The organism is Streptomyces sp. NPDC041191 (genome assembly GCF_055591945.1).
The window spans coordinates 226266-283353 of sequence record NZ_JBVIZC010000008.1; the positions used below are offsets into that span (position 1 = coordinate 226266).

Annotated in this window: 52 protein-coding genes (2 of these 52 only partly in view); 45 read left to right on the plus strand and 7 right to left on the minus strand. The window is 74.1% G+C overall.

The genetic code is table 11. From position 1 onward, the window contains the following. Nucleotides 1-1179 carry the 5' portion of an AAA family ATPase gene (locus tag ACZ6AQ_RS17900; RefSeq protein ID WP_468760628.1) on the minus strand. 657 nt of this gene lie to the left of the window's left edge, so only the first 1179 of its 1836 coding nucleotides appear in the window; the start codon lies at nt 1177-1179; its stop codon lies beyond the left edge, outside the window. A gap of 218 nt (nt 1180-1397) precedes the next feature. Here ACZ6AQ_RS17900 and ACZ6AQ_RS17905 point away from each other — a divergent pair, with 218 nt between their 5' ends. Continuing rightward, nucleotides 1398-2672 (plus strand): DNA-methyltransferase, encoded by a 1275-nt coding sequence (locus tag ACZ6AQ_RS17905; protein WP_468760629.1) that lies wholly within the window; start codon nt 1398-1400, stop codon nt 2670-2672. 447 nt (nt 2673-3119) lie between these two features. Here ACZ6AQ_RS17905 and ACZ6AQ_RS17910 read toward each other — a convergent pair whose 3' ends face one another. Continuing rightward, nucleotides 3120-4136: a ScbA/BarX family gamma-butyrolactone biosynthesis protein gene (locus tag ACZ6AQ_RS17910; protein ID WP_468760630.1), complete on the minus strand. Its 1017-nt coding sequence runs from the start codon at nt 4134-4136 to the stop codon at nt 3120-3122. Between the two features lie 486 nt (nt 4137-4622). On the opposite strand from ACZ6AQ_RS17910, the gene ACZ6AQ_RS17915 reads away from it, so the two are divergent. Then, entirely contained in the window at nt 4623-5273 is a 651-nt protein-coding gene (locus ACZ6AQ_RS17915; RefSeq protein ID WP_388690950.1) for a ScbR family autoregulator-binding transcription factor, read from the plus strand. A 126-nt stretch (nt 5274-5399) separates the two neighbouring features. On the opposite strand, the gene ACZ6AQ_RS17920 is transcribed toward ACZ6AQ_RS17915, so the two are convergent. Then, nucleotides 5400-6554, minus strand: a complete 1155-nt coding sequence (locus ACZ6AQ_RS17920; protein WP_468760631.1) for a TetR family transcriptional regulator — start codon at nt 6552-6554, stop codon at nt 5400-5402. Nucleotides 6555-6765: 211 nt separating this feature from the next. Between ACZ6AQ_RS17920 and ACZ6AQ_RS17925 the strand changes: the two genes are divergently transcribed. From ACZ6AQ_RS17925 to ACZ6AQ_RS18030, 22 genes are all read left to right on the plus strand, one after another. Beyond that, nucleotides 6766-7671 (plus strand): helix-turn-helix domain-containing protein, encoded by a 906-nt coding sequence (locus ACZ6AQ_RS17925; protein WP_468760632.1) that lies wholly within the window; start codon nt 6766-6768, stop codon nt 7669-7671. Nucleotides 7672-8042: 371 nt separating this feature from the next. Beyond that, nucleotides 8043-8903 carry an MBL fold metallo-hydrolase gene (locus tag ACZ6AQ_RS17930; protein ID WP_468760633.1) on the plus strand — a complete coding sequence of 287 codons (861 nt, stop codon included), beginning with the start codon at nt 8043-8045 and terminating at the stop codon, nt 8901-8903. A 172-nt stretch (nt 8904-9075) separates the two neighbouring features. After that, entirely contained in the window at nt 9076-9723 is a 648-nt protein-coding gene (locus ACZ6AQ_RS17935; RefSeq protein WP_468760634.1) for an AAA family ATPase, read from the plus strand. Nucleotides 9724-9794: 71 nt separating this feature from the next. Beyond that, complete coding sequence (locus ACZ6AQ_RS17940; RefSeq protein ID WP_388690934.1) at nt 9795-10589, plus strand: AAA family ATPase; 795 nt, start codon at nt 9795-9797, stop codon at nt 10587-10589. Nucleotides 10590-10629: 40 nt separating this feature from the next. Further along, a complete protein-coding gene (locus ACZ6AQ_RS17945) occupies nt 10630-12093 on the plus strand; it encodes an MFS transporter (RefSeq protein ID WP_468760635.1) in 1464 nt (487 codons plus the stop codon). Nucleotides 12094-12256: 163 nt separating this feature from the next. Beyond that, the gene (locus ACZ6AQ_RS17950) at nt 12257-13018 is read left to right on the plus strand and encodes an HAD family hydrolase (protein WP_388690928.1); all 762 of its coding nucleotides are present in this window, start codon (nt 12257-12259) and stop codon (nt 13016-13018) included. Then, on the plus strand, nt 13015-14364 hold the full coding sequence (locus tag ACZ6AQ_RS17955) for a class I adenylate-forming enzyme family protein (RefSeq protein ID WP_388690925.1): 1350 nt from the start codon (nt 13015-13017) through the stop codon (nt 14362-14364). Before ACZ6AQ_RS17950 ends, ACZ6AQ_RS17955 begins: the two co-directional genes overlap by 4 nt. Further along, complete coding sequence (locus tag ACZ6AQ_RS17960; RefSeq protein WP_468760636.1) at nt 14361-15089, plus strand: SDR family NAD(P)-dependent oxidoreductase; 729 nt, start codon at nt 14361-14363, stop codon at nt 15087-15089. The genes ACZ6AQ_RS17955 and ACZ6AQ_RS17960 overlap by 4 nt, the downstream gene beginning before the upstream one ends. Continuing rightward, the gene (locus tag ACZ6AQ_RS17965) at nt 15083-15364 is read left to right on the plus strand and encodes an acyl carrier protein (protein WP_388690920.1); all 282 of its coding nucleotides are present in this window, start codon (nt 15083-15085) and stop codon (nt 15362-15364) included. The genes ACZ6AQ_RS17960 and ACZ6AQ_RS17965 overlap by 7 nt, the downstream gene beginning before the upstream one ends. 3 nt (nt 15365-15367) lie before the next feature. Then, nucleotides 15368-16411 carry an AvrD family protein gene (locus tag ACZ6AQ_RS17970; protein WP_468760637.1) on the plus strand — a complete coding sequence of 348 codons (1044 nt, stop codon included), beginning with the start codon at nt 15368-15370 and terminating at the stop codon, nt 16409-16411. A 233-nt stretch (nt 16412-16644) separates the two neighbouring features. Further along, complete coding sequence (locus tag ACZ6AQ_RS17975) at nt 16645-17373, plus strand: AAA family ATPase (RefSeq protein WP_468760638.1); 729 nt, start codon at nt 16645-16647, stop codon at nt 17371-17373. Then, the gene (locus ACZ6AQ_RS17980; RefSeq protein WP_468760639.1) at nt 17370-18830 is read left to right on the plus strand and encodes an MFS transporter; all 1461 of its coding nucleotides are present in this window, start codon (nt 17370-17372) and stop codon (nt 18828-18830) included. The genes ACZ6AQ_RS17975 and ACZ6AQ_RS17980 overlap by 4 nt, the downstream gene beginning before the upstream one ends. A gap of 1 nt (nt 18831) precedes the next feature. Further along, nucleotides 18832-19341 (plus strand): ester cyclase, encoded by a 510-nt coding sequence (locus ACZ6AQ_RS17985; RefSeq protein ID WP_468760640.1) that lies wholly within the window; start codon nt 18832-18834, stop codon nt 19339-19341. Then, nucleotides 19338-20312, plus strand: a complete 975-nt coding sequence (locus ACZ6AQ_RS17990) for an FAD binding domain-containing protein (RefSeq protein ID WP_468760641.1) — start codon at nt 19338-19340, stop codon at nt 20310-20312. The genes ACZ6AQ_RS17985 and ACZ6AQ_RS17990 overlap by 4 nt, the downstream gene beginning before the upstream one ends. Beyond that, nucleotides 20309-20851 carry a (2Fe-2S)-binding protein gene (locus tag ACZ6AQ_RS17995; RefSeq protein WP_468760642.1) on the plus strand — a complete coding sequence of 181 codons (543 nt, stop codon included), beginning with the start codon at nt 20309-20311 and terminating at the stop codon, nt 20849-20851. The genes ACZ6AQ_RS17990 and ACZ6AQ_RS17995 overlap by 4 nt, the downstream gene beginning before the upstream one ends. After that, entirely contained in the window at nt 20848-23271 is a 2424-nt protein-coding gene (locus ACZ6AQ_RS18000; protein WP_468760643.1) for a xanthine dehydrogenase family protein molybdopterin-binding subunit, read from the plus strand. The genes ACZ6AQ_RS17995 and ACZ6AQ_RS18000 overlap by 4 nt, the downstream gene beginning before the upstream one ends. Beyond that, nucleotides 23268-23654 carry an acyl carrier protein gene (locus ACZ6AQ_RS18005; protein WP_468760644.1) on the plus strand — a complete coding sequence of 129 codons (387 nt, stop codon included), beginning with the start codon at nt 23268-23270 and terminating at the stop codon, nt 23652-23654. Before ACZ6AQ_RS18000 ends, ACZ6AQ_RS18005 begins: the two co-directional genes overlap by 4 nt. Beyond that, a complete protein-coding gene (locus tag ACZ6AQ_RS18010; protein WP_468760645.1) occupies nt 23651-24421 on the plus strand; it encodes a 4'-phosphopantetheinyl transferase family protein in 771 nt (256 codons plus the stop codon). The genes ACZ6AQ_RS18005 and ACZ6AQ_RS18010 overlap by 4 nt, the downstream gene beginning before the upstream one ends. Nucleotides 24422-24877: 456 nt before the next feature. Next, the gene (locus ACZ6AQ_RS18015; protein ID WP_468760646.1) at nt 24878-26002 is read left to right on the plus strand and encodes an IS701 family transposase; all 1125 of its coding nucleotides are present in this window, start codon (nt 24878-24880) and stop codon (nt 26000-26002) included. Nucleotides 26003-26016: 14 nt separating this feature from the next. Further along, nucleotides 26017-27078 carry a ParB/RepB/Spo0J family partition protein gene (locus ACZ6AQ_RS18020; RefSeq protein ID WP_468760647.1) on the plus strand — a complete coding sequence of 354 codons (1062 nt, stop codon included), beginning with the start codon at nt 26017-26019 and terminating at the stop codon, nt 27076-27078. Between the two features lie 21 nt (nt 27079-27099). Beyond that, nucleotides 27100-28584 (plus strand): DHA2 family efflux MFS transporter permease subunit, encoded by a 1485-nt coding sequence (locus ACZ6AQ_RS18025; RefSeq protein ID WP_468760648.1) that lies wholly within the window; start codon nt 27100-27102, stop codon nt 28582-28584. Between the two features lie 45 nt (nt 28585-28629). Further along, nucleotides 28630-30012 carry an FAD-binding oxidoreductase gene (locus ACZ6AQ_RS18030; RefSeq protein WP_468760649.1) on the plus strand — a complete coding sequence of 461 codons (1383 nt, stop codon included), beginning with the start codon at nt 28630-28632 and terminating at the stop codon, nt 30010-30012. A gap of 144 nt (nt 30013-30156) precedes the next feature. Here ACZ6AQ_RS18030 and ACZ6AQ_RS18035 read toward each other — a convergent pair whose 3' ends face one another. Both ACZ6AQ_RS18035 and ACZ6AQ_RS18040 read right to left on the minus strand, forming a co-directional pair. Further along, nucleotides 30157-30549 carry a VOC family protein gene (locus ACZ6AQ_RS18035; protein ID WP_468760650.1) on the minus strand — a complete coding sequence of 131 codons (393 nt, stop codon included), beginning with the start codon at nt 30547-30549 and terminating at the stop codon, nt 30157-30159. Continuing rightward, a complete protein-coding gene (locus ACZ6AQ_RS18040) occupies nt 30546-31262 on the minus strand; it encodes a class I SAM-dependent methyltransferase (protein WP_468760651.1) in 717 nt (238 codons plus the stop codon). The genes ACZ6AQ_RS18035 and ACZ6AQ_RS18040 overlap by 4 nt, the downstream gene beginning before the upstream one ends. Nucleotides 31263-31547: 285 nt before the next feature. On the opposite strand from ACZ6AQ_RS18040, the gene ACZ6AQ_RS18045 reads away from it, so the two are divergent. From ACZ6AQ_RS18045 to ACZ6AQ_RS18145, 21 genes are all read left to right on the plus strand, one after another. Continuing rightward, complete coding sequence (locus ACZ6AQ_RS18045; protein ID WP_468760652.1) at nt 31548-32360, plus strand: SDR family NAD(P)-dependent oxidoreductase; 813 nt, start codon at nt 31548-31550, stop codon at nt 32358-32360. A 49-nt stretch (nt 32361-32409) separates the two neighbouring features. Then, nucleotides 32410-33630, plus strand: a complete 1221-nt coding sequence (locus ACZ6AQ_RS18050; protein WP_468760653.1) for an acyl-CoA dehydrogenase family protein — start codon at nt 32410-32412, stop codon at nt 33628-33630. A gap of 58 nt (nt 33631-33688) precedes the next feature. Beyond that, nucleotides 33689-34186, plus strand: coding sequence for a PhzA/PhzB family protein (locus ACZ6AQ_RS18055; protein WP_388690872.1), 498 nt, complete (start codon nt 33689-33691; stop codon nt 34184-34186). A 10-nt stretch (nt 34187-34196) separates the two neighbouring features. Next, entirely contained in the window at nt 34197-34820 is a 624-nt protein-coding gene (locus tag ACZ6AQ_RS18060) for an isochorismatase family protein (RefSeq protein WP_388690870.1), read from the plus strand. After that, nucleotides 34817-36685, plus strand: coding sequence for an anthranilate synthase family protein (locus ACZ6AQ_RS18065; protein ID WP_468760654.1), 1869 nt, complete (start codon nt 34817-34819; stop codon nt 36683-36685). Before ACZ6AQ_RS18060 ends, ACZ6AQ_RS18065 begins: the two co-directional genes overlap by 4 nt. Further along, complete coding sequence (locus ACZ6AQ_RS18070; protein WP_468760655.1) at nt 36682-37038, plus strand: hypothetical protein; 357 nt, start codon at nt 36682-36684, stop codon at nt 37036-37038. Before ACZ6AQ_RS18065 ends, ACZ6AQ_RS18070 begins: the two co-directional genes overlap by 4 nt. After that, nucleotides 37031-37891 carry a PhzF family phenazine biosynthesis protein gene (locus ACZ6AQ_RS18075; RefSeq protein ID WP_468760656.1) on the plus strand — a complete coding sequence of 287 codons (861 nt, stop codon included), beginning with the start codon at nt 37031-37033 and terminating at the stop codon, nt 37889-37891. Before ACZ6AQ_RS18070 ends, ACZ6AQ_RS18075 begins: the two co-directional genes overlap by 8 nt. A 13-nt stretch (nt 37892-37904) precedes the next feature. Further along, complete coding sequence (phzG, locus tag ACZ6AQ_RS18080; protein WP_388690859.1) at nt 37905-38570, plus strand: phenazine biosynthesis FMN-dependent oxidase PhzG; 666 nt, start codon at nt 37905-37907, stop codon at nt 38568-38570. A gap of 18 nt (nt 38571-38588) precedes the next feature. Further along, complete coding sequence (locus tag ACZ6AQ_RS18085) at nt 38589-39110, plus strand: flavin reductase family protein (RefSeq protein ID WP_388690856.1); 522 nt, start codon at nt 38589-38591, stop codon at nt 39108-39110. After that, nucleotides 39107-40771 carry an amino acid adenylation domain-containing protein gene (locus ACZ6AQ_RS18090; protein ID WP_468760657.1) on the plus strand — a complete coding sequence of 555 codons (1665 nt, stop codon included), beginning with the start codon at nt 39107-39109 and terminating at the stop codon, nt 40769-40771. Before ACZ6AQ_RS18085 ends, ACZ6AQ_RS18090 begins: the two co-directional genes overlap by 4 nt. Next, nucleotides 40768-41049, plus strand: coding sequence for a phosphopantetheine-binding protein (locus ACZ6AQ_RS18095; protein WP_468760658.1), 282 nt, complete (start codon nt 40768-40770; stop codon nt 41047-41049). Before ACZ6AQ_RS18090 ends, ACZ6AQ_RS18095 begins: the two co-directional genes overlap by 4 nt. A 2-nt stretch (nt 41050-41051) precedes the next feature. Next, nucleotides 41052-42131: a 3-oxoacyl-ACP synthase III family protein gene (locus tag ACZ6AQ_RS18100; protein WP_468760736.1), complete on the plus strand. Its 1080-nt coding sequence runs from the start codon at nt 41052-41054 to the stop codon at nt 42129-42131. A 371-nt stretch (nt 42132-42502) separates the two neighbouring features. Then, a complete protein-coding gene (locus tag ACZ6AQ_RS18105) occupies nt 42503-43600 on the plus strand; it encodes a phenylacetate--CoA ligase family protein (RefSeq protein WP_468760659.1) in 1098 nt (365 codons plus the stop codon). Beyond that, nucleotides 43600-45108: an aldehyde dehydrogenase family protein gene (locus ACZ6AQ_RS18110; protein ID WP_468760660.1), complete on the plus strand. Its 1509-nt coding sequence runs from the start codon at nt 43600-43602 to the stop codon at nt 45106-45108. The genes ACZ6AQ_RS18105 and ACZ6AQ_RS18110 overlap by 1 nt, the downstream gene beginning before the upstream one ends. A gap of 287 nt (nt 45109-45395) precedes the next feature. Further along, nucleotides 45396-47375, plus strand: coding sequence for an FAD/NAD(P)-binding protein (locus tag ACZ6AQ_RS18115; protein ID WP_468760661.1), 1980 nt, complete (start codon nt 45396-45398; stop codon nt 47373-47375). Continuing rightward, nucleotides 47372-48877, plus strand: a complete 1506-nt coding sequence (locus ACZ6AQ_RS18120) for a nitrosuccinate lyase (RefSeq protein ID WP_468760662.1) — start codon at nt 47372-47374, stop codon at nt 48875-48877. Before ACZ6AQ_RS18115 ends, ACZ6AQ_RS18120 begins: the two co-directional genes overlap by 4 nt. Further along, complete coding sequence (locus ACZ6AQ_RS18125) at nt 48874-50064, plus strand: 3-deoxy-7-phosphoheptulonate synthase (RefSeq protein ID WP_468760663.1); 1191 nt, start codon at nt 48874-48876, stop codon at nt 50062-50064. Before ACZ6AQ_RS18120 ends, ACZ6AQ_RS18125 begins: the two co-directional genes overlap by 4 nt. Next, on the plus strand, nt 50061-51470 hold the full coding sequence (locus ACZ6AQ_RS18130) for an ATP-grasp domain-containing protein (RefSeq protein WP_468760664.1): 1410 nt from the start codon (nt 50061-50063) through the stop codon (nt 51468-51470). Before ACZ6AQ_RS18125 ends, ACZ6AQ_RS18130 begins: the two co-directional genes overlap by 4 nt. Then, nucleotides 51467-52798, plus strand: coding sequence for an MFS transporter (locus ACZ6AQ_RS18135; protein ID WP_468760665.1), 1332 nt, complete (start codon nt 51467-51469; stop codon nt 52796-52798). The genes ACZ6AQ_RS18130 and ACZ6AQ_RS18135 overlap by 4 nt, the downstream gene beginning before the upstream one ends. Nucleotides 52799-52881: 83 nt before the next feature. Then, the gene (locus tag ACZ6AQ_RS18140) at nt 52882-53724 is read left to right on the plus strand and encodes a LuxR family transcriptional regulator (RefSeq protein ID WP_468760666.1); all 843 of its coding nucleotides are present in this window, start codon (nt 52882-52884) and stop codon (nt 53722-53724) included. Beyond that, nucleotides 53721-54749 carry a histidinol-phosphate transaminase gene (locus ACZ6AQ_RS18145; RefSeq protein ID WP_468760737.1) on the plus strand — a complete coding sequence of 343 codons (1029 nt, stop codon included), beginning with the start codon at nt 53721-53723 and terminating at the stop codon, nt 54747-54749. The genes ACZ6AQ_RS18140 and ACZ6AQ_RS18145 overlap by 4 nt, the downstream gene beginning before the upstream one ends. A 114-nt stretch (nt 54750-54863) precedes the next feature. On the opposite strand, the gene ACZ6AQ_RS18150 is transcribed toward ACZ6AQ_RS18145, so the two are convergent. Both ACZ6AQ_RS18150 and ACZ6AQ_RS18155 read right to left on the minus strand, forming a co-directional pair. Beyond that, nucleotides 54864-56555 (minus strand): class I adenylate-forming enzyme family protein, encoded by a 1692-nt coding sequence (locus tag ACZ6AQ_RS18150; protein ID WP_468760667.1) that lies wholly within the window; start codon nt 56553-56555, stop codon nt 54864-54866. Nucleotides 56556-56735: 180 nt separating this feature from the next. Beyond that, nucleotides 56736-57088: the end of a prephenate dehydrogenase/arogenate dehydrogenase family protein gene (locus tag ACZ6AQ_RS18155; protein ID WP_468760668.1), read on the minus strand. 526 nt of this gene lie beyond the right edge of the window; only the last 353 of its 879 coding nucleotides appear in the window; the start codon falls outside the window, past its right edge; its stop codon occupies nt 56736-56738.

Sequence of the window (57088 nt, forward strand, 5' to 3'; positions counted from 1 at the left end):
GATCGCTTTGTCGATGTCTGCTCGGTTGAATTCATCGATGAATAGCCAGGAAGCCTGATAGCCGGACAGAGAGTCGTCGTTCGCTTCCGCCTCGACCTCCTCCTCTTCGTCCTGCCGAACGACTTGGGCGCACTGCAGGGCGGCACGGGTAACAGCGCCGTGGGTTGCGCTCAGCCCACCATCGGCGGCCGGGCGGAAACCACCGACGACGTGATAGGGGGACCATTCGCTGGTGGCAGTGGTCTCTACCAGCTGGACCTCGAAGGCGTCGGCGAGTAGACGCGCCAGCGTGGTCTTGCCGGTACCCGGCGGTCCTTGGAGTATCAGGTTTCCTATAAGGAGGGCGTTGACACAGCGCCGCACCAAGCGTTCGGCATCTGGCAGCGCCATATGGGCATTTGCAAGACTCTCCAGAACTTGGTGTGTCAGGGCATCGACGTCTACATCGCGCAAGGAGTAATGGCACACATCCTGTGTCCAGGTGAGTCCCTCGTCGTTCTGCTGCTCGAGCGCGTCTTCGTGCTCAACTGGCAACAGAGGTGTCTGTTCCTGCGGCGGCTCTTCTTGAAGGCGGCTGGGAGCCGGAGGGCGAAGCGCGGAGTGCTCGATCAGCTCGGGGCTCCATTCGGGGTCCCCCAGTACCGGGCAGCCAAGCTTCCCATCTGCAGTAATTCGTGCAAATTTGTATGTGCTCAGGCCGAGTTTCTGGCTGGCCTCTTTGTGTAGCTGCTCTCGGGTAGGCTCGGCATCCCAGAGGTGGTCGCGGGTGAGGAAGACGGCCAGCGCGTCCCGGCGGGGCAGCGGTGCGTCGTCACCGATCCCTTCGAGCAAGACGTCGATGGCATCTGGCCGTAGCCCATGTTTGAAGTGTTCCTGGTTGAACAGGACCCTCTGTGTCCCCTTGCGGGTTCCGGTGTTCCAGACTGTGGAACGCCCAGAGTCGGTGATCTTCAGCCAGCGGCCTGAGGCGCTGGAGCGCACGAACGGGTTGATGCGACCATGCTTCCGGTTGTCGGGCAGCAGGACGAAGAGGTCGTTCACGGCCTGGTTGACGCCATTGATCGTGCTCGGGTAGCCCGCGGCTTCGCCCCAGCAGGCGGCCAGGAACGTGGACATCCAGTTCGACCGATGCTTGTTGTCCCCGGCGTGCTCGGCGAGCTGGAGCAGGGCCTGCTCCAATGCCTTCTGTGAGCAGCGCAACATCTCTCCCCGTGTCCGGCCGCAGTCATACGGCAGTCGATCTCGTCTCAGTTGTACACAGCTACCCCGGGTCGCAGGAGCGCTGCTGCGTCACGTTGACACAGGGTAGCGAGGATGTCGCGACCTTATCCTGGTCGGCTCATGCATTGCGATAGGGTTCGACGACCGATACCACAAATATGACGGAGGGGAATCCCGTGGCTACCGCCTCAAGCCCTCGGCTGCCCGACATCAAGCCGAAGACGCCTGTAGCTGCGCTGGACCGCTCCGCCTGGGCGCAGCGCACCGAGCGGTTCTCCGCCAAGGAGGTTGCTCCTGTCGTGGGCATGTCTCCGGTGTTCATTCGGCGGGCTGTGGGGCACGGTGGCGACCTGTCGGTCGACGATGTCCTGCTGCTATTGGATCAAGACGCGTTTAGTGAGACCTTCGTCCCACGCAGCATGGTCCTTCCGTACCTTGTGTCCGCCGGTGCCGAGTCGGTTCCGACGCCTGACGTCGTCGAGCCGCAGACCTACGAGCTCATCGAAGGTAGTGTTCTGGACCACCTGGATCGCCTGCCGGCCGGTTCCGTGCAGTGTGTTGTAACGTCGTCTCCGTATTGGGGGGTGCGAGTCTACAAAGACGCCACCATGGTCGTCTGGGCCGATGGCGAGGTGTGTGTGTACGGCCACGAGCAGACTCCTGAAGCCTTCGTCCGTCACACGGTACAGATCCTGCATCACTTGCACTCTCGGGTAAGTGCTAACGGCTCGGTCTGGTGGAACCTGGGTGACACTTACAACACCCGCACTCAGATCCGCAGCAACGCGGCTGAGACGCTTCAGGCGATGCAAGGCAAGGATGGCCGGTCCTGGGGTGACTATGACTGCCGTCGCTACAGCGCCGGGCACTCGTACCTCAAGGACGGGGAACAGTGCATGATTCCATCGCAAGTAGCGGAGCGGGCCAGCCGGATTGGCTACTATGTCAAGAGCGTCATCAGTTGGGTCAAGACGAGCAGCACCCCCGAGCCGCAGAACTCGCGTGTTAGCAGGGGGATGGAGTACATCCTTCACTTGTCGACGACCCGTACCCCCAAGTTCAACAAACTTGCTTACCGCACCACGGGGCCCGCGTTGGGTGGGCGTAACATTGGCTGGGAATCTGACAAGTTGTCAGACGTTTGGGTCCTGCCTACGTCTAGCGGTCGGGGCGGGCATGGTGCTCAGTTCCCCACTGCCTTGCCCGGTCGCTGCATCGCCCTAAGCACGGATGTTAATGACCTGGTGCTCGACCCGTTCGTCGGGAGCGGCCGCTCTGGCGTTGCGGCCCGCGCGCTCGGACGGCGCTTCGTCGGTATCGACGTGTCCCCCAGCTACCTGGCCACGGCTGAGGAGGCAATTGCAGCCGTCCCCGAGAGTGGATTCACGGCCGCTGCTGCCCCGGCGTCTGCTGGGACACCTCAGCTCCTCCCGATGACTGGTATCGCGTAGTCACTATCCGATTACGCAGCTGATCGCATCTGGTTTCAAGTAGGGGCGACTCGTTACAGAAGCATGGATCGCAGCTTGACGACTCTCGCCAACCGTTTCAGGGCGGCTGCAAGGGCCTTCTGATGCGTGAGCACTGCGTGAGCGGACTGGGTGGCACCAGGGTGGACCCAGCGTCATGGTGATCGCGGTCGGACGCCTCTGAGTTGGGGAAACGGGATTCAGCGGCATCGTCCGACATCAGCCAGGATGATCTTGCGGGCCCTCGTCATGCCCAGGTCTCGGGTTCGAATCCCGAAGGCGGCTCGGAATGACCCCAGGACTCACTCGCCGTGACCTGGGGTTTTTTCATGCCCTCCGGCCGGTGGGGGCCGCTCGGCCGGGGTGTTCCCGGCGGTGGGCCCGGCCCGGTGGTCGCCGGGCCGGGCCCACCGGGGTGGGGTGTTCGGGTCAGGAGTGGGCGTACACGGGGCGGGTGGCCGAGACCAGGGGGGCGTCCGTCGTCAGGCGGGTGGTGGTCACGGACGCGGTGAAGAGCTCCTGGCCGTTCTGGTGGACCGTCACGCGCACCCGGCCGGTGTCCGCCTCCGGCTCGGCGTCCACCCAGCAGGGGGAGTCGAGTTCGGCGAAGCGCGTGAAGCGGGTCTCCATGGCCGTGGCGACGGTCGGCACCGGGCCGGCGACCACGTGGGCGGCCTGGCGGGCCGCCTCCAGGAGCACCGCGCCCGGGACGTGGTCGACGGGGTGGTCGAAGAGCACCGGGTGGTAGGTGTCCACCCGCAGCTGCCAGCGGCGCGGGGTGCGGGTGGCGGCGAGCACCACGTTCTCGCGCAGCTTGTGGCCGACCCGGTGGGCGGGGATGGGCGGCGGGACGGGGACGGCCGCCGCCAGGGCGGCCTCCTTGTCCGCGTACGCCCCGCGCAGCCGGTTGTAGACGGCCGGGGAGTGGCTGGTGAAACGCGTCTCGGCGCTGCCCAGGCGGAACCCGTCGCGGTGGGCCTCCACGCGCAGGGAGAGGGCGGCCAGCCCGCCGCGCCGCCGCACGATGTCGTGGCAGGCGATGTCGAGGGTGATCTCGGCGGGCCGCAGGCCCGCGCGCAGCCCCCCGGCGGCGGGGTCGACGGCGTAGCTGAAGTGCTCCCAGATGAGGTGGTGCCCGAACGGCACGGTGTAGGCGGCGTGGGAGAGCAGGGGGAAGACCTGGCGCACCGTCTCGGCGAACAGCATGGGGTCGTGGACGCCGTGCCGGGACCGGAGGACGCTGTGCGCGCGGGGCCACTGGGCGGTGACCGTGAAGGCGTCCTCGCCGGTGCGGTACCAGCCCGTCAGCAGTACCTCGGCGAGGGCGGCCTTGTGGACGTACTCGCGCGGAACGGTGGTGGTGACGGTGGCCGGCGGCTCGGCCGGCCCGCCGAACGCGGCGCGGAGGGCGGTGCTGGACGCGTGCTGGGCGTACTCGATCTCCATGTGATCCCCCTGGAAGATGTGTGGTGGCACAGGCGTGGGCACGGACGCGCTCGGGAAGGACGAGACGGGGCCCGGAAGCCGCGAGGGCGGCCGGGTTCGAGCACGGGTGCGGACGGCAGGTGCGGACGCGGGTACAAATCCAGTACAGAAGCTGGCGCGGTGCGGGTGCTGTTCCGGGTGCTGGAGCATGTGCCGGGCGGCGCAGTTCGTGGTGCGCGGCCGTCGCACAGGCGTGGTGCCGGACAGGACGGGGGGCGGGTTCCGGGAGCCCCTCGTGGCTGGCTGCTCGGGATTAAAGTAGAGAGTGCTCGTTTTGTTTGTCGAGGGGGGAACGATCGAAACCCGAGAGTGGCTTGATCTGACTGCCGGAGGATGCGTTGATCGTCAGACGGGCCTCGGGCGACCCCTTCGCATAACATAGCGGGTGTTCGCTTTTTTTGGACGGGGGGCCGTCAGACAGTCGACCCAGTGGTAGTTGGAGTGATCGTGCCGCAGCCAAGGCAAACCCGCGCCATCCTGACCCGAGAGAAGATCATCCGGGCTGCCGCCGAGGTGTTCGACGAGAGCGGTTTCTCCGGGGCCAGCATGAACAAGATCATGCGCCGCGCGGAGACGACCATGGGCGCGATGTACTTCCACTTCGCGTCCAAGGAGGAGATCGCGCAGACGGTCATGAGCGAGCAGGCGTCCGACCTGACGTTCCCCGAGGGCGAGGACGGGTTGCAGCGGCTCTTCGACATCAACCTCGAGGTCGCCCACCAGATGCGCACCAACGTGCTCTTCCGCGCCGGCGTCCGGCTGGCCGTCGAGCAGGGCGACTTCGGCATGCGGGACGCCGCCCCGTACCAGCTGTGGGCGGAGATGTTCCGGGGCCAGCTGGAGGCCGCCGAGCGCCGGGGCGAGCTGCTGCCGGGGGTGGACACGACGGAGTTCGCCGAGATCCTCGTCGGCGCCTACACCGGCACCCAGCTGATGTCGAACATCACCACGGGCCGGGAGGACCTGATGGAGCGCATCGCCGCGCTCTGGCGCTACCTGTTGCCCTCCGTCGCCACGCCCGAGGTGATCGAGCGCCTCGACCTGCGCGGCCGCGAAGTCGTCGAGACCCGCCGGAAGAGTTCCGCGAAGAGCTCCTGACCGGGCCCGCCCGGGGGCCTGGACACCGGCCCCGGGCGGCACCGCTCGTACCCTGTACGCCAACTCCCTTGAGCATGGGCGGAGTTGGGGGAACGTGAGCGATCCCGGGGTGTTCGACGGTGGATTTCAGGCCATGGCGGGTCCGCCGTCGCGTCCGCCGGGGAACAGGGCGCCCTCCGGCGCGCGCCTCGCGGGGCCCGTCCCCGGCCCGGATTCCGGCCCCGGAGCCTCCGGCAGGTTCCGGCCGCGCCGCCCCGGCCCGGGAGCCTCCGGCGGGGCGTCGCCGTGCCGTCCCGGTCCGTACGGGTTCGGCGGCGCGCTGCCGTGCCGTCCCGGCCCGTACGGATCCGGCTGGGAGCGGCCGTGGCGTCCCGGTCCGGCGCCCTCCGGCGGGGTCCGGCCGTGGCGTCCCGGTCCGGCGCCCTCCGGCGGGGTCCGGCCGTGGCGTCCCGGTCCGGCGCCCTCCGGCGGGGTCCGGCCGTGCCGTCCCGGCCCCGGCGCGTCCGGCCGGGGGTGGCCGTGCCGGGACGGGAGCCCCGACCAGACCACCTCCCACACCTTGGCCAGCCGGCCCCGCACGCTCCACGCGCCGTCCACGCCGGGAAGCCCGATGCCCGGGAGCCCGGCGCCCGGACGCGGGGCGCCCGCGGGCGCGTCTCCGCCCCGGCCGCTCCCGCCCGTGCCGCCGCCCGCGCGGCCGTCGTTCCCCCGGTCCGCCTCCGGGGCGCCGCCGGGGTTCCCGCTCCCGGACGGGGGCCGGTGCGCGCGCAGGGCCGACACCTCCAGGTCGGACACGACGCAGGCGACGAACACCCCGACGGTCTCCAGGTCCTCCTCGCGCAGTTCGCCGTCGCGGTGGGCGGCGGAGAGCAGCGAGCGCACGGCCGGCGCCCAGGAGTCGCGCCAGTCGTGCTCCACCGGCAGCTCGCGGGAGAGCCGCGCCGCCGCCCGCACCACGTCCTCCTCCTCCAGGAGGACGGCGAGCACCTCCGTGATCCCCGCGATCCCCTCGGCGGGGGAGGGGGCCTCGCGGACCTCCCGCGCGACGGCGGCCCGGGTCAGCGCGCAGCCGCGCTCGCACACCGCCTCCGCCAGCTCGTTCTTCGCGGGGAAGTGGAAGGTCAGGGCGCCGATGGTGGCCATGGCGGCCCGACTGATCCGGGTCAGGGAGGTGCCCGCGTACCCGCGGAGCGCGAACTCCTGGCCCGCTGCCTGGATGAGGAGCGCGCGCGTGCGTCCGCCCCGCTCCTGCTTCGTTGCTGATCGACCGTAGTTCGTCATGCGTGGCCCTTCACGGTGGTCGGCGTCCTTCCGGCCCCCCGGCCGTGGTCCTCATGTGTAAGGAGCATCCCAGAAAAACAAAGAGAGTACTCTCTATGATGTAGAAAAAAGAGCGAGCGTTCTCTACGCTTCTGCTGGAGTGAGGAGGAGATGCACGATGACTCGTAACGGACCGGCGCCCTCCGCCGCTGTCGCGCGGCCCCGGAGATGCGTGGACCCCAAGCTGGCCGAACTCGGCAACTTCCTTGCGGAGCGCCGCGCCGAGGTCACCCCGCAGCAGGTCGGACTGCCCGGCGGAGCCGCCCGCCGGGTACCCGGACTGCGCCGCGAGGAGGTCGCGATGCTGGCCGGCATCGGGGTGTCCTGGTACGCCTGGATCGAGCAGGGCCGTGCCAAGAACGTCTCCCCGGAGATCCTCGGCGCCATCGCCGGCGTGCTCCGGCTCGACGAGGCCCAGCAGCAGTACGCCCTGCGGCTCGCCGGGTACGCGGGCGCGGGGCGCCCGCAGTTCTGCGCGGACGACGAACTCCCGCTGCTCCTCAGGATCGTGGACGGGTTCCTTCCCAACCCCGCCTACGTCCTCAATCCCTACTGGGACGTGATGGTCGCCAACTCCTCCGCCACCCGGCTGCTGGGCCTGGCCGGCGAGCGGCCGAACTACCTGGAGGCGCTCTTCCTGGACCCGGCCGCGCGCGAACGGCTGCCGGACTGGGAACGGGACGCCGCCGCCGCGGTGGCCGCCTTCCGGGTGCAGAGCGGGGACATGCTCACCGACGCCCGGCTGGCCGCGCTGGTGCGCGGACTCGCCGAGCGCAGCCCGGTGTTCGCCTCGCTGTGGGCCCGGCACCTGGTCGCCGAGAGCGGCGGGGAGACCCAGTCGGTGCGCCATCCGGACCTGGGGGAGCTGGAGTTCACCCGGGTCTCGATGTGCGTGGGCGGCCGCCCCGGGGTGCAGGTGATCTTACTGACCCCGCAGTACGACACTGCGGAACTGACCGAACTGTGGGCCTCTCAGGCCCCTGTTGGACCTGGACCCGTCCCGCCGGCCCCTGTCCGATCGGCTCCCGTCCGGACGGTCCCCGTCCGTCCTGCTTCCGTCCGGCCGGCTCATGTCTGAACGGCTCCTGCCCGAACTGCTCCTGTCCGGTCGGTCCCTGTCCGGTCGGTCCCTGTCCGAACGGCTTCCGTCCGGTCGGTCCCTACCTGAGCGGCTTCCGACCGGCCGGTCCCTACCCGAGCGGCTTCCGACCGGCCGGTCCCTACCCGAACGGCCCGCCACCGTGAGGTAGCCGGACCCTCCCGAACGGCGAACTCCCGGATCCGGGAACGCCGGTCCGTGCCCCGTGGGCGAGCGCCTCCGGCTCGAGCGCCACCCGCCGTTCCCCGTACCACCCGCCGTTCCCCGTACCACCCGCCCGAGCACCACCAGCCCGAGCACCACCAGCCCGACACCCGAGCACCACCAGCCCGACAGAGGAGTCGTCCGCCATGGCGATGGCCACCCCGTGGAACACCCCGGCCCGCACGGTCCGTTCGCTGAAGCTGGGGGACCACACGGTCACCTGGCTCCCCGACGGTTTCGTGCAGCTCGACCCGCGCCGCTGGCTGCCGGAGACCACGGCCGCCGACTGGGCCCGGGAGAACGCCGGACTGCTGGACCCCGAGGGCTGTCTCGCCGCCTCCATCGGCGCCCTGCTCATCCGGTACCGCGACCGGGCCATGCTGGTGGACGCCGGTTTCGGGCCCCACGACATCCCCGCCGCGCACACCCACCCCGCCCTCGGCGTGCTCGTCGGCGGGAAGCTGCCCGCGGCGCTGGAGAGCGCCGGCGTGCGGGCGGACGGCATCGAGCTGATCGCGTTCAGCCATCTGCACGACGACCACTTCGGCTGGGCCTTCCGTCCCGGCCAGGGCGCCGCGTCCCCCTTCACCTCGGCCGTGTTCGCCGCCTCCGCCCCCGAGTGGGCGAACTGGCCGCAGCCGGTGGACGGTTCGCCCCGGGTCCGGGTGCTCACCGACGGCGAGGAGGTCTTCCCCGGGGTGACGGCCCGGGTGACCCCCGGCCACACGGCCGGTCACACCTCGTACGTGCTCGACACGGACGAGGGCCGGCTCATCGCCTTCGGCGACGTCTTCCACACCCCGGCGCAGCTCGCCCGGCCGGAGTGGAAGGTCTCCATGGACGCCCTGCCCGAGCAGGGCGTCGCCACCCGGCGGGCGATGCTCGCGGAGCTGGCCGCGCCCGGCACCCTCGCCTTCGCCAACCACTTCTCCGACGTCGTCTTCGGACGGCTGTCCGGGGAATCCGGAACCGCCCGCTGGGAACCGCTGGAAGAACTCCGCGCATGACGTGAAATACGCAATCGATTTTCCTTTCTTTTTGCCCGGCCTTGATATTGTCGAGGCCGGGGCCTCCGTGTGTTCGCTTTTCTGTGCGTCCTGTTGTCGGCGGCAATAGGTGCCGCAACGGCACCACCAATAAGGGCTGGGACGTCGGCAGTTCTGCTGAAATGATTTCGGCATGACTCAGAGAATCGCAATCGTCGGCGCCTACGGCTCCGGGAAGACGCTCCTCGCCAAAGCCCTCTCCGAGGCGACCGGACTTCCCTACACGCAGGGGACCGCCATGCGCGAGCCCATCGGCGGCGAGGGGAAGCACATCTGGAACTGGACCCCCGGGGAGCTCCTCCAGCTCACGGTCAAGCGCTATGCCGAGCGCACCCTCAACGAGGCCGCCCACCCCGCCGGCTTCATCAGCGACGGCTCGATCGTCCACGAGTGGATCTTCGCCAAGCTCCGCCTGGTCACGGGCCCGACCCCGGGCACCGAGGCCCCCGTGGACAGCCGCTTCCGCGACGAGGTCACCGCCGCCTACGAGGACGTCGCGGACAACATCGGCAGGCTGGCCGTGCGGCACGCCAGGACGGCGTACGACGCGTTCTTCCACCTGCCGATCGAATTCCCGATGTCGGAGCAGAACCCGCCGATCAACGACATCTTCCGCACCCTCTCCGACGAGGTCCTGCTGCCCGCCCTCGCGGACACCGGACTTCCCGTCCACACGATCACCGGCACGCCCGCGGAGCGTCTCCAGAAGATCCTCGACATCACCGGCCTGCCCGCCGTCGTCGACATCGACAAGGCGCTCGACGCCGTACAGGGAAAGTAGTCACGGCTCCGTTCCAGTCACCTCGAAAAACTCGAAGCACTCGAAGCGCCACCAGAGAAAGGCACGAGGAAATGAAGCTCGATGTTCCCCAGTGGAGCGACAAGCCCGATCTCAAGCTGGCGATATCCGGTACGTACTCGTCCGGCAAGTCGACCACCACGGAAGCGCTCTCGATCGCGACCGGCATACCGCGCACGCACGCCAAGACCTCCCGCGAACTGCTCGTGGACCTCGTCCCGGGCAAGACGGTGATGGAGCTCAACGCCATGGAGCTCGTCAAGCTGGGACTGCGCCGCTACGAGGAGCGCCTGGCCAACGAGTCCGGCACCGGGGCCTTCATATCCGACGGCGGCGTCTTCCACGAGTGGGTGTACTTCGAGGCCCGCATGCGGGTCGGCATCAACCCGGGCATGCCGTGGTGGTTCCAGGGCGTCAAGAAGGCCATGGGCGTGACGTCCAAGCGCTTCTACCAGAAGTACACGGACACCCTCGGCGAGATACAGAAGGACCGCGCCAAGCGTTCGTACGACGCCTACGTGCACCTGCCGGTGGAGTTCGACATGGACGCCGACGGCCACCGCCCGGTGTCCGAGCCGTTCCGCCGGCTCTCCGACGACCTGCTCGTCGAGGCCCTGGAAGAGATCAAGATCCCCTACCGCGTCGTCGGCGGCCCGATCCCCGAGCGGATCGAGAAGATCGTCGAGATCTTCGGCCTGCCGGTCGTCGTCCCGATCCCCGAGGCCATCGAAGAGGCGGAGCGACGCGTCGCCGCCGACATCGAGGACCTCCAGGCGAACCTCGCCTACATGGAGGCGCAGCGACGGAAGTCCTTCGGACGCCGCCTCGCCTACGCCTTCCGCTACTGATCCACCCCCCCCACCCGTACCCGACCGGAAGGAAACCGGCGTGCCCACGAGCGTGCAGGCCAAGCCGCGTCGTCTGGGAGCGATCCTCGGCCTCCTGGCCTTCGCCCAGATGATCATCGCGATCGACTACAACATCATGTTCGTGGCACTGCCCGACATCGGCAGCGACCTCGGATTCTCCGCCCAGAACCTCCAGTGGGTGATCTCCGCCTACTCCGTCGCCTTCGGCGGCTTCCTGCTCCTGGGCGGCCGGGCCACGGACCTCTTCGGCCGGAAGAACATGTTCCTCTTCGGCCTCTTCCTCTACGCGGCCTCCTCGGTCCTCGGCGGCCTCGCCACCGAGTCCTGGCTGCTCGTGGCGGCCCGGGTGGTCCAGGGCCTCGGCGGCGCGTTCCTGGCGCCGGCCACCCTGTCCCTGGTCACGACCCTCTTCGCGGAGGGCACCGAGCGCAACCGCGCCCTGGCGGTCTGGGGCGGTGCCGGCGGCTTCGGCATGGTCCTCGGCGCCATCCTCGGCGGCCTGCTCACCGACTGGTTCGGCTGGCAGGCGGTCATGTGGGTCAACGTCATCGCCGCCGGCGCGGCCATGACCTACGGCATCGGCGCCCTGCCGAAGACCGCGAAGGCCAGCACCCGCGGCTTCGACCTGCCCGGCGCCGTCACCGGCACCGTCGCCTCCACCCTCCTGGTCTTCACCCTGGTCAACGGGCCCGAGGCGGGCTGGGGTTCGCTCACCACCGTCGGCAGCCTGATCGGCTCCCTGGCGCTCTTCGCCCTCTTCCTCGGCATCGAGTCCAGGACGCGCGCGCCGATGATGCCGCTGCGCCTCTTCGCCAACCGCAACGTCACGGTCGGCACGTCGGTCACCTTCCTCTTCATGGCGACGTTCGGCGCCTACGCCTACTTCCTCACCCAGTACTGGCAGGTCGTCCAGGGCTACAGCGCCTGGGCCACCGGCTTCGCCTTCCTGCTCCCCTCCGGCTGCGTCCTGATCGGAACCGTCGCCGCCGGGAAGCTGATGAACGCCTACGGCGCCCGCAAGACCCTGCTGCTCGCCCTCACCGTCGGCCTGGTGGGCACCGTCGCCCTCGCGCTGACCCTGACGCAGCACTCCTCGTACGCCGTCATCGCCGCCCCGCTGATCGTCCTCTCGCTCGGCCAGGGCGTCATCTTCACGGCCATGTTCGCCGCCGCCACCACCGGCGTCGCCGACGAGGAGCAGGGCATCGCCTCCGGCATCGCCACCACCGGCCAGCAGATCGGCGGCGCCGTCGGCCTCGCCGTCCTGATCGCCGTCGCGGCCACCGCCGCCGGAGGCGACACCACCGACCCCGCCCGGCTCACCGACGGCATCCTCGTCGCGACCTGGGCCACCGCCGCCGGCATCGCGCTGACCTTCCTCGCGACGCTCGGCCTGAAGAAGCCGGCCGCGACGCGGATCGCCGCCGGTGACGCGAGCCCGGTGACCGCCGAACCGGCCCCGGCCGTCACCGAAGGCGTCTGACGCGGCTCCCCCTCGCGCCGGACGCCCGTCGCACGGCCCCTCCCTCCACAGACCCCCGCGGGGGGAGGGGCACGGTGCGCAGGGCCACTCCCACCGAGGCCAGGGGCCCCGGCCCCGCCGGGGCCCCCGGCCCGACCCCGCCCGGAAAGGTTGGAGGACGCAGTTGAACGGCCACAGCACCGCATTCTTCGACGTGGACGGCACACTCACCACCGTCCCGAGCATGTTCCGCTTCCTGCGCCACTACCTCTCCGCGCGGGGGCACCCGCCCCACGAGTACGTCGGCCGCCGCCGCGAGCTGAAGGCGATGAACGAGATCGGCTGCCCCCGCGAGGCCACCAACCGCGCCTACTTCGCCAACCTGGAGGGCGCCCGGTCCGCCGAGGTCAACATCCTCGCCGAGGACTGGTTCCGCGAGGAACTGCGCGCCGGCGGCTTCTTCCACGAACACGGCGTCGCGGCCCTGCGCCGCCACCAGCAGGACGGGACCCGGATCGTCCTCGTCTCCGGCTCCTTCCCCGCCGTCCTCGACCCCATAGCCGACCACCTCGGCGCCGACGAGGTCTGGTGCACCGAGCCGGAGATCGTCTGGGGCCGCTACACCGGCAACCTGTACCGCCCCCCGATGCTCTCCGCCCTCAAGGCCGAGACGCTCCGGAACGTCGCCGCCGCGCACGGCACCACGCCCGAGCGCTGCATCGCGTACGGGGACCACGTCTCCGACCTGCCGATGCTCCGGGCCGCGGGCACCGCGGTGGTCGTCGGCGGCGACAAGGTCCTGCGCACCCACGCACGCATCAACGGGTGGTCCCTGCTGCCCGCCGCGCCGGTCCCGCCGGCGCTCGACCTGCCGCTGTGGCACACCGGCCCGACCGGCTTCCCGGCGGCCGTGACGAACGAGGTGAAAGAGGTGGAAAGCGTATGACTTCCTGGTTCTTCGACCGGATGCGGAGCTTCGGCGACGCCGACGCCATCGTCTTCGAGGGCGTCACCCACAGTTACGCCGAACTCGTGCGGCTCACCGGCGACTGGGAGCGGTTCCTCGACCGCCACGACATCCGGCCCGGCCGGGTCGTCGCGATCGAGGGCATCAGCAGCGTCGAGGCGTGCGCGGGGCTGCTCGCGCTCATCGGACGCGGCGCGATCGTCGTCCCGCTGACCCCCCTGCCGCAGGCCAAGCGCACCGAGTTCCTGGAGGTCGCCGAGGTCGAGACGGTCATCTCGATCGACTCCACGCACTGGCGGCGCGGCGTCGAGACCACCGGCCGCGAGGCCGGTCACGAGCTCTACGGCCGGCTCCGCGCCGACGGCGTGCCCGGTCTGGTGCTCTTCAGCTCCGGCACCACCGGCCGCAGCAAGGCCAGCGTCCTGGACTTCTCCAAGGTGCTCGCCAAGTACGGCCCGCCGACCCGGCCCGCCCGCACCCTGGGCTTCCTCAGCCTGGACCACATCGGCGGCATCAACACCCTGCTGCACACCCTCAGCCAGGGCGGCGCCCTCGTCACCGTCGGGGAGCGCACCCCCGAGACCGTCTGCGCGGAGATCGAGCGGAGCCGCATCCAGATCCTGCCGACCACGCCGACGTTCCTGAACATGCTGCTGATATCCCGGGCCTACGAGCGGTACGACCTCGATTCGCTGAAGCTGATCACCTACGGCACCGAGCCGATGCCCGAGGGCACCCTGACCCGGCTGGCCAAGGCGCTGCCCGGCGTCCGCCTGAAGCAGACCTACGGACTCTCCGAACTCGGCATCATGCCCACCAAGTCCCGCGACGACGGCAGCCTGTGGGTGAAGCTGGGCGGCGAGGGGTTCTCGTACCGGATCGTCGACGGCACCCTGTGGATCCGCTCCGACATGGCGATGCTCGGCTACCTCAACGCCCCGGCGCCCTTCGACGAGGAGGGCTACTTCAACACGCAGGACGCGGTGGAGACGGACGGCGAGTACGTCCGCATCCTGGGCCGCACGTCCGAGCTGATCAACGTCGCGGGGGAGAAGGTCTACCCCAACGAGGTCGAGAACGTCCTCCTGGAGCTCGACTACGTCGCCGACGCCGTCGTCTCGGGCCGCCCGAGCCACGTCACCGGCCAGGTCGTCAAGGCGGTCGTCAAGCTCACCGGCCCCTGCGAGGACCCGCGGGTCACCGCGCGCCGGGTGCGCGAGCACTGCGCGCGGCGCCTGGAGGCGTTCAAGGTGCCGGTCGTGGTGGACGTCACCGAGACGGACACGCACTCGGACCGCTTCAAGAAGATCAGGGTCGCGGCGTGAGCGGGACCCGCGTCGCGGTGGTCAGCGGCGGCAGCCGCGGACTGGGCCGGGTGCTGGTGGAGCGGCTGCTGGCCGAGGGCTGGCGGGTGGCGACGTTCAGCCGCAAGCCCAACGGGTTCACGGAGACGACGGCGCGGGAGCACCCGGAGGACTTCCTGTGGGAGTCGGTCGACCTCCACGACACCCCGGCGCTCCGGCAGTTCGTCAAGACCGTGAAGGAACGGTTCGGCTCGCTCGGCCTGCTCGTCAACAACGCGGGCGTGCTCCACCAGGAGCTCTTCGCGACGATCGCCCCCCGCAGGATCGACGACCTGCTGGCCGCCAACCTGACGGCGCCCGTCCATCTGACCCAGGCGTGCGTGCGGCTGATGATGCGCGACGGCGGATCGGTCGTGAACATCTCGTCCATCAACGCCGTCCGGGGCTACCGCGGCGTCGGGGTGTACGCGGCGGCCAAGGCCGGCCTGGAGGGGTTCGGCCGCGCCCTCGCCAGGGAACTGGGGCCGGTCGGCATCCGGGTCAACACCGTCACCCCCGGCTTCTTCGACAGCGAACTCACCTCGGACGTCACCGATCGCAATCGGGAGAAGATCCAGCACCGCACCCCCCTGGGGCGGCTCGGCACGGCGGAGGAGATCGCGGACGCGGTGCTCTTCCTGGCCTCCCCACAGGCACGTTTCATCACCGGTCAGTCATTGGTCATCGACGGAGGAATCACATGCTGAACGACCAGAACGTCAAGGAGATCATCGAGCGCGAGATCCAGTCCGTGGTGCTGAGCTCGGACCAGGAGGAGCTGTCGCTGGACGACGAGCTGCTCAAGTCCGGCGTCAACTCCCTGATGCTGGCGCAGCTGCTGATACAGCTGGAGACCGAGCTGGGCGTGGACCCGTTCGGCGAGCAGCTCTCCATCACCGAGGTCCGCACGCTGCGCGAGCTGGTCGGGGCCTACGAGGCCGCGCTGGAGCGGGCGGCGACCGGTGCGACGGTGGGTGCGTGAGCCGTGTCCGTCGCCACTTCCGCACTGACCCTGAAGTCGATCGACGACTACCTGGGTCCGGGTGAGGGCCGGTTCTTCTCCCGCGGGTACCAGCGGGCCACCTACCTGGTCCGGGACGTCGTCGCCACCCCCCTCGGCACCGAACGGCCCGGCGTCCGGGCCACCGTGGACGTCGGCTACCCCGCCGACTGGTCCCGCAAGAAGGACGGCACGGACCTGCGTCCGCACCTGAGCACCGTGGACGCGCTCGTCCTCGGCGTCCAGCTCGCCGAACTGCACCTCGTCCACGCGTACGGCCTGCGGGGCGCGGCCCGCTCCACCATGCGGCTGCGCGCGGTCGTGCTGCGGGCGGGCGGCGCGCCGCAGGAGGAGCTGCTGGGGATCCCGGCCTCCTCGCGCCTGGTGCGCACCGAGGAGGTGCCGGGCGCCGCCGGCCGGTTCCTCTCCGTCCACGACGGCGCGGTGGGCTCCCTGCGGGTGCGCTGCGAGATCGAGCACGACGCGGGCGAACGGGCCACCGGCGAGGGCCGCTTCGACAGCCTCGACGAGGGCCTCGGCGACGGCCGGTTCCGTTTCTACGGCGAGGGGTTCAAGCGGCGCCGGCACGTCATCGGCAACGTCGAGGTCGACATGGAGGAGCTGACCGCCGGGGCGGACGTGCACTTCCGGGACGACCGGCCCGCCGGCGGGGTGGCCCTCGGCGTGGACGCGGCCACCGAGCCCGCGGTGTCGCCGGTGGACGCGTTCGTGGTCAACCTCCAGCTCGTCCAGGTGCTGATGTACGAGCTGGACCGGATCGACCGGGCGAACAGCAACACGCTGTGGATGATGCAGACGGTGCTGACCGCGGCGGACACCGTCCCGCCGCTGCCGACCGACCCCTCGGAGCCGGGGCGGGCCACGGCCCGGCTGCTCTCCAAGCGGCTGCTGCCACTGCGCGGGGGCATCTGGCGCAGCGTCGAGATCGAGGCGGGCCTGGCCGGGATCGGCCTGCGCTGCTCCTTCGCCCACGAGCTCCCGCCGGAGGCCGCCGCCAGGGCGGTCTGACCCCGGCTCCGGGGCCCCGGCCCCGCCGGAGCCCTCCGTACGGGAGTCCCCCGTACCGGAGCCCCCCGTACCGGGGCCCGGCGCCTCCCCCTCGCCGGGCCCGACGCCCCCCCGTGCCCGGGACGCGCCGCGCGCCGCGCGCCGTGTTCCCGGGCCGGGCCGGGTGCCCCCTCGCGTACTCCCGTGGAACGACCCGTACCCCCGTACACCCACCGACCAAGGAGCACCAGCAGATGCGTCTCGCCGTCTCCGGGACCTACGCCGCGGGGAAGACCTCCACGGCCATCGCGCTCTCCCACTACACCGGCATCCCCTTCGCGCCCGCCCGCTCCGTCCGCGAGATCCTGCCCGACGCGGTGCCGGGCCGGGCGCTCGCCGAGGTGACCCCCGCCGAGTACCTCCAGATCGCGGTCCGGCGGCACGCCGGGCGGGTGGCGAACGAGGCACGGCTCGGCGACCGGCTGATCTCCGACGGCTCCTCGCTCCAGGAGTGGATCTACGCCGCCGCCCGCGTCCGGTTCGGGATGGACCCGGCCGCCCCCGCCCCGGTCCCCCCGCGCTCCGCCGCCATGGAGTTCTTCGCGGACGCCGTCGACCAGCTCGGACACGCCTTCCGGCAGCACGTGCGGGAGACGTACGACGGCTTCGTGCACCTGGTGGCCCCGCCGGGCGCCGCCGGAAGGCCCGAGGGGCACCGGAGGATGCATCCCGCCTTCCGCGCGTTCTGCGACGACATGCTGCTGCGGACCCTGGAGGGCCTCGGCCTCGCCCACCACGTCGTGGCGGAACCGGACCGGGCCGAGCGGCTGCGGACCATCGCCGTGCTGTACGGACTCGCCCCCGTCCGCTCCGCCGAGGAGGCCCTCGCGCTGGCCGCCGAGGAGTACGCCGCCATCGACTGGCGGCTGGAGCGCGACCGGACGCAGAGCACCGCCTCGCTGGTCGCGGCGAGGACGCGGTGAACGGCGGCGCGGCGGCGTACGAGCGCCGCCGGCTGATGCTCCCCGTCGTCCTGGCCGCCCTGTTCATGGCCCAGTTCGACCTCTACGTCGTCAACGTCGCCGCCCCCACCCTCAGGGACCAGCTCGGCGCCGGGCCGGTCGCCCTCGAACTCGTCGTCGCCGGTTACGCCTTCACCTACGCCGGCGGCCTGATCACCGGCGGCCGGCTCGGCGACCTCCACGGCAACCGCGTGATGTTCCTCGGCGGGACGCTCGCCTTCACCGCGGCCTCGCTGCTGTGCGGCCTGGCCCAGACCCCCGGGCAGCTGGTCGCCGCCCGGCTGCTCCAGGGCCTGGCCGGGGCCGCCATGGTGCCGCAGGTGCTCGCGCTGATCACCGGCGTGTTCGGGCCGGACGAACGCCCGCGCGCGCTGGCCTGGTTCGGGGTCACCGTCGGGATCGGCGCCGTCGCCGGGCAGGTGCTCGGCGGCGCGCTCCTGGAGGCGGGTTCCACCGGGCCCGGCTGGCGCCTCGTCTTCCTGGTCAACGTGCCGGCCGGACTGCTGACCCTCCTCCTCGCCCGCCTCGTCGTGCCGGGCCCGCCGAAGGTGCGGTCGGGCACCGGCCTCGACCCGGTCGGCGCCCTCGGGGTCCCGGCCGGCCTCGCGCTGGCCCTCGTCCCGCTGATGACCGGCGGGACCGGCGGGTGGCACGCGTGGTCCTGGATCTGCCTGGCCGCCGCCGTGCCCGTCCTGGCCGGGACGTTCGCGTGGGAGCGGCGGCTCGGGCGGCGCGGCGGCTCCCCGCTGCTCGACCTGTCGCTGTTCTCCGCCGCCTCCTTCCGCCGGGGCCTGGTGGTCAGCGGGGCCGTCTTCGGCGCCTTCTTCAGCTTCCTGTTCGCGCTCACCCTGGTGCTCCAGTCCGGCCTCGGGCTCTCCCCGCTCGGCGCCGGCCTCGCCTTCGCGCCGCTCGGCCTGGCGTTCTCCGCCGCCTCCATGGCCGCCCGGCGCGTCCCGCCCGGCAAGGGCACCCGCACCGTGCTGGCCGGGATCGCCGTCGCCGCGACCGGGCTGCTCGCCCTCCTCGCCGAACTCCTCGCCCTGCCCGGCGAGCCGGGCCTCGCCCGGCTGCTGCCGCCGATGGTGCTCATCGGGTTCGGCAACGGACTCGCCGTCCCCGCGCTGACCGGCGCCGTGCTGTCCGGCGTACGGCCCGGCCAGGCCGGCTCCGCCGCCGGCGTGCTCACCACCGCCCAGCAGTTCGCGAGCGCGGTCGGCGTCGCGCTGATCGGCTCCGTCTTCTTCGCCGTCCTCGACGGCCGGACCGGGCCCGCCGCCCACGCCGAGGCGCTGCGCTGGGTCGCGGGCACCGGGCTCGTCCTGGTGCTGGTGGCGGCCGCGGCCGCCCGCTCGCTGCCCCGCCCGGCGGCGCCCGCCGCCCCCGCCGCCCCCGTTCCCCAGACCACCGGAAAGGCATGACATGCGGCACCCGACGCAGACCCCCGCCGGGGTCCCGGCCGAGGACCCGGCCCGGGAGCTTCCCGAGGTCCCGGCCGGGAACACGGCCGACGCGCGCAAGAAGAGGATCGCCCTGCTCTTCGAGCGGATCATCACCCACGGCGACCTCGACCTCGCCGACGAGCTGTTCCACGAGGACTTCACCTGGCCCCAGTTCGGGCTGCGCGGGCCCGAAGGGGTGCGGCAGTGGGTGCGCGCCTTCCGGACGGCCTTCCCCGACATGGTCGACCGGGTCGTCGAGCAGTGGGCCGAGGGCGACACGGTCATCACCCGCGTGGAGTGCACCGCCACCCAGCTCGGACCGTTCCGGGGGCTGCCCCCGAGCGGCCGCAGGGCCACCTTCGCGGCGCTCGGCATCGACCGGTTCCGCGGCGACAAGGTCATCGAGCGCTCGGCGCACTTCGACCTCGCCGACCTGATGCGCAAGTACGGCCACACCGAACTGCGGGTGCCCGAGGTGGACCGGCCGTGAGACCCGCGCCCTTCTCCTACGTCCGCCCCCGCACCGCCGGGGAGGCGGTGGACCACCTCGCGGCGGCGGCCCGCGACGGCCGCGAGGCCCGGGTCCTGGCCGGCGGCCAGTCCCTGGTCCCGCTGCTCAACCGGCGCCTCGTCCGGCCCGACCTGCTCGTGGACCTCGGCCGGCTGCCCCGCCTCGCCGGCGTGCGGGCGGACGGGACCGGCGTACGGATCGGGGCGACGACCCCGCACGCCGTACTGGAGCACGGCACCGACCCCGTACTGCGCCACCGGCTGCCGGTGCTAGCGGAGGCCGCCGCCCTGATCGGGCAGCCGCCCGTACGGGCGCGCGGCACGGTCGGCGGCAGTCTCGCGCACGCCGACCCGTGCGCCGAGTGGTGCCTGCTCGCGGTGCTGCTCGACGCCGAGCTGACGCTGCTCGGGCCGGACGGCACCCGGACGCTGGACGCGTCGGCGTTCCTGCGGGGGCGCCACCGCACCGCGCTGCGGGCGGGGGAGATCCTCACCGCCGTCCGCTTCCCGCACGCCGAACCGGCTGCCGTCCTCGTCGAGTACGGCGTCCAGACGGGCCGGCTGCCGGAGGCGGCCGCCTCCGCCGCGCTGGCCCTGGGCGCCGACGGGCGGATCGCGGCGGCCCGGATCGCGGTGGCCGGCCCGTGGGAGGCGCCGGTGCGCGCGCACGCGGCGGAGGCCCTGCTGACCGGCGCCCGCCCGGAGCCGGACGCCTTCGCGGCGGCGGCCCGGGCGGCGGTCGCGGCGGCGGGGGCCGGGGGGCCGTCCGGTGGCTCCTCCGGGACGTACGGCGACTCCTTCGACGACTCCTCCGGTCCGCCCGGCGGTCATTTCGAGAGCGGTGAACTCGCCTCACTGGCCGAGGTGTTGCTGCGCCGCGCCCTGGCCGGGTCCGCCGTCCGGGCCCGCGCGGCGGCGGTCGCGCACCGTCCCGAGGCGGTGGCGGCGTGAACCACGGCACCCCGCCCGTCACCGCGCCCGCGCACGACGGCGTCACCGCGCCCCCGCCCGGCGGCAGCACCCCCGGTACCGTCCCGGTCGGACTCGCCGTCAACGGCGACGCGCCCCGGACCCTCGACGTCGAGCCCCGGCGCAGCCTCGCCGACGTGCTGCGGCGCGACCTGGGCCTGACCGGGACGCCGGTCGGGTGCGAGACCGGGGTGTGCGGCTCGTGCACCGTCCTGCTGGACGGGGAGCCCGTGCGGTCCTGCGTCGTGCTCGCGGTGCAGGCCGACGGGCAGCGCGTGGAGACCGTCGAGTCCCTCGCCGGGGACGACGGCGGGCTCGGCCCGCTCCAGCGGGCGTTCCGCGACCACTTCGCGCTCCAGTGCGGCTTCTGCACTCCCGGTTTCCTCATGCTCGGCACCGCCCTGCTGCGCCGCGAGCCGCACCCGGACCGGGCGCGCGTCCGGGAGTGCGTGTCCGCGAACCTCTGCCGCTGCACCGGATACCAGCCCGTGATCGACGCGATCGAGGCGGCGGGCCGATGAGTGCCCTCGGACGGTCCGTGCCCCGCCTGGAGGACGACCGGCTGCTGCGCGGACGCGGCCGCTTCCACGACGACGTCGTGCGTCCGGGGCAGCTGTGGATGCGCGTCGTGCGGTCGCCCGTCGCGCACGCCGCGCTCCTCGGCACCGACGTCTCGCGCGCCGCCGCGCTTCCCGGCGTCGTCGCCGTGATCACGGCGGACGACCTGCCGCCCGGCATCCGGATACCGGTGCGCCAGCCGCATCCCGGACTCGACTTCACCCCCCACCTCCAGCCGCCGCTGGCCACCGGGGAGGTCCGCTACGCCGGTGAGCCCGTGGCCGCCGTACTGGCCGGGGACCCCTACCTCGCCGAGGACGCCGCCGACCTCGTCCGGCTCGACCTCGACCCGCGCGAGCCCGTCCTCGACGCCCGCACCGCACCCCCCGGCGAGGGGGTCGGCACCGTCGAGTTCGGATACGGGGACGTCGACGCCGCCTTCGCCGGGGCCGCCCACGTCGTCACCGCCGACCTGCGCACCGGACGGCACAGCGGCACCCCGCTGGAGCCGCGCGGCCTGGTCGCCGAACCCGACCACGACACCGGACGGCTCACCGTCTGGGGCGCCGCCAAGATCCCGCACATCAACCGGCGGGTCCTGGCCACCCTGCTCGACCTGCCCGAACACCGCATCCACCTGCGGGAGACGGACGCCGGCGGCAGCTTCGGCATCCGGGGCGAGTTCTACCCCGAGGACTTCCTCGTCCCCTTCCTCGCGCTGCGCACCGGCCGCCCGGTGAAGTGGAGCGAGGACCGGGCCGAGCACATGGTCGCCGCCAACCACGCCCGCGAGCAGCAGCACCGGATCGAACTGGCGCTGGACGCCGACGGGAACCTGCTGGCGCTGCGGGACGAGGCGTGGCTCGACAACGGCGCCTACGTCCGCACGCACGGCGCGGTCGTCGCCGCGCTCACCGCCTTGATGATCTCCGGACCGTACCGGCTGCCGGCCTGCCGCTCCCGGGTGCACATCGTCAAGACCCACAAGACCCCGATCGGCACCTACCGGGCCCCGGGCCGCTTCCAGCACAACTTCGTGCGCGAGCAGGCCCTCGACGTGGCCGCCGGCCGGCTCGGCCTGGACCCGGTCGAGCTGCGCCGGCGCAACCTGCTGACGGCGGACGAACTCCCGCACCGGCGGCCGATGTCGGTCTTCGGCTCCCCGATGGTCCTCGACGGCAAGGACCACCTGGAGCACTTCGACAAGGCCCTGGCCGACGTCGGCTACGAGGACTGGCGGGCGGAGGCGCGGGCCGCGCGCGCCGCCGGGCGGCCGGTCGGCACCGGGTGCGCGGTCGTCCTGGAGAAGGCGGGCCTGGGCTACGACAGCGCGGTGGTGGACATCGGCGTGACGGGAGCGGTCCGGGTGGTCATGGGCGGCGCCAGCGTCGGCCAGGGCATCCGGACCGTCATGGCGCAGATCGCCGCCGAGGAGCTGGGCGTGCCGGCCGGATCGGTGCACGTGGTGCTCTCCGACACCGACCTGCTGTCCGACGGGGGCGGCACGTTCGGCAGCCGCTCGACCGTGGTCGGCGGGACGGCGGTGCGCGAGGCCGCCCTGAAGGTCCTGGCGAAGGCGCGCGCGGTGGCGGGCGAACTGCTCGGCGCCGCGCCGGAGTCGCTCGTCCCCCGGGACGGCGGGCTCGCCGTCGGGGGAGAGCCCGGCCGCCGGCTGGACTGGGGCGCGATCGCCGCCGCGAGCTTCGGGCCGCGCTGGACGGCGACCGGCGACGAGCCCGGTCTCATCGGGCGGTCGACGTACGCCGCGCAGGGCATGACGTACCCCTACGGGGCCCACTTCGCGCAGGTCGAGGTGGACCCGGACACCGGGGCGGTCCGGCTGCTGCGCTACGCGGTGACCTACGAGGTCGGCCGCGCCGTCCACCCGGAATCCGTCCGGGGCCAGCTGCTCGGCGGCGCGGTGCAGGGCATCGGCGGCGCGCTGTCCGAGGAGTTCCGCTACGACGGGCGCGGCGTCCCGCTGACGGCCACGCTCGACGACTACCTGTGGCCGCGCGCGGCCGACCTCCCCGAGATCCGGGTGGTGGTCTACGAGGACGCGCCGGCACCGGGCAATCCGCTCGGCCTGCGCGGCGCCGGCGAGGGGGGCACCGCGGGCAGCGGCGCCGTCCTCGCGGGCGCCGTGCGGGACGCCCTGGGGCTCACCGGCGACGTCGGCGCCCTGCCCCTGCACCCCGCCCGGGTGCGCTCGCTCGTCCGGTCGCACCGGAGGAACCGGAACGACCAGGGCGACCCGAACGAAAACGCCGACCGCGACGGCCGCGACGGCCGCGACGACCGCGACGACCGTGCCGGCCGCGACGACCGCGACGACCGTGCCGGCCGCGACGACCCCAACGACCCCAACAAGGAGGAATCATGACCGTGGACCAAGCGGTTCTCGACTGGCTCAATACCGATCCCGACTGGGATCTCCCGGAGCCCGGACCCGACGGCCCGCTCGCCGTGGACGTGACCGCACCCTCGGCGGCCACGCTCGCGGAGGCCGGACCGGCGGAGCGCCGGGAGATCCTCTTCGACTACGTGTGCCGGGAGGTGGCCCGTTCGGTCGGCATCGACCCGGCCGACCTGGACACCGAACGGTCACTGGTCGGCGTCGGCGTCGGCTCGATGCTCGGCTGCGAACTCCGCTACCGGCTCCTGGACGCGCTGGGCGACGCGCCGGAACTGCCGGAGATCCTGACGGCGGAGAGCACGCGCGCGCTGGCCTCGATGCTGGTGGACCGGCTCGGGTATGGCGGATGACCGCGACCCTGGCGCCGCCGGCCGGCGCGGACGTGTGGCTGCTGCGGCAGCCCGGGCCGGACAGCATCACCGGTGTCCTGGAGATGGGGGAGCTGGACGAGGCGGAGCTCCAGCGGGCGCGGGCCTGCCGTCGCCAGGCCGGCGGGTACCTGTACGCGGCGGCGCACATCGCGCTGCGGCGGGTGCTGTCCGCCTACGTGGGCGAGCCCGCGAAGGACCTCGTCTTCGGGCGGGGCCCGTGCCCGTGCTGCGATCTGCGGCACGGGCGGCCGATGCTGGTGAACCCCGAGTCCGACCTGCACTTCTCGCTGTCGCACAGCAGCGGGATGGTGCTGATCGGGGTGGCGCGGGTGCCGATCGGCGTGGACGTCGAGAGGACGCCGAGCGAGGAGACCGCCCGGGTGTGCGCGCAGGCGTTCCACCCGGAGGAGCGCGCGGAGCTGGCCGAGGTGCCCGCGTGCGCGGGGACCTCGGCGTTCGGGCGGCTCTGGACCCGTAAGGAGGCGTATCTGAAGGGGCTGGGCACCGGCCTCGGCCGGGACCTGTCCCTGGACTACCTGGGGTGGGAGACCGAGAAGCACCCCGAGGGGTGGTCGGTGGTGGACGTGCCGGCCGGCCCGCGCCACACGGCGGCGGCGGCGATCGGTCACCACGGGTCCCCCCAGGGGCCGGTGATCCTTCGCTGGCTGCCGATGGAGAGCCTGTACAGCGGCACCCGTGCCGACCTGGCGCGGCGGAACTCCGTGCTCGCGGAGCTCGCCGCCTGAGACCGGCGCGCTCCGGAACCCCGGCCGGGTGACACACCCGGCCGGGGTTCCCGTGCGCGCGGCGCCGGACGTCCGGCGTCCGGCGCCCGGCGTCCGATGTCCGGCGCCGGACGACCGATGTCCGATGCCCGGTGCCGGATGCCGTGCGGTCCGTCGTGTCGTGCGATCCGTGGTGGCGTGCGGTCCGTCGTGGCGTGGGCCGGTGCACCGGGCCCGTCGCGCGGCGGGGCCCGCACGTCGGGGTTTCCGTGTCGCAAGTCCCTTGCCCGGCAAGGGCTTTCGCGCGCTCCGGCGCACCGCGCGCTTCCCGGTCGCGCGCTCCCCGGCGGCCGTGGCGGTGCTCCGGCGAGAACTTGCCAAAGTCGCCCGGCCGGGTCCCCGGACTCCCAAAACAAAGAGAACACTCGCTATTCTTGGGCTCTGGCCACACGACCCGCTCGCCGGAGGGAGCCCGTCATGCCCGTACCGCAGGCCGCGCGCGTGCCGGAGACCGTGCCGACCGTCGATCCGCTGGCCCGGCGCCTGTTCCACCGCCTGCCGCGCGCCGACCAGCGCCGCTGGGCCGGCGCGTACCTCTCGGGTCTGGTCACCACGCCCGGCAGGAAGTCCGTGCGCAACATGGCGCGCTCCGCCGGCGCGTTCGAGACCGCCTCCCAGTCGCTGCACCAGATCGTCAACTCCAGCCCCTGGGCGTGGGAGCCGGTCCGCCGCGAGCTGGCCGGCTGGTGCGGGGAGCGGGCGCGGGTGCGGGCCCTGCGGGTGGCCCCGGTCGTCGTCCCCAAGCGCGGGGAGCACTCCGCCGGGGTGCACCGCCGTTTCGACCCGGCCGACGGACGGTCCCTCAGCTGCCAGCTCGCCCTCGGGGCGTTCCTCGTCACCGACCGGGGCACCGTTCCCGTCGACTGGCGCCTGAGCCTGCCCGGCCGCTGGAGCGAGGACGGCGCGCTGCGCGAGCGGGCCCGGATACCGGAGACCGTCCGCGACGGGTTACCCGGCCGGCTCGGCCTCGACCTGGTCGACGCCGCTGCCGCCCACCCCGTCACCGCCGGCCTCCCGGTCCTCGCCTGCGCGGAGGCGCCGGGCGAGGCCCTCCGGCTCGTCGCGGGCCTCGCCCGGCGGTCCCTCTCCTTCGCCGTCTCCGTACCGGCCGCCACGCCCGCGCTGTGCGGGCCGCCCGGCGACCGGACCGTCCGCACGGCCCCCCTCGCCGACCTGGTGCGCCGCCTCGACCCGGCCGGGACCGCCCGCGCCGTCCCGCCCGGACCCGCCGGGGGCCGGGTGCGCCGCGTCCCCGCCGTCGTCCGGCTGCCCGGCGTCGCCGTCCCGCTGGCGCTGCTCACCGAGCGGACCGCCGGGGCCGGGCGGCCGGTGCGGTACTGGATCACCGGAACCGACGGCGGCTCCGCCCCGCTCGTCCGCCCCGGCGCCGCCGCGCTTCCCCTGGAAGTCCTGGAGGAGTGCGGGCTCCACGACTTCGAGGGGCGCTCCTTCCCCGGCTGGCACCGCCACATGACCTTCGTCGCGGCGGCCGCCGCCCACCGGCTCCTTGGCCGGGGCTCCGTCCTGCCGACCGCGCTCTGACCCGAGGAGTCGACGTGTACGTCCTGACGGCGGAAGCCCCCGCCCGCGACGCCGTGCCGACGGCGGACCCGCCGGCGGCCGCCCCCTCCGAAGCCCCCCGGCGGCCACTCGCGCCGCCGCGGCCCGCCCCCGGAACGCCGGCGCCGTCCGCGGACGTCGCCCACGTGCCGGTCGACGCGCTCCTGGAGGCGGACTCCCCCCGGCTGGCCGGGGTCGACCACGACCACGTGCTGCTGCTCGCCGGAGTGGAGACCGCCCTCCCGCCGATCGTGGTGCACCGCCCCACGATGCGCGTGGTCGACGGCGTGCACCGGCTGCACGCGGCCCGCCTCAACCGCCGCGAGACGATCCCCGTCCACTGGTTCGACGGCACCGAGCGGGAGGCGTTCCTGCTGGCCGTCGAGGCCAACAACGGGCACGGTCTGCCGCTCACCCTCGCCGACCGCCGCGCGTCGGCGCGCCGCATCCTGCGCCTCTGGCCCGAGTGGTCCGACCGGGCGGTCGCGGCGAAGGTGGGGCTGTCCGGCAAGACCGTCGGCGTGCTGCGCCGCGCCGACGCCGGGAGCGGCGAGACGCCCGCCGTGCGCGTGGGCTGCGACGGCCGGGCCCGCCCGCTGACCGCCACCGAGGGGCGGCTGCGGGCCGTGGACTACCTCGCCGTGCGGCCCGACGCCTCGCTGCGCGAGATCGCCCGCTCCGCCGGCATCTCCGTGGAGACCGCCCGCGACGTGCGCGACCGGCTCGGCCGGGGCGAGGGGCCACTGCCCCCCGGCGGCACCGGCCCCCGGGGCACGCGGGCGCGGGAGCCGCGCGGGTGCGCCGGACGGGTGGCGCCGGCGGACCTGCCGACCGTGCTGGACTCGCTCCGGCGCGATCCCGCCCTCAAGTACAGCGACGAGGGCCGTGCGCTGATCCGCTGGCTGGAGACCCGGATCGTGCGCGAGGAGGAGAGCGGACTGCCGCTGCGCGCCCCCGCCCACCAGGCCCCGAAGATCGCCGCGATGGCCCGTGCCTGCGCCGCCTACTGGGAAGCCATAGCCACCGAGCTGGAACAGCGCGGCGCGCGCCACCCGTAACCACTCCCGAGAGATGATGAGATGACGGACGTCGCCTCGAACACCGCCCCCGCCCCGGCCCCCGGCAACCCCTGGGCCGCGTTGGCGGCCCTCTGCGTCGGCTTCTTCCTGATCATGATGGACACCACCATCGTGACCGTCGCCATCCCCGGCATGATGGCCGGACTGGACGCCGACCTCAACCGGATCACCTGGGTGCACAGCGTCTACCTGCTCACCTACGCCGTCCCGCTGCTCGTCGCGGGCCGGCTCGGCGACCGCTTCGGCCGCAAGCCCGTCTTCCTGACCGGCATGGCCGTCTTCACCGCCGCCTCCCTGTGGTGCGGGCTCTCCGGCACCGTCGGGACGCTCACGGCCGCCCGCGCCGTCCAGGGGCTCGGCGCGGCCCTCATGGCACCGCAGACGATGGCCTTCGTCACCACCCTCTTCCCGCCGCGGCGCCGCGGCGCCGCCCTCGGCGTGTGGGGGGCCGTCGCGGGCCTGGCCACCACCGCGGGGCCGCTGCTCGGCGGCTTCCTCACCGGCTCCGCCGGCTGGGAGTGGATCTTCCTGGTGAACGTGCCGATCGGGCTGGTGGGCCTCGTCATGACCGCGAAGCTGGTCCCCGGCGGCCAGCCCCGCAACCACCGCCGCTTCGACCTGCCGGGCACCCTGCTCTCCGGACTCGGTCTGTTCGCCCTCGTCTTCGGCCTGCAGAACGGCCAGCACTACGACTGGGGAACGATCGCCGGTCCGCTGGACGTCGTCACCGTCATCGCCGCGGGCCTCGTGCTGCTCGTGGCGTTCGTCGTGTGGCAGCGCGTCAACCCGCGCGAGCCGCTGATGCCGCTGTCGATCTTCCGCCGCCGCCACTTCGGCTCCGCCGCCTTCGCCGCCGCCGCCATCGGCTTCGCCGTCACGGGCCTCTACCTGCCGCTGACCCTGTTCATGCAGGACGTCATGGGGCTCAGCCCGCAGCAGGCGGGCCTGCTGATGGTGCCCATCGCCGTCTCCAGCGGCCTGGCCGGGCCCTTCGCCGGCACGCTCTCCGACCGGGTCCCCGGCAAGTGGGTGGTCCTCGGCGGCTTCCTGGTCTTCGCCGCCGGCCTCGGCCTGCTCGCCCTCGCGATGGACGCCCACGCGGGCGTCTGGCCGACCGCCGGGGCCCTGTTCCTCGCCGGCATCGGCACCGGGGCGGCGTTCGGGCCGATGGCGAACGTCGCCACCGGCACGCTGCCCGTCGAGATCATCGGCGCCGGCGCGGGCGTGTACAACTCCGTGCGGCAGGTCGGCTGCGTCATCGGCGCCGCCGCCGTCGGCGTGCTGACGCAGGCGCGGATCGAGCGGTTCCCCGACGACCTCGGCCGGGCCGCGGGCACCACCCTGCTGCTGCCCGTCGCCGTCCTCCTCGTCGGCGCCGTCGCCTGTCTCCTGATGCCCTCCGACCCGGCCGGAAAGGCCCGTGCGGAAACACCGGGAGCAGCGGGGGGAACCACCGAGAATTCCGACCTGGAAAAGGTCGGTTGATGCAGGGCGAAGCAATTGAGAAACACCATGAAAGGAACACGGCAGATGTCTGGCGACCGTGCACAGATCGACATCGCATCCCTCGCGGAAAAGGTGACCGGACCCGTTCTGACACCCGGACGGAAGGGGTATGAGGAGGAGCTCACCGGATTCCAGGCCGGATACCGCCACGACCCGGCCGTGGTCGTCGGCGCGGCCACCGCCGAGGACGTGCGCGCCGCCGTCGCCTGGGCCGCCGAACGGGGGCTCCCCGTCGCCGCGCAGTCCACCGGGCACGGCATCACCGTCCTCGACCGGGGCGGCCTGGTGATCACCACCGGACGCCTGGACGAGATCACCGTCGATCCGGCCGCCCGCACCGCGCGGATCGGCGCGGGGGCCCGCTGGGAGCAGGTCGTCGCGCGGACCGCGCCGCACGGCCTGGCCCCGCTCAGCGGCTCCGCCGGGCACGTCGGCGTCGTCGGCTACACCCTGGCCGGCGGCCTGGGCCTGCTGGCCCGCGAGTTCGGCTACGCCGCCGACCTGGTCCGCTCCCTGGACGTGGTCACCGCCGACGGGCGGCTGCGCACCGTCACCGCCGACTCCGACCCCGACCTGTTCTGGGCACTGCGCGGCGGCCGGGACAACTTCGGCCTGGTCACCGCCCTGGAGATCGACCTGCTTCCGGTCGCCCGGGTCTACGGCGGCGGACTGTACTTCGACGCCGGCCGGGCGGCGGAGGTCCTCGCGCACTTCAAGTCCTGGACGGCGACCGCGCCCGAGACGGTCACCGCCTCCGTCGGCATGATCGAGTACCCGCCGATCCCGGTCTTCCCGGAGCCGCTGCGCGGCCGCCACGTGGTGCACGTCCGGCTGGCCACCACCGACCTCGCCGCCGGGCCCGAGCTGGCCCGCCCCTGGCGGGAGTTCGGCGTCGAGGTCCTCCACGACCACCTGGGCGAGATGGACTTCACCGAGGTCGGCTCCATCTACGCCGAACCCGACTTCAGCCACGCCTACGACGGCAACGCGGTGCTGCTCACCGAACTCGACGACACCGTCCTGGAGGCCGTGCGGACCCTGGCCGGCCCCGCCGCCCCGGTGCCCTGCATCGTGGACCTGCGCCACCTCGGCGGGGCCCTGTCCCGCGAGCCCCGGGTGCCCAACGCGGTCCCGTACCGGGAGGCGCAGTACATCCTGCGGGTGCTGTCCGGCTCCGACGACGCGCCCGCCGGGGCCATCCGCGCCGCCCACGCGGCCCTGGACGAGGCCGTGCGGCCCTGGACGCTGGGCCGCTCGCTGAACTTCGTCTACGGCGAGCGCTCCGCGGACGACTTCGCCGACGAGCTCTACGACCCGGCGACCCGCGCCCGCCTGACCCGCCTGAAGGCCGTGTACGACCCGGGCAACCTGTTCCGGAGCAACCTCAACATCGCGCCGGCCGCGTAGGCCCGCCCGCACGGAAGTGCCCCGGGACCGCGTCGGTCCCGGGGCACTTCCCGGTTTTCCCGTGGCTCCGTGGCTCCGTGGCTCCGGTGCTCCAGACCCCCTCCCGCACGCCCCGGGAGGGGCGGGGCGTGCGGGAGGGGGGCGCTACGCCGTCGGCCGGCCGAGCCCCACCCGGTTGCCCGCCGGGTCCCGCACGTACGCCACCCGCTCGCCCCAGGGGGAGTCGGCGGGCTCCCGCAGCACGGGCGTGCCGGCGGCCCGCAGCTCCTCCACGGCGGAGTCCACGGACCCGACGAAGACGAACAGGTCGACGGTGCCGGCCGGTTCGCGCGGCACGTCGTCGTCCCGGCTCACCGCGAGTTCCGCGCCGTCCCGGCGCATCGCGACGAACTCCGGCTCGCCCCCGGCGGGATGGCGGTGGACGGGCGCGAAGCCGAGCCGCTCGTAGAAGGCGGCCGTGGCCGCCACCCGGTGGGTGCGCAGGACCGGGAAGGCACGCCGCGCCGGGGGACGGCCGCCGCCGGCGGCCCCGCTCACGCGGCCGCCCCGTCGGCCCCGGCGCGGTCGGCGAGGACCTTCCACACCGGCAGCCGGGTGCGGCCCCTGGCGTCGAGCTCGGGGCGCCGGCCGGTGCGCTCGAAGAACTTCTCCATGCCGGTGGCCACGCCCGCGTACTCCGCCAGGTCCATGGAGGTGATCCGCCAGCCCGCCTCCGTCAGCGTGGTGCTCAGCTCGTCACCGGAGACCGACAGGGGAGCGGGCATGCCCCCGGGGACGTCGGCGAAGCACAGCACGCTCAGCCGCGCGCCGGGGCGGGTGACCCGGTGCAGGGCCGCCGCGTACAGCGGCCGGGCCGGGCGGGGCAGGGTGTGGAACAGGGCGCTGTCCAGGACCGAGTCGAAGCGGCCCTCGTACCCGGCCAAGTCGGTGGCGTCCGCGACGGCGAACTCGACGGGCAGGTCGCCGGCGCGCAGCCGGGCCTGCTCGACGGCGGCGGAGGCGGCGTCGATCGCCGTCACCCGGTGGCCGCGGCGGGCCAGGAAGACGGCGTTGTCGCCCGGCCCGCAGCCGATGTCGAGCACGGCGCCGTGGAAGCGGCCCTGCTCCTCCAGGGCGACGACGACGGGCTGCGGTTCGCCGATGTCCCAGGGCACGACCTTGATGGAGGCCCCTTCGAGCAGCTCCCCGCCCGTGTAGACGGCGTTGAAGTCGGCGGCGGCGTAGTCGAAGGACTGTTCCGTGGCGCTCACGCGGATCTCCTTGGCGTCGGTGGCTCGCGGTATCCGCGGCAGTATGGCGCGCCGCCGGGCCGTCCAGGAATGCCCGGAGGGTTTCCGCGCCCCGTTCCGTACGCCACTTTCCGGGGCCCCCGGTGTCCGACCGAGGAAATTCCTCGGACGGACACCGGGAAATGCGCGCCGGACCGTCTGTCCGTATGCGGACACATGGACACCCCCGCACGCTTCGGGGTGAATAAGAGGCACTGCGGGACGTCCGGAAAACCCGAAAGGGCCGTGCGGAGAAGGAGTTCGACTGTGGCTGGCAAGGTCTGGTTCATCACCGGCACGTCCCGGGGTTTCGGCAGGGTCTGGGCCGAGGCCGCGCTGGAGCGCGGCGACCTCGTCGCCGCCACCGCCCGCGACACCGGCAGCCTGGACGGCCTGGTGGCGGCGTACGGCGACGCGGTCCTGCCGCTCGCCCTCGACGTCCGGGACCGGGACGCCGCCTTCGCGGCCGTCGCCGCCGCCCACGAGCGGTTCGGCCGGCTCGACGTCGTCGTCAACAACGCCGGTTACGGCCTGTTCGGCGCCGTCGAGGACGTCACCGAGGCCCAGGCCCGGGACCAGATCGACACCAACCTCTTCGGCACCCTGTGGGTGACCCAGGCCGTCCTGCCGGTCCTGCGGGCCCAGGGCGGCGGCCACATCCTCCAGATGTCCTCCATCGCGGGCCTCGCCTCCTGGCCGATGCTCGGCCTGTACCACGCCTCCAAGTGGGCCGTGGAGGGCCTGAGCGACGCCCTGGCCCAGGAGGTCGGCCGCTTCGGCATCCACGTCACGCTCGTCGAGCCCGGCCCGTACCGCACCGACTGGCGCGGCGCCTCCGCCGTCTGGGCCGAACCGGGCGAGGCGTACGCGGAGTTCGCCCACGCCCCCTCGGCCGGAGCCGCCCCCGGCGACCCGGCCGCCACCGCCGGAGCGGTCCTCGAACTGGTCGACACCCCGAACCCGCCGCTCCGGCTGCCGCTCGGCTCCTCCGTGCTCGACACCGTCACCGCCTCGTACGAGGAGCGGCTGGCCGGCTGGAAGCAGTGGGACGCGCTCGCCCGCGCCGCCCAGGGCGCCTGACACCCCGTCCGGCTCCACCCCGAACCACCGACGCGAAGGGAACAGCACCGTGCTGACGACAGCGGTGAACGGCACGACGGCCCCCGGGACCCAGGTCCCCGGCCGTGACGAACTGGTGGCCAGGGCCGCCGGACTGCGCGAGGCCCTGTGGGAGGACGCGGCGGAGAGCGACCGGACCCGCCGCCTCACCGAGCGGGGCGTCACCGCCCTGACCGACGCGGGCCTGATGCGCCTGATGACCCCGCGCCGCCTCGGCGGCTACGAGGCGGACGTGCGCACCCTGCTCGACGTCGCCACCGAGGTCGGCCGGGGCTGCTCCTCCGCCGCCTGGATCACCGGCGTGCTGAACGCGGGCAACTTCGTGGCCTCCCTCTTCCCCGCCGAGGTCCAGGACGAGGTGTGGGGCGCCAACCCGGACGCCCGCACCGCCCTGGTGCTCGGCCGGCCCGCCCGCGGCGTGGAGCCCGCCGACGGCGGCGTCACCGTCACCGGCGAATGGGGCTACGTCTCCGGCTCGCTGCACGCCGACTGGGTGGGCGTGCTGATCGCCGTGCCCACCCCGGCCGGGGAGAACGCCGTCCACTTCGCGCTGCTGCGCGCCGACGAGGTGGAGATCGAGGACACCTGGCACTTCGCGGGGATGCGCGGCACCGGCAGCAACACCGTCGTCGCCACCTCCGTCTTCGTGCCCGAGCGCCGGCTGCTGCCGTACGCTCCGCTGCTCAACGGCGAGACCGACGGCCTGGTCGACGCCTCCCACCGCTACCGCAACAGCCTGGTCGGACTCTTCTCCATCGGCCTGCTCGGCTCCCTCGTCGGCGGCGCCGCCGCCGCGTTCGACCTCGTCCGCGAGGCCGCGCCCCACCGGCCCGCCGCCGGCTCGACCTTCCCCCGCCAGGCCGAGTCGCCCACCCTCCAGCTCGACCTCGCCGAGGCCGCCACCGCGATCGAGACCGCGCGGCTGCTGGCCGGGCGGATCGCCGACACCGTGGACGAGGCCGCCTACGCGGGCGAGTTCCCCGACGTGCTGACCCGGGCCGCCGCCCGGCAGAACTCCACCAGGGTCGCCCAGCTCTGCCGCGAGGCGGTGGACCGGCTGATGACCGCCTACGGCTCCTCCGCGTTCAGCGAGTCCAACCCGCTCCAGCGGATCTGGCGCGACGTCAACGTGGGCAGCCGCCACGCCGGCTTCGGCATGGGCATCCCCGCCCAGCTCTACGGCCGGGCGCTGGTCGGCAAGGACCCCCGCGACATCAGCCTGCTGGTCTGACCGGCGGGACGGCCCCGCCCCGACGCCCCCACCCCGACGCCCGAGGAAGGCACTCCCCGTGAGCAACCCCGCAAGCACCGAGGACCAGGCCGGCCCGCAGGACGAGCAGGCGGTGCGCGCCCGCAACCGCGCCGTCGTGGAGCAGTACATGAACACCCGCGGCGAGGACCGGCTGCGCCGCCACCTCCTCTTCACCGAGGACGGCGTCGGCGGCCTGTGGACCACCGAGACCGGCGAGCCGATCACCATCACCGGCCGCGACCGGCTCGGCGAGCACGCGGTGTGGTCGCTGCGCTGCTTCCCCGACTGGGTCTGGACCGACATCGAGATCCACGACACCCAGGACCCCGACCGCTTCTGGGTCGAGTGCCGGGGCGAGGGAAAGATCGTCTACCCGGGCTACCCGGTGGGCCACTACCGCAACCACTTCATCCACTCGTTCCAGTTCGAGAACGGGCGGATCAAGCTCCAGCGCGAGTTCATGAACCCCACGAACCAGTTCCGCGCCCTCGGGATCGACGTCCCGCGGGTCCGGCGCGAAGGAATCCCCACCTAAGGAGAACCCGATGGCCGGCCTGCCGACCGTGGAGTCCTACCCCCTGCCTTCCCCCGGGACCCTGCCGGAGAACGTCGCCCGCTGGACCCCGGACCCGGACCGCGCGGTCCTGCTCGTCCACGACATGCAGCGCTACTTCCTCGCCGCCCTGCCCGACCCGCTGCGCTCCACCCTGGTGCGGCGCGCCGCACTGCTGCGCGAGCGGGCCGCGTCCCTCGGCGTGCCCGTCGCGTACACCGCGCAGCCGGGCCGGATGACGGACGAGGAGCGCGGCCTGCTCAAGGACTTCTGGGGACCGGGCATGCGGACGGAGACCGCGGACCGCGAGGTGGTCCCCGAGCTGGCCCCCCGGGAGGGGGACTGGCTCCTCACCAAGTGGCGCTACAGCGCCTTCTTCCGCACCGACCTGCTGGAGCGGATGCGCGCGGCCGGCCGCGACCAGCTCCTCCTGTGCGGGGTGTACGCCCACGTCGGGGTGCTGGCCACCGCCATGGAGGCGTACAGCCACGACATCCGGACGTTCCTCGTCGCCGACGCGGTCGGCGACTTCTCCGAGGCCCACCACATGCTCGCCCTGACCTACGTCGCACAGCGCTGCGGCAGCGTCGTCACCGCCCAGGAGGTCTTCGCATGAGCCGTGCCCACCGCACCGACCTGCTGGACCGCGTCCTGGCCGGCGAGGTGGCGGACTTCGCCCTGCTGCACCGCCCCGAGGCCGCCCCGGGCACCGTCACGGTCCTCACCGGCCGCGTCAGCCGCCCCGAGACCCTCGCCGGCATCCCCCTGGACACCGAACAGGTCCTCGTCCTCGTCCCCCACCGGCAGCTCGCCGAACGCGGGTTCGCCGCCCCCGACGACGGCGCGCCGCTGCTCGCCCTCGCCGTCACCGAGCAGGACAGCCTGCCGCTGGACGCGGTGCCCGAGCGGATCGCGGACACCCCGGTCACCCTGACCGGCGGCCGGTTCGACGTCGACGACACGGACTACGCCGCCACCGTGCGGCGCGTCGTCGAGGACGAGATCGGCACCGGCGCCGGCGCCAACTTCGTCGTCAAGCGCGACTACCTGGCCCGGATCGACTCCTACGGGCCGCACACCGCCCTCACCCTCTTCCGCCGGCTCCTCGCCCGCGAACAGGGCGCGTACTGGACCTTCGTCATCCGCGCCGGCGGCCGGACCTTCGTCGGCGCCACCCCCGAGCGGCACGTGTCGCTGCACGGCGGCACCGCCGTGATGAACCCGATCAGCGGCACCTACCGCTACCCGGCCACCGGCCCCACCCTCGACGGCGTCACCCGCTTCCTCGCCGACCGCAAGGAGGCCGACGAGCTGTACATGGTGGTGGACGAGGAACTGAAGATGATGTCCCGGATCTGCGGGGCGGGCGTCCGGGTCACCGGCCCCTACCTCAAGGAGATGGCCCGCCTCGCCCACACCGAGTACTTCATCGAGGGGACCACGCGCCGCGACGTGCGCGAGATCCTGCGCGAGACGATGTTCGCGCCGACCGTCACCGGCAGCCCGCTGGAGAGCGCGGCCCGGGTCATCGCCCGCCACGAACCCGGCGGACGCGGCCACTACGGCGGCGTCGCCGCCCTGATCGGCCGCGACGCCGGCGGCGAGCGCACCCTGGACTCCGCCATCCTCATCCGCACCGCCGACATCGACGCCGACGGGCACCTGCGGATCGGCGTCGGCGCCACCCTCGTCCGGCACTCCGACCCCGAGTCCGAGGTCGCCGAGACCCGCGCCAAGGCCGCCGGACTGCTGAGCGTCCTGGAGCCCGACAGACCCGCCCGGTTCGCCCAGCACCCCCTGGTGCGCGCCGCCCTGGCCTCCCGGAACGCCGGCATCGCCGACTTCTGGCTGCGCGACGCCACCCGGCCGCCGTGCGCCCCCGTCCCGGGCCTGGCCGGACTGAACGCCCTGGTCGTCGACGCGGAGGACACCTTCACCGCGATGATCGGGCAGCAGCTGGAGTCCCTCGGCCTCGCCGTCACCGTGCGCCGCTTCGACGAGCCGTACGACCTCACCGCCCACGACGTGGTGGTCCTCGGGCCCGGACCGGGCGACCCCCGCGACCTCGGGGACCCGCGGATCGTCCGGCTGCACACGGCGGCCCAGCGGCTCCTCGCCGAGCGGCGGCCCTTCGTCGCGGTCTGCCTGAGCCACCAGGTGCTCTGCACCCGGCTCGGCCTGGACCTGGTCCGCAGGGACGTGCCCAACCAGGGCGCGCAGCGCGTGATCGACCTCTTCGGCAACCGCGAGCGGGTCGGCTTCTACAACACCTACGCCGCCCGGTGCGCGGTCGACGAGCTCGACGCCGGCACCCTCGGCACCGTCGAGGTCAGCCGGGACCGGCGGACCCGCGAGGTCCACGCCCTGCGCGGCCCGCACTTCGCCTCCATGCAGTTCCACGCCGAGTCGGTGCTCACCGTCGACGGCCCGCGCATCCTCGGCGAGGCCCTCCTCGGCGTCGTGGGGGTGCGGGTGTCATGAGGATGGACATCGCCTGGTGGGACCTGGACGGGACGGACCCGGACGTCGACACGATGGCCGCGCGCCTGCGGGACGAGGGCACCGACGCCTGGGCCGGGGTGCCCGGCCTGGTCCTGAAGCTGTGGCTGTCCGACCGGGCGGCCAACCGGTGGGGCGCGGTGATGCTGTGGACCGACCGGCCCGCCGACTCCGCGCTGCCGCCCAACCGGGCCGCCGAGCTGATCGGCCGGCCGCCGACGCACCGCTCCGTGTTCGAGGTCGCCTCCGCCGTGGCGGGCGGGCACGCGTCCGCCGTCCCGGGCGTCCCCGGCACGGCCCCCGCACACGACCGAGGAGCCCTCTCCGATGCATGACTACACGGTGGTGGACGCCTTCGCGCGCACTCCGCTCCAGGGCAACCCGGTGGCCGTCTTCTTCGACGCCGGGGACCTGGACCCGGAACGGATGCAGGCCATCGCCCGGGAGATGAACCTCTCCGAGGTGACCTTCGTCCTGCCGGCCGCGATGGAGGAGGCGGACGCCCGCATCCGGATCTTCACCCCCGTCAACGAACTGCCCTTCGCCGGGCACCCGTTGCTGGGCACCGCCGTCGCCCTGGGGCTGAGCCGCCGGGCGCTGGGCGCCGCCGGCGAGGAGCAGCGGCTGCGCCTGGAGACCGGGATGGGCGTCGTCCCCTTCGACGTCACCCTGGGCGACGACGGCGCGGTCGGCGTGGAGATGCGCCAGCCGTACCCGTCCCGGGAGCCGTACGAGCACGCGGAGGAACTCCTCGACGCGCTCGGCGTGAAGGAGTCCACCGTCCCGGTGGAGGCGTACCGCAACGGCCCCCGCCACGTCTTCGTGGGCCTGGAGAGCGTCGAGGCGCTCTCCGCGCTCCGGCCCGACCACCGGGCCCTGTCCCGCTTCCCCGACATGGCCGCCAACTGCTTCGCCGGCGGGGGCACCACCTGGCGCACCCGGATGTTCTCGCCCGCCTACGGCGTCGTCGAGGACGCGGCCACCGGCTCGGCCGCCGGCCCGCTCGCCCTCCACCTCGCCCGCCACGGCCTGGTCCCGTACGGCCGGCGCGTCGACATCACCCAGGGGGTGGAGATGGGCCGCCCGTCCCGCATGCACGCCGTCGCGCGGGGCGCGGCGGACCGGACCGACGGCGTACGGGTGGGCGGCCACGGCGCCGTCGTCGCCCGCGGAACCCTCTACGTCTAGGGAGCGGCACCCCATGACCACCAGCACCGGCGCACCCGCCGTCGACACCAGCAGGTTCGAGTCCCTCTCCGGGGACGCCGACCTCGACTTCCCCGAGTACGACGACCCGCCCGCCGACCCCATGGTCCTGGTCCGGCGGTGGCTGGCCGGGGCGGAACGGCGCGGGGTGCGCGAGCCCCGCTCGATGGCCCTGGCCACCGCGACCTCCGGGGGCCGCGCCTCCAACCGGATCGTCACCGTGATCCGCGAGACCGGCGACGGACTGGTCTTCGCCACCCACAGCACCAGCCGCAAGGGCCGCGAACTGGCCGAGACCGGCTGGGCCTCGGGCCTCCTCTACTGGCGGGAGACCGGGCGGCAGATCAGCCTCTCCGGCCCGGTCACCCCCCTGGCGCCGGCCGAGTCCGACGCGCTGTGGGCGGCCCGCCCGGTCCCGCTGCACTCCATGACGGTCGTCTCCCGCCAGAGCGACCCCCTCGACGACCCGGAGGGGATGCGCGCCGAGGCGTACCGGCTCCTGGAGACGGGGCGGGCGCTGCCCCGCCCCGACCGCTTCACCGGATACCTCCTGGCACCGGCCGAGGCGGAGTTCTGGAGCGCCGCCTCGGACCGGCTGCACCGCCGGCTCGCCTACACGCGGCACGGCGCCCGGTGGCGCACCGCCCGACTGCAACCCTGATCGGAGAGTGGACCCCTCATGGAGCGCTCCCTGCTCACCCGCACGATGGCCCTGGTGCCGGCCCCGGTGACGGTGGTCACCACCGTCGACGCCGACGGCCGGCCCTGGGGCTTCACGGCCAGCTCGTTCAGCTCCGTCTCGCTCGACCCGCCGCTCGTCTCGGTCTGCCTGGACAAGGAGGCCAGCACGCACGCCGCGTTCAGCTCCGCGCGCCGCTTCCTGATCAACGTCCTGGCCGAGGAGCAGCACGGCGTGGCCCGCAGGTTCGCGACCTCCGGCATCGACCGGTTCGCCGACGGCGCCATGGAGCGCTGCGAGCTGGGCCTGCCCGGCCTGCACCACACCAGCGTGCGGGTGGCCTGCTCCATGCACTCCGTCGTCGACGCCGGCGACCACAGCATCCTCATCGGCTTCGTCGAGGAGGCGTACACGAGCGACCGCACCCCGCTCGTCTACTACAACCGGGGCTTCGCCCGGCCCGAGCCCGCCCCGGACCGGGCCGAGCGGGACATCCGCGCCTCGCACATCGCCGACTGGTGAGGGCGCCCGCGACCACGGACGCCACCGGCCGCCGCCCCCGCCCCGACCCCGAACCGAACCGCCCCACCTCCCCGGAGGACGTCATGACCCTGACCACGATCAGCCCGCCGCGCACCGAGCCGTCCGCCGGCCGGCGCACCCTGCCCGCGCTGTTCGCCGCCTCCGCCGAGCGCTTCCCCGACCGCCCGGCGCTCACCGCGGACGGCACCTCGTACAGCTACCGCCGGCTCGACGCCTGGTCGGACGCCGTGGCCGCGCTCCTGGAGGGCCTGGGCGTGGGCCGCGGGGACCGGGTCGCCCTGCGGATGCCGCCGGGCGCCGCCGCCATCGCGACGATGGTCGGCATCATGAAGGCGGGCGCCGCGTACGTGCCGCTGGAGGTGCGCAACCCGCCCTCGCGCAACCGGTTCATCGTCTCCGACAGCGGGATCACCGCCTTCGTCGGCGACCCGGACGGCTGCGACCTCGGCGACGTCCCGCTCGTCCCCGGGGAGCGCGTCGCCGCCCTGGCGGACGCGCCGCCGTCCGCCGCGCCGGACCGGCGGGCCCCGGAGCCGCACGACACCGCGTACATCATCTACACCTCGGGCACCACCGGCCGCCCCAAGGGCGTCCTGGTCCCGCACGGTGCCGTCACCGCCCTGCTGGACGCGGCGAGGGGGCCGTTCGCCTTCGACGAGCACGACAGCTGGCTCCTCTTCCACTCCCTCGCCTTCGACTTCTCGGTGTGGGAGATCTGGGGACCGCTGTCCACCGGCGCCCGCCTGGTGGTGCTGCCGCCGGGCACCTCGCGCTCCCCCGAGGCGTGCGCGCGCTTCGTCGCCGACGAGGGCGTCACCGTGCTCAACCAGACCCCGACGGCGTTCGGCGCGATGGCCGGCATCGTGCTGCGCGACGGGATCGAGCTGCCGGCCCTGCGCTACGTGATCTTCGGCGGGGAGAAGCTCACCCCCGAGACGCTCCGGGGCTGGACCGGACGGTTCGGCTTCACCGCCCCGTTCCTGGTCAACATGTACGGGGTCACCGAGGCGGCCGTGCTCAGCACCCACCACACGGTGACCGAGGAGGACCTCGACGGCGACACCCTCTCCGTCGGGCGGCTGCTCTCCGGCTCCGCCCGGGTCGTCACCGACGACGGCCGCGACGCCGCCCCCGGCGAGCAGGGCGAGCTGTGGCTGGCCGGACCCCAGGTCGCCGACGGCTACCTGGGACGCCCCGAGCTGACCGCCGAACGCTTCCCGGCCGTCGGCGGCGTCCGCCACTACCGCACCGGCGACCTGGTCGTCCCCCGCCCGGACGGCGGCTACCTCTACGTCGGCCGCGCCGACCTCCAGGTCAAGCTGCGCGGCCACCGCATCGAGCTCAGCGACGTCGAGGTCGCCGTGCAGGCCCACCCGGACGTCACCGACGCGGTGGTCTGGGTCCACACGTTCAAACCCGGCGACGACCGGCTGGTCTGCGCCTACGTCCTCGGCGAGGGCGCCGGGGACCCCGGCGCGCGGGCCCTGCGCGGCCATGTGCGGGAGCTGCTGCCCTCGTACATGCACCCGTCGTCCTACCGGGCCCTGCCGGTGCCCCACCTGCCGCGCACCGTCAACGGAAAGGTCGACCGGGCCGCAGTGGCCCGGATCTGGGAAGAAGAGAGGAGCCGGACCCGATGAGCACCGCACCCGCACCCTCCGCGCAGGCCGAGGAGATCCGCGCACAGACCCTGAAGTGGGTCGCCGAACTGCTCGAGGAGCCGGAGGTGGAGCCCGGCGACGGCTTCCTGGAGCTCGGCGGCCACTCGGCCCTCGCCCTCCAGCTCGGCGAGTACGCCCGGGAACGCTTCGGCGACGAGTACGACATCATGGTCCTCTTCGACGGCACCCTCGCCGAGGCCGCCGACGAACTCGCCGCCCGCCTCGCCGCCGCGGCGGCCGCTCCCGAGGCGGCGTGACGATGGCACCGGACACCAGCGCCCCGGACACCAGCGCCCCGGACACCGCCGCCGCGAGGAGCGGCGCGCCGGACATCGGCATCGCGGCCTTCGGCTACGCCTTCGGCGAGGACCAGGACGTCGCGGCCGTCGCCGCCGACTACGTGCCCGACCCCGCCCGCGTGCTCAAGTGGGGCTACCGCACCTTCCACCGGGCCCCGGACGGGGTCACCGCCACCGACCTCTCCCGGGAGGCCGCGCAGCAGGCCCTGGACCGGGCCGGCCTCACCGCCGACGCCCTGGACCTCGTGGTCGTCGCCACCACCGACATGCCCGAGTACGCGTACTGGGACAGCGCCTCGGCCCTGGCCCGCGAGCTGAAGATCGAGCGCACCCAGACGCTGCTGCTCAACGAGGGCTGCGGCTCCGGCGTCAACGGCCTGTTCTACGTGGCCTCGACGATGGCGATGCAGCCCGAGGCCCGGCACGCGCTGTTCGTGGTCGTCAACCGGGTCAGCGAGTTCCACCGCAACCGGATGAACGTCATCAACACCGTGCTCAGCGACGCGGCCGTGGCCGTCGTCGTCAGCCGGGGCCACGGGTCCAACCGGTGGCTGTCCAGCGAGCAGTTCACCGACCCCGAGTACAGCGACCTGCTGCGCCTGGACTTCGGCGGCGCGGTCGCCCCGCTCCCGCCGGTCGGCTGGACCAGCGCGGACGCGCCGTCCGCCTACGACCAGGTGCGCGAGCAGTTCGCCGGGGACCCGGCCAAGCTGCGCAAGTTCATCGGCGAGCGCTACACCCGGCTCGTCGAGGTCGTCGACGGGGCCGCCGCCCGCGCCGGCGTCGGCCGGGAGGACATCGACCACGTCATCTACCTCAACGACGTCCCCACCAGCATCGCCGCCGTCGCGACCCCGCTCGGCGTCCCGCCGGAACGGACCAACGCGGCCCTGGCGCCCGACCACGGGCACATGGGCGGCGCCGACCAGCTGATCTCGCTGGGACTCCAGCTCGAACGCGGCGAACTGGCGCCCGGAGACCTCGTCGCCCTGTGCGGCATCTCCACGGGCCGCTGGTGCGCCACGCTGATCCGCGTCTAGGGCGTGTGTCGAAAGTCCCGTCCGCCCGGCGGGCCCGCCCTCCGGGCGGACGACGCCACTTTCGACACACGCCCCAGCCCGCCCGGCCGCCCCCGGTCCGCCGTACGGACCCCGGGCGGCCCCCCGGACCAGCGGGTACGCCGACGGGGCCGAAACCACCCCCCGTGCCGGGTCCCGTCGGCGTACCCGCTGCACCTCTCCCGACCACGTCCGTCCGCCGCGCCCCGGGCCCGGCGCCTCCGCTCGTCCGCCGTGCCCCCGGCCCGGCGCTCCCGCTCGTCCGCCGTGCCCCCCGGCCCGGCGTCCCCGTCCGTCCGCCGTCCCGTGCCCTCCCCGTGTCCGTCCGCCGTGCGCCCCGACAAGGAGACACCGTGCCCTCGCCCGACCACCCGATCCTGGACCTTCCGTACGACGCGCGGCCCGACCCCGACGAGTTCCTGCGGGCGGCGATGGCGTGGCACTTCGACCCGGAGACCGGCTCCCCGTTCTGGCTGCGGCGCGCGGAGACCCTGGACTTCGACCCGCGCACCGACATCCGCACCCACGCCGACCTCGCCCGCTTCCCCGACGTCACCGGGGAGCTGCGCCACGTCCGCGCCGCGGACCTCGTCCCGCGCGGCTACGGCTCCCGCCCCGACGTGGTCGGCGTCTTCGAGAGCGGCGGCACCACCGGCGCGCCCAAGCGGGTCGTCCTCACCCGCGACTGGCTGGACCGCATGGTCGCCTGGTCGAACGCCAACCTGGACGCGCACGGCTTCCCGCGCGGCGCCGACTGGCTGGGCCTGGTCCCGACGGGCCCGCACATCGTCGGCGAGTTCTTCCGCCGCTCGGCCGACACCCACGGCCGCCGCGGCTTCACCATCGACCTCGACCCGCGCTGGGTGAAGAGGCTGATCGCCTCCGGGCGCGGCGCCGACGCCGGCGCCTACGCCGAACACCTCCTGGACCAGGCGGAGTTCGTCCTCACCACCCAGGACATCGAGGTCCTCACCATCACCCCCTCGGTGCTGGAGCGGCTGGCCGGCCGCGAGGACCTGGTGGAGCTGGTCCACAAGAAGGTGAAGGCGATCCGCTGGGGCGGCACCCAGCTCGACCCCGACTCCCGCCACCTGTACCGGACGGAGATCTTCCCGGACACCGTCTTCTGCGGGAACTACGGCAGCACGATGATCCTCGGCTTCGCGGGCGAGCGTCCGGGCCTGTCGGACGAGGACCCGTGCGTCTTCGACCCGCTCAGCCCCTACGTCACCTTCTCCGTCGTCGATCCGGACACCCGCGAGCCCGTGGCGTACGGCGAGCGCGGCCGGGTCGTCGTCAGCCACGTCAGCAAGACGTTCCTGCTCCCCAACAACCTGGAACGCGACCTGGCCACCCGGATCCCGTTCCCCGGCGGGGTGGGCGACGCCGTCGCCGACATCGCCCCCGTGGCCACGTTCGAGAACGAGGCCGTGATCGAGGGGGTCTACTGATGCCCGCCCCGTCCACGGCCGCGCACCCCGACTCCGCGCGCCCCGCACCCGTACACCCCGCACCCGTACACCCCGACCCCGCGCACCCCGCACCCGTACACCCCGGCCCCGCGCGGCCCGCGTCCCCCCGGCCCTCCTCCGGTGCGGGCCACCTGGACGCGCTCGGCCCCCGGGGCGCCTTCCGGCCCCGCCGCCGCACCGTCGTCACCGACGTCTCCGGCGCGCCCGTGGCCGAACTCGGCCTGGTCCCCTCCCTCTTCGTCGACCGCACCGTCAAGGCCCTGCACCGGGCCCGCCCGCTCGCCCCCGACGAGCGGATCGCCGCCCTCGTCCGCGCCGCCGAGCTGTTCGCCACCGCCGAACTCGGAGGGATGGGCGCGGCGGAGTACGAGCACACCGTCAGCCGTGTCGGCGGCATCCCGCTGGGCGTCGTCCGCACCACCGTCGGGAACATCCGCGCCCGCCTCACCCGGGTCTACGACAGCCTCGCCCAGGCCCGCCCCGCCGGGGCGGCCGAGGACTGGCGCTCCCCGCTCACCCGTACCGGCCGGGCCGTGTGGACCCGGCGCGCCGAGACCCTCGCCGTCCTCGCGGCCGGCAACCACCCCGGCACCCACAGCCTGTGGCCCGAGGCCCTCGCCCTGGGCTACCGGGTCGCCCTGCGCCCCTCCCGGCGCGAGCCCTTCACCCCGTTCCGGCTGGTCACCGCCCTGCGCGCGGCCGGTTTCGGGGACGACCAGGTCGCCTACCTGCCCACCGGGCACACCGAGGCCGACGTCCTGCTGCGGGCCGCCGACCGCTCCCTGGTCTACGGCGGCGACGACGTCGTGCGGAAGTACGGCTCCGACCCGCGCGTCCTGACCCAGGGGCCCGGCCGCAGCAAGGTCCTCGTCACCGCCGACACCGACTGGCGCGACCACCTCGACACGATCACCGCCTCCGTCGCCGGCCACGGCGGCACCGGCTGCGTCAACACCACCGCCGTCCTCGTCGAGGGCGACCCGGCCCCCCTGGCCGAGGCCCTCGCCGAACGCCTCGCCGCCCTGCCCGTCCTCCCGCCCGAGGACGAGAGGGCCGTCCTGCCCGTGCGGGACGCCGCCGGCGCCCGCGCCCTCGAAGCGCACCTGCTCTCCCGGGCCGCCGGGACCCGCGCCTGGCTCGGCGGGGACGGCGTCGCGGAGGACCTCGGCGACGGAAGCGCCGTCCTGCGCCCGGCCGTCCACCAGCTCGACCGGGCCGACGCCCCGCAGGCGGGGGCCGAACTCCCCTTCCCCTGCGTGTGGGTGGCCCCCTACGACCGGTCCGCCGGCACCGCCCCGCTGCGCGGAAGCCTCGTCGTCACCGCCCTCACCGCCGACCGGCGGCTCCTCGGGGACCTGATCGACGAGCCCTCCATCGGCAACGTCCACGCCGGTGACCACCCCACGTACTGGATGGGACCCGGGCTCCCGCACGACGGGTACCTCGCGGAGTTCCTCATGCGCGCCAAGACCGTGATCCGCGACTGACCCCGACCCGCCCGCCGGCCGCGGACCGCCGGCCGCGCACGCACGAACGCACGAACGCACGACCGGTCGGCCCCCCCCCGTGAACGCCCCCCGTGAACGCCCCCTTGTGAACGACCCCTTGTGAACGACCCACCGGCCGCGAACGGCCACGAACGAGAGGAGAGGACCGTGCCCACCCCCTGCGCGCTGTCCGACGTCGGCTGGAACACGTCCGTCTGACCCGGCCCGGCCGTTCCGGCGCGGGCCAGACCACCAGAAACCTTTTTCCGCCGGCGGGAGAGGAACACATGCCGCAGCACAGCCACGCCCGGATCGCCCTCGTCGGGGCCGGGCCCCGGGGACTGTCCGTCCTGGAGCGCATCTGCGCCCAGGAGCGCAAGTCCCCGGCCCACCACGCGTTGACCGTCCACGTCATAGACCCCTCCCCACCGGGCTCCGGCGCGGTGTGGCGGCCGGACCAGTCGCGCCACCTGCTGATGAACACGGTCTCCTCGCAGATCACCCTCTACACGGACGACAGCGTCACCGTCGAGGGGCCCATCGAGGAGGGGCCCAGCCTGTACGAGTGGGCGCGCCGGATCACCGCCGACCCCGACGCCACCGAACGCCGCTTCGGCGCCCAGACCCTCGCGGAGGCCCGCGCGCTCGGGCCCGACGCCTACCCGACCCGCGCCTTCTACGGCCACTACCTCCAGTGGGCGTTCGAGAGGGTGCTGGAGGGCGCCCCCGGGCACATCGCCTTCCACGTGCACCGCACCCGGGCCGTCGCCCTGCACGACGCGGACGCCCCCGACGGCCCGCAGACCCTCGACCTCGCCGACGGCACCCGCCTGACCGGCCTCTCCGCCGTCGTCCTCGCCCAGGGCCACCTGCCCGCCGCGCCGGAGCCCGAGGAGCGGCGCCTCGCGGAGTTCGCCGCCGCACACGGCCTCACGTACATCGGCCCCGCCAACCCGGCGGACGTCGACCTCGACGCCATAGGCCCCGGACGGCCGGTGCTGCTGCGGGGCCTCGGACTGAACTTCTTCGACTACATGGCCCTGCTCACCCACGGCCGCGGCGGCTTCTTCGAGCGGCGGTCCGACGGACGGCTGGTCTACCGCCCCTCCGGCCTCGAACCCCGGATGTACGTCGGCTCCCGCCGGGGCGTCCCCCACCAGGCGCGCGGCGAGAACGAGAAGGGTGCCCACGGCCGCCACGCGCCGCGCCTGCTCACCGTCGAGCGGGTCGCGGCGATGCGCGCCGCCGCACGGGACGGCGACTGGATCGACTTCGGCGTCCACATCTGGCCGCTGGTCCGCAAGGAGGTGCAGAGCGTCTACTACGAACGGCTGCTCGCGGCGCGCGGCGGCTCCTGGACGCCCGACCGGATCGAGGACTTCACCGCCCGCTACCTGGCCGCCGGCGACGACGCCGAGGAGGCCCTGCTCGCCGGGGCCGGCATCGACGGCGAGGAGCGGTGGAACTGGCGCACCCTCTCCCGCCCCTACGGCGACCTGCGCTTCACCGACCGCGACGACTTCCGCCGCTGGATGCTCGCCTACCTGCTGCGCGACGCCAAGGAGGCCCGGGAGGGCAACGTCAACGGGCCGCTGAAGGCCGCCCTCGACGTCCTGCGCGACCTGCGCAACGAGATCCGGCTCGCCGTCGACCACGGCGGCCTGGAGGCCGGTTCGCACCGCGAGGAGCTCGACGGCTGGTACACCCCGCTCAACGCCTTCCTCTCCATCGGCCCGCCGGTCTCCCGCATCGACGAGCTGATCGCGCTGGCCTCGGCCGGCGTCGTCGAGTTCACCGGGCCCGGCCTGCGCGTGCGCACCGAGGCCGAGGGCCCCGACGGCCCGGTGTTCGTGGCCGCCGCCGACGGGGTGGACGGCGACGACATCCGGCTGACCGCGCTCATCGAGGCCCGGCTGCCGCACCCGGACGTGCGCCGTACCGCCGACCCGCTCCTGACGCAACTCCTGGAGACCGGCCAGTGCCGCCCGTACACGGTCCCCGGCCGCGACGGCGCCGTGTACGAGACCGGCGGCCTCGCCGTCTCCGAGCGGCCCTACCGGCTGATCGACGCGGCGGGCACCCCGCACCCGCGCCGGTTCGCCTACGGCGTCCCCACCGAGGGCGTGCACTGGGTCACCGCCGCCGGCATCCGGCCCGGCGTCGGCTCGGTGACCCTGGAGGACTCCGACGCCGTCGCCCACGCGGCCCTCGCCCTCCCCGCCGTCGCCCGGCCGGCGGACGCGCCCCGCGCCGAGGCCCGCTCATGACCGCCCCGCCCCGCCCCGCCCCGCACCCGGCGCCGGCCCCGGCGGCCCCCGCGATCCCGCCGGCCCCCGTCCCGCCCGCCGCGCCCGACGCCGGGCTGCTGTCGCCGGTACGGGCCGGCACGCCCGCCGAGGCGGCGACCGACGACACGGCCTGGCTGCAGGCCATGCTCGACGCCGAGGCGGCGCTCGCACGGGCGCAGGCACGGCTCGGGACGCTGCCCGGGGAGGCCGCCCGGGTGATCACGGAGGCGGCCGACGCCCGGCGGCTCGACGTCCGGGCGCTGGCCCTGGCCGCACGGGAGAACGCCAACCCCGTCGTGGGCCTGGTCGCCGCCTTCACCCGGCTCGTCGCCGAGCGCGACCCCGCCGCCGCCGAGTACGTGCACCGGGGCTCCACCAGCCAGGACATCCTGGACACCGGCATGATGCTGGTCGCCGCCCGCACCCTGAAGGTGCTCCGCGCCGACCTGCTGCGCACCGCCGGGTCGCTGGCCGTCCTGGCCGCCGAGCACCGCGACACCCCGCTGGCCGGACGCACCCTCGCCCTGCACGCCGTCCCCACCACCTTCGGCCTGAAGGCGGCGGGCTGGCGGCACCTGCTGCTCGACGCCGTCCAGCGCATCGACCGCCTCCGGCTGCCGGTGTCGCTCGGCGGCGCGGCCGGCACCCTGGCCGGGTACCTGGAGTACGCCCGCCTCGACGCGGACGCGCCCCCGGCCGGGGACGGCGGCACCGGCGCGGACGCGTCCCGGACCGGGGACGACTACGCCGCCCGGCTCGGCGCCGCGTTCGCCTCCGAGACCGGGCTCTGCGCGCCCTCCCTGCCGTGGCACGCCCTGCGCACCCCGGTCGCCGACCTGGGCGCCGTCCTGGCCCACGCGGCCGGCGCGCTGGGCAAGTTCGCCGTGGACGTCCTGGTCCTGGCGCGCACCGAGACCGCCGAGGCGGCGGAACCCGCCCCGGCCGGCCGGGGCGCCTCCTCCGCCATGCCCCACAAGCGCAACCCGGTGCTCGCCACCCTGATCCGGTCCGCCGCCCTGGTCGTCCCCGCCCTCGCGGGCACCCTCGCCCAGGCCCTCGTCACCGAGGACGAGCGGTCGGCCGGCGTCTGGCACAGCGAGTGGCACACCCTGCGCGAATGCCTCCGGCTGACCGGCGGCGCCGCGCACACCGCCGCCGCGCTCGCCGCCGGACTGACCGTCGATCCGGCCCGGATGCGGGCCAACCTCGGCCTGACCGGGGGCCTGCCCGTGACCGAGCGGATCGCCGCCGTCCTCACCCCCCGGCTCGGCAAGGCGGCGGCCCGCCGCCTGCTGACCGAGGTCTCCGTCACCGTCCACACCACCGGAAGGCCCCTCGGGGACGTCCTCGCCGCCGACCCCCGGCTGCGCGGCGTCCTCGGCCCGGAAGAACTGCGCGACCTGCTGGAACCCGCCCACTACACAGGAGCGGCCGGTCCCCTGACCGACCGGGCCCTGAGACGAGGAGCGAACACCTCATGACCGGTACAGCCCTGGAGGCACTGAAGTCGGCACAGCAGCCCGACTGGCCCGACCCCGTGGGTCTCGCCACGGTCGCCGGACTCCTGAGCGAACTCCCCCCGCTCACCCCCCTCGCGGAGAGCGACGCCCTGCGCGCGCGGCTGGCCGCCGCCGCCCGCGGCGAGGCCCTCCTGCTCCAGGGCGGCCACTGCGCCGAGGAGTTCGGCGAACGCGCCCTCGGCGAGGCCGAGAGCACCGCCACCACCCTGCGCCAGATGGCCGAGATCGTCTCCTACGGCGCCGCCGTGCCCGTGGTGCCGCTCGGCCGGATGGCGGGCCAGTACGCCAAACCGCGCTCCAGTCCCACCGAGACGCGCGACGGCACCGAACTCCCCGCCTACCGGGGTGACGCCGTCAACGGCCTCGGGTTCACCGCCTCCGAGCGCACCCCCGACCCGTGGCGGATGACGACCGCCTACGACACCGCCGCCCGGACCCTGGACCGCATCCGCCTGCTCGGCGGGCCCGACTCCCCGGACGGCCTCCCGCTGCACGTCAGCCACGAGGCGCTGCTCCTCGACTACGAGGCCCCGCTGGTGCGCACCGACGAGGAGACCGGCCGCCGCTGGGCCGGTTCCGGCCACTTCGTGTGGATCGGCGAGCGCACCCGCCAGCTCGACGGCGGGCACGTGGCGTTCGCCGCGGGGATCGCCAACCCCGTCGGCGTCAAGGTCGGCCCGACCGCGACCGCCGACGAACTGCTCGCGCTCGCCGAGGTCCTCGACCCCGACCACGAGCCCGGCCGGCTCACCTTCATCACCCGCATGGGCGCGGGCACCGTCCGCGAGGTGCTGCCCGGCCTGGTGGAGAAGGTCACCGCCGCGGGTTCGCCCGCGCTGTGGGTGTCCGACCCGATGCACGGCAACACCCGGGTCGCCCCCAACGGCCGCAAGACCCGCCTGCTCGACGACATCACCGCCGAGCTGCGGGCCTTCGTGGAGATCCACCGGGAGCTGGGCACCCACCCCGGCGGCCTGCACCTGGAACTCACCGGCGCCCACGTCACCGAGTGCGTCGGCGGCACCGACCCGGTGGCCCTCGACGACCTCGACCTGCGCTACACCACCGCCTGCGACCCGCGCCTCAACCGCGGCCAGGCGCTCGACCTGGCCTTCCTGGCCGCCGACCTGTGGAGGCCCGACCGATGAACACAGCCCCGACTCCGCCGCCCGGCCCCGTCCCGGCGTCCGGCCCCGCCTCGTCGACGGCCACGGCCACGGCTCCGTCCCCGGCGTCCGGCAGGCCCGCCGCCTTCCTCCTCACCGGCTCCTTCCTCGCCGTCTGCCGCGCCCCGCTCTACCTGGAGGAGCTGACCCGGCGCGGCCTGCGGATCCTGCTGATCACCCCCGCCGCGTGGCGGGACCAGGCCCTGGCCTCCCGGTCCGAGCCCGGTCACCCGGCCGCCGCCATCGACGACTTCGCGTTCGTCGAGGGCTCCGTGGACCGCGAGGGCTCCTTCAACGCGGGCGTCGTGGCCGCCGTCCGCGCCTGGGAGTCCCGCTACGAGATCGTCGGCGCCTACGCCGCGGGGGAGACCCTGGTCGAACCCACCGGTCTCGTCGCCGACGCCCTCGGCCTGCCGTCCCCGGGGCTGCGCGCCAGCCGCGTCTGCCGCAGCAAGTACCTCCAGCGGCTGTACCTGGGCGAGTTCGGCCCGCGCGCGCTGGTCGTCCCGCCCGGCGGCCGGGAGGGCGCCGACCTGTCCGCCGTCCCCTTCCCGGCCGTCGTCAAGCCCGCCACCCGGCACTCCAGCTCGGGCGTGCGGACGGTCACCGACGCGGACGCGCTGGCGGCGGCCCTGGCCGAGTACCCCGCGCACGAGACGATCCTGGTCGAGGAGAAGGTCCCCGGCCAGGAGTTCTCCGTCGAGTCGCTCGTCCAGCACGGCCGGACCGTCTGGAGCTCCGTCACCGTCAAGCAGACCACCGACGCGCACGCCGACACCTTCGTGGAGCTGTCCCACACCGTCTCCGGCGAGGCCGGCCCGGAACGCGACGCGCTGCTCGACGTCAACGAGCGCCTGCTGCGCCGGCTGGACTTCCGGGACGGCATGACCCACTCCGAGTGGCGCCTGGACGCCGGGGGCCGCCCCCGTCTGATGGAGATCGCCGCCCGGACCCCCGGGGACGGCCTCACCGTCCTCTACCACCTGGCCACCGGGCGGCCCGTCGAGCCGGAGATCATCCGCATCGCCCTCGGCGAGACCGCCGAGTACCCCGCGCCGGTCCGGTACGCCCGCCAGGTGTACCTGGAGCACGAGCCCGGCACCCTGGAGGAGGTCTCCGTCGACTGGCCGGGCGTCGGCGTCGAGTGGGCGGGCGAGGGCGACCTCTGGCCCGAGGTGCGCGGCGGCCGCGCCGACGACCCGCCGACCCTGCGGGCCGTCTTCACCCAGAAGGAGAAGGGCTCCTACGTCGGCCCGCTGAACAGCAGCGAGGACCGGGTGGCGAACTTCTTCATCGACGCCCCCGGGCCCGCCGCACTGGACGACCTGGAGGCGAGGGTCCGCGCGGCCGTCACCGTCCGCACCGCGCCCGCGGAGCCGGCCGGATGAGCGGGAACGGGGCCGGAGGGCCCTCCTCCTCCGTACGGGCGGCGGACACCGCCCCGGGTCCGAACGCCCCGGACCCGGGCGCCGTCCCGGACGCGGTCGCCGCTCCGGACGCGGACGCCGCCCCGGAAGCGGTGTCCGCGCGCCGGACGTTCGCCGAGGCGCCGGTCGCCGTCAAGACGCTGCTCGCCGGGGTGTTCATCAACCGCCTCGGCGGCTTCCTGAACATCTTCCTCGTCCTGTACCTGACCTCCCTCGGCCACTCCTCCGGCCGGGCCACCCTCGCGCTCGGCGCGTACGGGGCCGGGACCGTCCTCGGGGTGCTCATCGGCGGCTCCCTCTCCGACCGGATGGGGGCCCGCAACACCACCGCCGTCAGCATGGCGGCCTCGGCCGTGCTGACCGCCGCCCTGCTCTACCTGGCCGACTACGCCACCCTGCTGGCCGTCGTCGTCCTCGCGGGCCTGGCCGGGCAGATGTTCCGGCCCGCCTCCGCGGCGCTGCTGTCCGAACTGGCCGGCGAGGACCGTCAGGTCATGGTCTTCGCCATGTACCGCTTCGGCCTGAACCTCGGCGCGATGGCCGCGCCGCTGGTCGGCTTCGGGCTGTTCCGCCTCGGTCACGACAGCTACGACCTGCTGTTCTGGGGGGAGGCGGTGATCGCCCTGGCCTTCGCCGTGCTCGCCTGGCGCACCCTGCCGGCCGACCGGGCCGGCGGCGCCCGGAAGACCGGGGAGGCCACCGGAAGCTACCTCGCGGTCCTGCGCGACCGGAGGTTCTCCCTCTACCTGGTCGCCACCCTCGTCCACACCGCGGTCTACGCCCAGTACCTCTCCACACTCCCGCTCGACGTGGCGGCGGCCGGCCTGGCCGTCTTCTGGTACACCGTCGCGGTCTCCCTCAACGGCTTCCTGGTCATCGCCTTCGAGCTGGTGCTCACCCGGGTCACCCAGGCGTGGCCGGTGCGGATCACCATCGGGGTGGCGTTCGCCCTGCTGGGGTCCGGGGTCGCCCTGTACGGGCTGCCGATGGGCCCGGCGGTGATCGTCGCGGGCACCCTCGTGTGGACCCTCGGGGAGATCGTCGGCGGGCCGGCGATCTTCTCGTACCCCGCCGTCGTCGCCCCCGCCCACCTCAAGAGCCACTACCTCGGCAGCTTCCACTTCGCCTTCGGCCTCGGTTCGGCCGTCGGACCGGTGGCCGGCGGCTGGCTCTTCACCGAGCTGGGGCACTCGTTCTGGTTCGTCCTCGGCGGGGCCTCGCTGCTCGCCACCCTGCTCGTCCTGGCGGCGCTGGGAGGTTCCGGCGCCCCCGGACGGCGGGGGGCGTGACCGCGCCGGGCGGAGGGCCGCGGGACTCCCCGCGGCCCTCCGCCCGTTCCACCGCCCCGTTCCCCCCTTCCGGAAGGAATCGCATGCGCAGCAACCTCGCCCTGGTCCCCCCGCCGGCCGAGCCCGCGGTCTCCCCGCAGGACACCCTCCGGCGGATGGCCGACACCCTGGAGGACCTGTCCCGGTACGCCGCCGAGGCCGCCCGCACCCCGGCCCGGCCACCCGAGCCGGCCCCGGAACCCGTGCCCGGTCCCGGCCGGGCCCGGGTCGAGTACCTCCACGGCGCCGACCGGATCACGCACGCCATCCGCGAGGCCCTCGGCCGGGCCCGCGAGGAGATCCTCACCGCCCAGCCCGACGGCCCCCGTCCGGGCGCCGTCCTCGACGAGGCGTACGCGGCCGTCCGGGACCACCTCTCCCGGGGCGTCTCCATGCGCACGCTCTACCAGCACAGCTCCCGCTTCCACGAGGAGACCCGGCGCTACGTCCAGGCGGTCCAGCAGCACGGCGCGCAGGTCCGCACCCTGCCCGAGTTCTTCGACCGGCTGATCGTCATCGACGGCGAGGTGTCCTTCATCCCCGCGGACGACACCCGCGCCTCCGCCGTCGTGATCCGCGACCGGGCGGTCACCGGCTTCCTCGCCGACGTCTTCGAGAAGGCGTGGGACCGGGCCGAACCCTTCCCCTACCGCCCGGTGCGGGCCGTGCGCGCCGCCTCCGAGGTGGTGCCGGACATGCGGCTCGCCATCCGCAAGCTGCTCATCGAGGGCTGCTCCGACAAGGCCATCGCGCGCCGGCTCGGGGTCAGCCTGCGGTCGGTCCAGGGCCACGTCTCGTGCCTGCGCGACCAGTACGGAGCACAGCACCGCTTCCAGCTCGGCTACCTCGTGGGCCGGGGCGAGAGCGCCCTGCCCCCCATCGACTGAACCGTCCCCGACCGAAGGAAATCCCGACCATGCACCGGCTCGACGCCAACGAGAACCCCTACCCCCCGCTGCCCTCGGTCCGCGCGGCCCTCGCCGGGGCGGCCGGCCGCGCCCACCGCTACCCCGACCGCTTCTCCACCGACCTGACGGCGGCCCTCTCCCGCCGCCTCGGCGTGCCGGCCGCCCGCCTGGCGGTCGGCGCCGGCTCGGTGGCCGTGCTCCAGCACCTGCTGCACGCCGTGCTCCGCGACGGCGACGAAGTCCTTTTCGCCTGGCCGTCGTTCGAGGCGTATCCGCACCTGACGGAGGTCAACCGGGCGGTTCCGGTCCGGGTGCCCCTGTCGGGCGCGGACGCCACCCACGACCTGGACGCCATGGCCGCGCGGATCGGCCCGCGCACCCGGCTGGTCCTGGTCTGCAACCCGAACAACCCGACCGGCACGGTGGTCGGCCGGGCCGCGCTGGAACGTTTCCTCGACCGGGTGCCGGACGGGGTGACCGTCGTCCTCGACGAGGCGTACCGCGAGTTCGTCACCGACCCGGACTCGCCCGACGGCGTCGAGCTCCAGCGCGACCGCCCCCATCTGGTGGTCGTCCGCACCTTCTCCAAGGCGTACGGCCTGGCCGGCCTGCGCGTCGGCTACGCGGTCGCCCACGAGTCCCTCGCCGCCGCGATCCGCTCCTCCGCCGTTCCGTTCGGGGTCTCCGCGGTCGCCCAGACGGGCGCCGTCGCCTCCCTGGCGGCGGAGGACGAACTCCTGGAGCGGGTGCGGCTGCTGGTCGAGGAGCGCGAACGGGTCGCGGCCGCCCTGCGCGCCGGGGGCCTCGCGGTCCCCCGGAGCGAGGCCAACTTCCTCTGGCTCCCGCTGGCGGACCGCACGGAGTCCTTCGCCTCGGCCTGCGCCGACGCGGGCCTCGCGGTCCGGTCCTTCCCCGGCGAGGGCGTCCGCGTCACCCTGGGCACCCGCGAGGCCGACGACGTCCTTCTCACGGTGGCCGCCTCCTTCGTCCCGTCGGTCGTCTGATCCTCCGCCGTGCCCGGACCCGGAGGGCCGGCTCCCGCCGGGAGCCGGCCCTCCGGGCTTCCGTGCCCGCCCCGTACCGGCCCGCCCCTCGCCGGGCCGGTACGGGGCCGTCCGTCAGCCCGCCGCGAGGGCGAGCGCCTTCCCGGCGGCGGCGCCCTCCGCGGCGTACGTCCCCAGGTCGGCGTACTTGTGGCGCAGCTTCCGCTTCAGCACCTTCCCGGTCACCCCGACCGGGAAGTCCTCGGCGCCGCGCGCCACTTCGAGGAGCCGCAGCGCCGGCTGGCCCGCCGCCGCCAGCGCCTCGTTCGCGCGCAGCAGCAGCTTCTCCGCGTCGGCCCCGGTGTCCTGCGTGGTCACCACGGCGACCGGCACCGGGGCCCCGCCCTCGCCGCCCGCGACCACCGCGACGTCGTCGAACTCGGGCACGTCGTTGAGCAGGACCTCCTCCATCAGCGTGGAGTACGCCGGTCCGGCGGCGGTCCTGATCTGGTCGGCGGTCCGGTCCACCAGGTAGAAGTCGCCGTTCGCGTCCCGGTAGGCCATGTCGCCCGGCAGCCAGTACCCGGCCAGCTTGTAGCGGTAGGTGGTCTCCGAGTCGCCCCAGTACCCGGGCGTGATCGCCGGGCCCCGGGCGGCCAGGAAGCCGACCTCGCCGTCGTCCGCGTGGCTGCCGTCCTCGCGCAGGATCGTCACCTCGGCGACCCCGACCGGCTGCCCGGCGCAGCGGTCGTTGCGCTCGGTCTCCTTGGTGCGGACCTTCAGGAGCACGCCCCAGCCCAGCTCGGTGGTGCCGAGCCGGTCGAAGAACTGCGCCGACGGCAGGTGCGGGGAGCGGTGCTCCAGGGTCCGGGTGATGTGCGCCTGGTGCACGGCGTCGCCGATCGACACCCAGGTGCCGACGCTGTCCAGGCGGCCCTCGGCGTTCTCCAGCGCGGCCAGTTCGGCGTAGGAGTGCGCGAACGCCATCACCGCGGTCGGCCGGTGCTCGGCCACGGCCTCGGCCAGCTCCTCGCCGCTGCGGTCGCTGTGCGCGACGATCGGGGTCCCCGCCAGGACCGCGTACACGGTGAAGGCGATGCAGCCCAGGTGCGACTGCGGAAGCGCCGTCAGCATCAGCGAGTTCGGCTGCTCCACGAAGTCCACCAGCCGGAACTGCGGACCGGCGACGATCGTGCCGTGCGTGTGGATCGTCGGCTTCGGCCGGCCCGTCGTGCCCGAGGAGTGGAGGATGACGACCGGGTCCTCCTTCACGTGCTGCCAGTACGCGCCCGGGGGCAGCGTCGCCGGCGGCGGTGCCGGCAGGTCCTCCTCCTCCTGGGTCCAGGCGAGCCGGTCGAGGACCCCGCCGTGGGCGCGCAGGTCGGCGAGCCGGGCCCGGTCCGCGTAGAGGCCCACGGGGGCGGTCTGCTCGATGAGGGACCCGGCGATCGGCGCGGTGGCCTTGCTGTTGACGAGGACGGCGACGGCGCCGATCTGGGCCAGCGCGTAGAAGTGCACGGAGTACGCGAAGGAGTCCTCGAACCAGACCGCGACGCGGTCCTTGGGCCGGACGCCCCGCGCGAGGTACCAGGCGGACCACGCCTGTGCCAGCCGGTCCACCCCGGCCAGGCTCCAGTCGTGCTGCTCGGCGCCCTCCAGGTTGGTGAGCGGCCGGGTGGAGTGGACGAAGGGGGTCGTGGGGCTCGGGCTCGCGGCGAGGGCCGAGCGCAGCAGGTTGCCGCCGCCGACGGTGGTGTCGGCGGCCAGTGCCGCGCGCTGCTCGGGGTCGAGGACGGTCGCGGCGAAGCCCGTGCGGGAGTCGGTCATGTCGTGCCTCTCTTGATGGGGAGGTCGGGATGCGCGCGGGTGCGCGGCGGTGGTGCGAAGGCGCGGCGGGGCCCTTCCGGAGGGCCCGCCGGGGCGGGCCGGGAGGCCGTGCCGGGTGTCGTGCGGGAGGGGGTGCGGGAGGGCCGTGCCGGGACCCGGCACGGACGGTCGGTCGGGTGGTCAGACGGAGGAGAAGAGGCGTGCGCAGAGGTCGCGGTAGTTGTCGAGCTCCGCGCCCAGGGCCCCGCGCACCTTGGACATCAGCGCCGTGAAGTCCTCCTCGGTGCCGTCCCTGACGGTGTCGGCGAGGCGGCGCGCCGCCTCGGCCAGGGCCGTACGGGCCGCCACCGCCTGCGGGTTGGCCGCCTGCACGTCCCAGTACACCTCCGGCGTGCCGGAGGAGACCCGGGCCACCAGCGAGGCCAGCGTCTTGTGCGGGGGCGGGGCGATCCGCGCGACCTCCTCCGCGTCGGTGCCCATGCCCGACAGGGCGAGCCCGAAGGAGAGCACGGTCGCGTGGGTGAGCGCCTGGG

Coding starts and splice junctions, on each gene's coding strand:
- ACZ6AQ_RS17910 (WP_468760630.1), bottom strand. CDS start 4,136: ATGGAGATCGAGTACGCCCAGCACGCGTCCAGCACCGCCCTCCGCGCC.
- ACZ6AQ_RS17920 (WP_468760631.1), bottom strand. CDS start 6,554: ATGACGAACTACGGTCGATCAGCAACGAAGCAGGAGCGGGGCGGACGC.
- ACZ6AQ_RS17930 (WP_468760633.1), top strand. CDS start 8,043: ATGGCGATGGCCACCCCGTGGAACACCCCGGCCCGCACGGTCCGTTCG.
- ACZ6AQ_RS17935 (WP_468760634.1), top strand. CDS start 9,076: ATGACTCAGAGAATCGCAATCGTCGGCGCCTACGGCTCCGGGAAGACG.
- ACZ6AQ_RS17940 (WP_388690934.1), top strand. CDS start 9,795: ATGAAGCTCGATGTTCCCCAGTGGAGCGACAAGCCCGATCTCAAGCTG.
- ACZ6AQ_RS17955 (WP_388690925.1), top strand. CDS start 13,015: ATGACTTCCTGGTTCTTCGACCGGATGCGGAGCTTCGGCGACGCCGAC.
- ACZ6AQ_RS17965 (WP_388690920.1), top strand. CDS start 15,083: ATGCTGAACGACCAGAACGTCAAGGAGATCATCGAGCGCGAGATCCAG.
- ACZ6AQ_RS17975 (WP_468760638.1), top strand. CDS start 16,645: ATGCGTCTCGCCGTCTCCGGGACCTACGCCGCGGGGAAGACCTCCACG.
- ACZ6AQ_RS17985 (WP_468760640.1), top strand. CDS start 18,832: ATGCGGCACCCGACGCAGACCCCCGCCGGGGTCCCGGCCGAGGACCCG.
- ACZ6AQ_RS18000 (WP_468760643.1), top strand. CDS start 20,848: ATGAGTGCCCTCGGACGGTCCGTGCCCCGCCTGGAGGACGACCGGCTG.
- ACZ6AQ_RS18005 (WP_468760644.1), top strand. CDS start 23,268: ATGACCGTGGACCAAGCGGTTCTCGACTGGCTCAATACCGATCCCGAC.
- ACZ6AQ_RS18010 (WP_468760645.1), top strand. CDS start 23,651: ATGACCGCGACCCTGGCGCCGCCGGCCGGCGCGGACGTGTGGCTGCTG.
- ACZ6AQ_RS18015 (WP_468760646.1), top strand. CDS start 24,878: ATGCCCGTACCGCAGGCCGCGCGCGTGCCGGAGACCGTGCCGACCGTC.
- ACZ6AQ_RS18025 (WP_468760648.1), top strand. CDS start 27,100: ATGACGGACGTCGCCTCGAACACCGCCCCCGCCCCGGCCCCCGGCAAC.
- ACZ6AQ_RS18030 (WP_468760649.1), top strand. CDS start 28,630: ATGTCTGGCGACCGTGCACAGATCGACATCGCATCCCTCGCGGAAAAG.
- ACZ6AQ_RS18060 (WP_388690870.1), top strand. CDS start 34,197: ATGGCCGGCCTGCCGACCGTGGAGTCCTACCCCCTGCCTTCCCCCGGG.
- ACZ6AQ_RS18065 (WP_468760654.1), top strand. CDS start 34,817: ATGAGCCGTGCCCACCGCACCGACCTGCTGGACCGCGTCCTGGCCGGC.
- ACZ6AQ_RS18070 (WP_468760655.1), top strand. CDS start 36,682: ATGAGGATGGACATCGCCTGGTGGGACCTGGACGGGACGGACCCGGAC.
- ACZ6AQ_RS18075 (WP_468760656.1), top strand. CDS start 37,031: ATGCATGACTACACGGTGGTGGACGCCTTCGCGCGCACTCCGCTCCAG.
- phzG (WP_388690859.1), top strand. CDS start 37,905: ATGACCACCAGCACCGGCGCACCCGCCGTCGACACCAGCAGGTTCGAG.
- ACZ6AQ_RS18085 (WP_388690856.1), top strand. CDS start 38,589: ATGGAGCGCTCCCTGCTCACCCGCACGATGGCCCTGGTGCCGGCCCCG.
- ACZ6AQ_RS18095 (WP_468760658.1), top strand. CDS start 40,768: ATGAGCACCGCACCCGCACCCTCCGCGCAGGCCGAGGAGATCCGCGCA.
- ACZ6AQ_RS18100 (WP_468760736.1), top strand. CDS start 41,052: ATGGCACCGGACACCAGCGCCCCGGACACCAGCGCCCCGGACACCGCC.
- ACZ6AQ_RS18110 (WP_468760660.1), top strand. CDS start 43,600: ATGCCCGCCCCGTCCACGGCCGCGCACCCCGACTCCGCGCGCCCCGCA.
- ACZ6AQ_RS18115 (WP_468760661.1), top strand. CDS start 45,396: ATGCCGCAGCACAGCCACGCCCGGATCGCCCTCGTCGGGGCCGGGCCC.
- ACZ6AQ_RS18120 (WP_468760662.1), top strand. CDS start 47,372: ATGACCGCCCCGCCCCGCCCCGCCCCGCACCCGGCGCCGGCCCCGGCG.
- ACZ6AQ_RS18125 (WP_468760663.1), top strand. CDS start 48,874: ATGACCGGTACAGCCCTGGAGGCACTGAAGTCGGCACAGCAGCCCGAC.
- ACZ6AQ_RS18130 (WP_468760664.1), top strand. CDS start 50,061: ATGAACACAGCCCCGACTCCGCCGCCCGGCCCCGTCCCGGCGTCCGGC.
- ACZ6AQ_RS18135 (WP_468760665.1), top strand. CDS start 51,467: ATGAGCGGGAACGGGGCCGGAGGGCCCTCCTCCTCCGTACGGGCGGCG.
- ACZ6AQ_RS18140 (WP_468760666.1), top strand. CDS start 52,882: ATGCGCAGCAACCTCGCCCTGGTCCCCCCGCCGGCCGAGCCCGCGGTC.
- ACZ6AQ_RS18150 (WP_468760667.1), bottom strand. CDS start 56,555: ATGACCGACTCCCGCACGGGCTTCGCCGCGACCGTCCTCGACCCCGAG.